Source organism: Chryseobacterium lacus (assembly GCF_003336205.1).
Taxonomy (GTDB): Bacteria; Bacteroidota; Bacteroidia; order Flavobacteriales; family Weeksellaceae; genus Chryseobacterium_A; species Chryseobacterium_A lacus.
In genome coordinates this window covers 171,938-229,608 of the sequence record NZ_QPIE01000005.1, presented here as the reverse complement: position 1 = coordinate 229,608, position 57,671 = coordinate 171,938, and the positions used below count along the sequence as shown (strand labels likewise).

Here is a 57,671-nt window from a genome sequence, read left to right as displayed (position 1 = left end):
AATTATCTCGCATACAAATAAATTAGTTTTTCTTACAGGTAAAGCAGGCACAGGAAAGACTACATTTCTAAAATATTTAAAGCAAAATACGCAAAAAAACACAATAATCTTGGCTCCGACAGGTGTTGCTGCTGTAAATGCAGGCGGGCAAACTATTCACTCTTTTTTTCAAATAAAACCTAGCATTTATCTTCCTAATGATAGAAGACTTCAAGCCACCGCTGCTATAGGAGATGTCGATCGAAGTACAATATATGATCATTTTAAATATTTTAAGGAAAAGATTGAGATCATTAAAAATCTTGAGTTATTGATTATAGATGAAATTTCAATGGTACGTTGTGATCTATTGGATGTAGTAGATAAATTATTACGAACCTTTCGTAGAAGAAAATTCGAGCCTTTTGGTGGGGTACAAGTCATTCTAATTGGAGATGTGTTTCAATTGTCACCAATAACGAAACCTGATGAATGGGAGATTTTAAAAACAGTATATAGCAGCCCCTTTTTCTTCAGCTCAAAAATATTGGAGATAAATAAACCTCTTTACATTGAACTTAAGAAAATTTATAGACAGAATGACCTTAGTTTTATAGATTTACTAAACAAAGTTAGGAAAAACCAACTGTCGGACAGCGATTTTAAATTGTTAAATTCAAAATATAATCCTCTTTTTATACCAGAAAACAATTCTAATTATATTACTTTATCAACGCATAACAAATTTGTGCAAAACACTAATGATATAAAATTATCGGAACTCGAAACAAAACAATATAATTATGAAGCTGTAATTGAAAGAGACTTCCCTGAACACTTATTTCCCACGGAAAAGGAGTTGAAGTTAAAAGAAGGTGCTCAAATAATGTTTCTTAAGAATGACAGAGGAAAAAAATACTACAACGGGAAAATTGCAGTGATCCAGAGAATTAATGAAGAAGGAATTCTAATTAAATTGAGCAATGAAGATGAGATTTTAATTGAAAGAAATGTTTGGAACAATATAAAATATAAATGGAATGAAAACGAAAAAAAAATAGAAGAAGAAATTCTCGGATCTTTTACTCAATATCCTCTAAGACTTGCTTGGGCTATTACTGTTCACAAAAGTCAGGGGTTAACATTCGAAAATGTTATAGCTGATTTATCTCAATCATTTGCAGCGGGTCAAGTTTATGTGGCATTAAGTAGGTGTACATCATTCGAAGGTTTAATCTTAAAATCAAAAATTGAGAAAAAGGCCATTATAACTAATCCACTAGCATTAGACTATTCTAAAAATGAAACTCCTTCCGAGATATTGCAGACAGAATTAAGGAATGGAAAAGCTGACTATTTTTATAGATTAGCAAAAATTAATTTTAGAAACCATGATTTTGAAGAAGGCTTCGATGACTTACTTCAAGGTATTAGACTAAGAAATGATATAGAAACTGATGCATTTAAGGAAAATTTAATTCGGATTGCTAAGAGAATAAGTAAACAAACAATTAAAACAAAGATTAATTCCAATCTGAATTCTACTAATAATTTCCAGTTCGAATTGGATTTGCTTATTGAAAACAATAAACAGTTAAATGAAGAAAAAATAAGACAAAATGATGCTATAAAACTACTATACGAAAGAACGAATGAATATAAAAATGAAAACGAAGTTTTGAAAAAATTCAAACAGGATCTCGAAAATAAAAATAAGAAAATAAGCCAGAAAGTAAAAACAACTATAAGAGACAAGGAAGATCTTCAAAAAGAAATCGACAGTCTAAATATTTTACTTAATGAATGTAATGAAGAAAAAATCAGATTAGAAGAAACGAAATGGTACCAGAAAATATTCAAAAAATCCATATAATAAACACTCGTTCTAGTTGCATTGAGTTAAGTCTTTCAATTTATTTATTGCAAAGTCATCTGAGTAAAAACAAAAAGAAAGCCGCTCATAAATTATGAAACGGCTCTGTTTTGTAAGATATTCAATTATTTAAAAAGATATTTTACTCCGAAAGTCACCTGATTCAGGTTGACACCGAAAGTGAAATTATCCATGCTTTCGCCATCTTTAGGATTTACGCTGTTGTACCCAATTGCTCCGATAGTCGCTTCTACAGTCCAGTTATTGTTGATCATATAATCCAATCCCGGCCTGATGTTGATGCCATAGGCAGTATAGTTATCTTCCGAAGAAAATGAACCAAGAGGAGCAGCATTCGCTTCAGTTTTCACTGTTCCGAATTCCAAAGGAACGTCCAGTTGTCCGAAGATGTACAATTTTGTTCCAAGATCCCAATATTTTCTCACAAAAGGCATCACCACAAAAGCAGAACTGGTCAGTTTTGCAGAAGCAGGAAATCCTAACATATCCGTATCAATAGACATTGTGCTTCCCTGGTAACCCAGACCTGCACCAATAACGATAGTCGGTGTAATAAAATGTCCCATCATCGGCACCACCGAAAACTCAGTAGCTGTAGCTCCGGTATTGTTGTCTTTAGAGGTAGAAACCATGGCTTGTCCTGTAATGTAAGTGGTTCCTTCCAATCCTGCAGATTGTGCATGAGCGGTGCTGAAAGCAACTACCGCACTCATGAATAAAAGTTTTTTCATAGAAAATAAATTTAAAAGTTTAGTTATTTTTGATTTAAATCGGTTTATCCATTTTAGTGAACTTTCCGGGATTCCAGATATTTCTGCCATTCCCAAGTGGTTCTCAGTGCTTCTTCCAGCGAAGTATTTGCTTTCCAGTTCAATTCCCGTTCTGCTTTGTCCGCATTGGCATAAGCAATGGTAATATCGCCTGCTCTTCTACCACAAATCTGGTAAGGAACTTTTACATTATTGGCTTTTTCAAAAGCATGCACCACTTCCAGAACCGATGATCCTTTTCCTGTTCCAAGATTATAAATATCAATTACCATTTCGTTTTTTTCGGAAAGCAGTTTTTTTAATGCAGCAACATGAGCTTTGGCCAGATCCACTACATAAATATAATCTCGGATTGCTGTTCCGTCGGGCGTGGGATAATCTGCGCCCCAAATGGAAAGTTTTTCCCTGATTCCGGCACCAGTTTGCGTTACATACGGCACCAGATTATTGGGAACTCCAATGGGAAGTTCTCCCAATTTCGCGGATGAATGTGCGCCAATGGGATTAAAATACCGGAGCAAAGAAACTCTTTTCTGATGAGCATTAGCAAAGTCCATCAGCATTTCCTCTCCCATTTGTTTGGTTTTCCCATAGCTGCTTTCGGGACGTTTCATCGGGGTGTTTTCATCAATGGGCATCTCATCTGCCTGTCCGTAAACGGTGCAAGATGAACTGAAAATAAAGTTGGAAATATTTCTTTCTTTAAATTCCTGAAGCAGATTGATTAGGGTAAAAAGATTGTTTTCGTAATAATCTACAGGTTTCTCCTGACTCTCTCCTACGGCTTTGAAAGCCGCAAAATTGATACATCCTTCTATGGAATGTGCATCCAAAACCTGGTTCAGGAGTGCTCTTCTTTTCAAATCAAAAGGGTAAAAAACCGGTGATTTTCCGGAAATCTCCTTGATATTGTCCAGAATAAACCGTTCAGAATTGGAAAGATCATCCACGATAACGACTTCAAATCCATTATTCAAAAGTTCCACTACGGTGTGAGAACCTATGTAGCCCAATCCTCCGGTTACCAATATTGCCATAGAAATTAATTTTCACAAATCTACAAAAAAAGCAGTGCCTAAACGGGGTCAGGCACTCCAAAAAAAATAAAAAAAATTGAAAAAAAAATGTACTTCTATTTTATCGCCATTTGGAAAAGTCTAAGAAGACACATATTCAAAACTAATAATAATTTGTGGATTAAACAACAATCAACACAAAATTTATGATAAATTGTTTGAAATTTATTATCGTTTTAAATAATAATTGAAATATTTCTTATCGAAGATTTATTTGTTTAAGATTCCATATTCATAAATTCGAGAACTGCATCGCTGATGTACTTCAGTTGTTCATCATCCAGTTCAGTGTGCATCGGAAGAGAAATAACCTCTTCCAGAAGCTGGTCCGTATTTTTGAAATCTTCGTCGTTGCTTTCCTGATAATAGGCTTTCTGCTTGCGAAGTGCCACAGGATAATAAATCATGGCTGGAATTTCTTTTTCTGCCAGAAAATCACGAAGAGCATTTCTTTTTCCGTTCAAAATCCTGAGTGTATACTGATGAAATACATGAGTAGAGTTTTCAGCTCTTTTAGGAATTAAAATCTGAGGATGCCCTGAAAGTGCTTCATCGTAAAAGTCTGCAGCTTTTCTTCGAGCTTCATTATACGAATCCAAAAGCGGAAGTTTTTTTCTCAAGACCGTCGCCTGAAGACTGTCCAAGCGAGAGTTCACTCCGACTTCATCGTGATAATAGCGTTCATACATTCCATGATTTACAATACCGCGGATTTTATGCGCCAAGTGATCATCATGAGTGAAAATTGCGCCGCCGTCTCCGTAACAGCCCAAGTTTTTCGAGGGAAAAAAAGAAGTTGTTCCGATGGTTCCCATGGTTCCGGATTTTTTCACAGAACCGTCAGAGAACGTATAATCGGCACCTATTGCCTGAGCGTTGTCTTCTATTACGTATAAATTATGGGTTTTTGCGATTTTCAGAATTTCTTCCATTGGCGCACACTGACCGAAAAGATGAACGGGAATGATGGCTTTGGTTTTCGGTGTAATAGCTGCTTTCAGTTTCTCAGTATCGATCGTGAAAGTGTCATAATCAACATCTACTAAAACGGCTTTTAATTTTAACAAATGAATGACTTCTACGGTAGCAGCGAATGTAAAATCCGCTGTGATCACTTCATCTCCTTCTTTCAGGTCTAGCGCCATCAGGGCGATTTGAAGTGCATCGGTTCCGTTTCCGCACGGAATGATATGGGGTACATCAAGATAAGTTTCCAATTCCTGCTGAAAACTTTTAACTTCCGGGCCGTTGATAAAAGCCGCAGATTGCATCACACTCAGCATTGCATTATCCACATCTGGCTTTATTTTATAGTACTGACTCTGCAAATCAACCATCTGAATTTTCTTCATACAAAATCTATTATGCTGTAAATTTACGTTAATTAATATTGATATAAAAATGCTGTTAATTCCTGTTTGTATTTTTTAGATTAGTCGAAAACCGGCCTTATTTTCTCTGTAAACGGAACTTCAGGATTTAGAATTTCCAGAATAAGATTCCTGATACTCACCATCGCATCCTCCAAGTTTCCTTTCGTAAATTGAAGGCTAACAGCACCTTTGTTCACTTCCGTGAGACTCCAGATTGCGGTTTCTGTATATTTACCGGCAAATTCAGGAAGCTGTCCCAACACATACTGATAAATGCAAAGCTGAAGTGCTTGTTTTTTTAAATCATTCATCAGATATTCATCGATATTTTTCTCATCAATGCTAAGCGTCAGGTCTTTGGTTTTCGCTGTTTTATAATCAATGACTCTCAGAACTCCGTCCAGTTCATCAATCCTATCGATGAATCCATAAAACGAAACTTTTTCCAATCGCGCTTCATCCAGATAAAAATCTACCTCTTCAAACTTTCTTTCCAAGGCGATAATTTTCAGCGAATGTCCTTCCAGCAGAAGATTCCGGTCGTAGGAAATAATATTTTTCACAACTCTTTCGGCAATGGATTTATGAATAAAATTAATCCCTCTTTCATAAAATTCCGGTTGATGTTTGAGCTGAGCAATGGACTGATTCATCGCTTCGTTTATTCTATCATCAGAAATATTCAAATCTTCGGATGTCAGCACTTTTTCTGTTATGGTGTCATAAATAATCTGTAGCGCATAATGAACTAAATTACCATAATTTTTAACCGAAAGCTGCTCCTCAATTTCATTCACAGCTCGGGTTTCCAATACTTTATTTAGATAAAAATCAATCGGATTGTAAAGATAACTGGTGAGATGGGTAGCGGAAACGCGTTTTTTCCATTCGCGAAGGCGCTCCATTACTTTTGCTGTTTTTTCTATTTCTATTGGCTGCGCTTCAACAGAAGCAGATAAATTTTCAATTATTGTATGTTCAATGCTATGAAACTGGACTTCAAATTCCAGTTGCGTAATGAAGCGGCTTTTTTCGCCTGTATTCACTCCGGAACTCAGCGCATTGAAGAGCAGATGTACCGAATCCGATTCCTGAATCAAACGGTAAAAATGATAAGCATAAATGCTGTCGTTTTCAAGAAAAGTGTGCAGACCGAAATGCTGCCGGACATCATAAGGAAGATAAGTATTTTGGGTATTTCCGAGCGGCAGTTTTCCTTCATTTACGGAAAGCATAATCACATTTTTAAAATTCAAAAGTCGGGTTTCCAAAAGTCCCATCAACTGTAATCCTTGCAAAGGTTCGCCCTGAAAATCTATAGTTTCAGATGAAATAACCTGATTCACCAATACTTCTAAGGTTTCAATGGTGATATCAAACTGATAGGATGCCGTCTGATTTTTGATGATTTTAAAAGTCTTTTCAAAATGAGCGATATTTTCAAATTGAAGATCATCCAGTTCTCTGAACTTCAATTCGTAACAGAAATTATAAATCTGCTTCAAAAAAAGATCACTGCTCTCAGCCTTGATGAGTAAAGGAAAATAAGAAAGTGAATCCAACGCAGACCTTAAAAATGCTTCAGAAAAATAGACAATATTGCGTTCTTCAATTAATGATTTGAATCTCGCCACCGTTTTTAGCTCTTCCGAAGTATTAGGAAGCTCTTCCAGAATCGGCAGCACATCGTTATAATAATATGAATTTGGTCTTTTTGCAAGTTGTTTCTGCAGATGGAAAAAATGCTTTACCGCATTGCTGAATGCCATGTTTTTCAGTGGGAAACCCATAGTGATATTCAGCTGTTCCACGGTGCTCAATGAATCCAGCGCGGCAGGCAGCAGATGTTCGTCCAACAAAACCACGGCGGTATCCGAAAGTTCGGTTCCTGAAACATTCTGCATAGAATTCAGAATATTCGGGAGTAACTGCGCTTGGCTCACATTTCCGGAAACTTCATACACTTTAATTTGTTTCGGTTTCGAAAAATCATCTTCAATCCATCGGAATTTTCTGCTTTTATTGAACTCTTTCCAGGTTTGGTATTTTCTCAAAAATATTCCGGCTTCCTGCCGTTCGTCTTCGGTATAATAACGGTCTCCGTGAAAATAAATCTGAGCTTTGTCCCGTTGCAGAAACTGCCGAACCAACTGCTCTTCCACGGGAGTAAAAGCATTAAAACCACAGAACACGAGCCGGTTCTTATATTGATCAGCGAAGGAATTTATCTGATTTCTTGCCGCTTCATGAATCATTCCTGCGGTAGCGAGATTTTTGGCCTGCAATTGTTTTTTTAAAAATGGAAGAAAAACATTCATATTCTTCCAAAAATTCAGGAATTTTTTCCGGGGAACCTCTTCCGTTTCCTCGCCCAGATTTTGCGCCCAGTTTTTGATCCGTTCTTCATCAAACATAAATTCCAAGATCGCCCGATCATCGTCTGAGAATTTCAGCATATCATCCCAATCCTTCTGTACTGTGGGAAACCATTTCAGAAAAGAAGCAAAATCATCTTTTGGCGATAAATCAAGCTGCTGATAGGAATCATAAGCCATTAGCCAAAGTGCAATGCCCTGAACAGGTTGCTTTCCGGAGATTTCGGCGATCAATTCTTCAATCGTACAAAAGGTGGGCAGAAAACCGGAATATTGTTTTTCAGCCAGTATTTTTTTAATAAAAACCGCAGGCCTTTTACCGGGAATAACAATAGTAAACCCTGATAAATCAGGGTGTTCAGCTAATAGTTCGGTAATGATTTTATTTAAAAACTTCATTGATGAAACGGCTGTGCTGAAAAACTAAGAATGAAAATTTCCTTTTGATAAATATACTACTTTTTTGGTTTCAAAAAATTCCTCCTCGAAGAAATGTTTCAACTGAAAGATCTCACACCGTAATCCCGCGAGTTCGGCAGCAAGATCTCCGCCTTTCAAATACAGAACGCCATTGTGTCGGGAATTAAATTGTTCCTTTTCAAACTTTCCTTTCATCCAACGCAGAAACTCCGGCATTTGTGTGACTGCGCGGCTTACCACAAAATGAAACTTCTGTTTCAACTGTTCAGCTCTGCCATGAACGGCTTCTATATTCTGAAGTCCAATTTCTTCTGAAACGGCTTTTACCACAGTGATTTTTTTACCAATTGAGTCAATCAGGGTAAAATGAGCTTCCGGAAATAAAATGGCCAGCGGAATTCCGGGAAAACCACCTCCTGTTCCCACATCCAGAACCTTCGTGCCTGGTTCGAATGCCATTACTTTGGCAATTCCCAACGAATGAAGAATATGCTTTTCATATAAAGAATCCATATCCTTGCGGGAGATAACATTGATCTTCTCATTCCATTCCCGATAGACGTTTTCTAATCGGGCAAATTGTTCTTTTTGAAGATCTGAAAGTTCAGGAAAATATTTTAAAATAAGTGCTGTTGACATCGTAATATATTATTGCAAAAGTACTTTTCCTAAGGTGGAATCCCAAATATTTTGATCAAAATAGTATCTTTGTTCGTTTACCAAGAATGTTATGAACAAATTATCAGACCGCCTCCAACGCTTAGGATATTCGCAGACTTTCGTTATGAGCAATAAAGCGCGCGAAATGCGCTCACAGGGACTTGATGTTATCAGCCTAACCTTGGGCGAACCGGATTTCGATGTTCCGGAACCCATCAAAACTTCCGCGATAGAAGCCATTCATCAGAACTTTAGCCATTATTCTCCGGTGTCAGGTTTTTTAGAACTGAGAGAAGCCATCTGTGAGAAACTGAAAAGAGACAACGGACTTCGTTATCAGCCCAATCAGATTTGCGTTTCCAACGGTGCCAAACAAGCCATACTGAATGTTTTGGCTGCGATTATCAACGATGGTGATGAGGTAATTCTTCCTGTTCCCTATTGGGTGAGTTACGATGAAATGGTGAAAATGATGGGCGGCACTTCAGTTTTTGTAAAAACTTCTTTCTATAATGATTTTAAAATGACTGCCGAACAGCTGGAAGAAGCCATCACGCCCCGAACCAAAGCGCTGCTTTACAGTTCACCCTGCAATCCGTCCGGAAGTTATTATACTTACAACGAACTAAAATCTTTGGCTGAAGTGATAGCGAAACATCCGCAGATTACAGTGATTTCAGACGAGATTTATGAATTTATCAATTATGAAACGACGACAAAATCCATCGCCGCTTTTCCGGAAATTTACGAGCAAGTGGCCGTCATCAATGGAATGTCTAAAGGTTTTGCGATGACAGGATGGAGAATTGGTTACTCAGCATGCCCTGAATGGCTGGCCAAAGCGTGCGAAAAAATTCAGGGTCAAATGACGAGCGGTGCCAATACTGTGGCTCAAAAAGCTTCGGTGACCGGATTGAAAACAGATCCTTCTGAATTTCGTTATATGATTGACGAATTTAAAAAAAGAAGAGATATAGTTTATGAACTGATCCGTGAAATTCCCGGTTTCAAAGTTCTTTTGCCCAAATCTGCTTTTTATTTTTTCCCGGACATTTCCTTTTATCTTGGAAAAACATTGAACGGAGTGAAAATCAATGACTCCGATGATTTCGCCATGTTTCTGCTGGATCAGGCGCACGTTGGGAGCGTAGGAGGCGTGTCATTCGGAAGCCCGGAATGCATCCGTTTTTCTTATGCGGCATCTGAAAAAGAACTTCGGGAAGCAATGAAAAGAATCAAAGCGTGTTTGGAAAATGTAAAGGTGAGCAACTGAGTTTAAAAAATATTGGAACAAATAAGTAAGAAAATTCCGTCAGATCGTATTATTTTGGATTGACTAAGAGATTATTTTTATATTCGAACGATGAACGACACATTACTTTTGGCAATTTATTTCAGTTTGCAAGGCAAAAAAAAACCTGCTGATGAGAAGGAGCCTTTCAGGTTGAAAAGATCAGAAGTAAAAGGATTGTTCATTACTTTTCTCGTTTTGGTTTTTCTTACCATTGGTTTCTTTTATCTCGCAACAGCAGCAAGGGAATGGAATTTTTGGCTTCATTTGCTGTTGCATATTCCGCTCGGATTCTGTGTACTTTCCGCAGTAGGATGCATTTCAGTATTTATTTTAGGAATATTTAAATGATTTAAAATTTTTAAAAATTATAGAAATCCTTCAGGACATCTTTGGCATATTCCTCACGACAGGATGTTGTCTGGGTATAATCGGTTTATTATTGAGTGGTTTAGATATATCTCTGTTCCCGAAATAAAGAAGACGATAATGACAACGAAAATAAAGACGACAATAAAACTGATTTAACAATTACTATTCATTTGTCGAACAAAAAATAGCTTGTTTTTGTGAAACATAATTACAGCCGAGATAATATTTTGCATTCATTATAATCTCCATACTGATCAAATTCCTTTTTCATAATCTTTTCATTTTCTCTATCTTTGGGCAAACAAAATTTATGAACCACGATATTAAGATGATTGCCGATACGGCAAAAGATTTTGCCGAGAAAAATATCCGTCCTCACATTATGGATTGGGATGAAAGCCAAACTTTTCCTGTCGAACTTTTTCATAAACTGGGTGAAATGGGCTTTATGGGCATAGTGATACCAGAAAAGTATGGAGGTTCCGGACTTGGATATCACGAATATGTTGCGATATTAGACGAAATTTCTCAGGTAGATCCTTCTATCGGTCTTTCCCTCGCAGCACACAATTCCCTGTGTACCAACCACATCTATGAGTTCGGAAATGAAGAGCAAAGAAAGAAGTGGCTTCCAAAACTAGCATCCGGTCAGGTGATCGGAGCATGGGGACTTACAGAACATAATACCGGTTCAGATTCCGGAGGTATGAGTACCACCGCGGTGAGAGAAGGAAATGATTGGATCATCAACGGAGCAAAAAACTTCATTACTCATGCTATTTCCGGTGATATTGCTGTGGTAATGACCCGCACAGCAGAGAAAGGCGCAAAAAATAATTCTACAGCATTTGTCCTCGAAAAAGGAATGCCTGGTTTTACATCCGGAAAAAAGGAGAATAAACTGGGGATGAGAGCTTCGGAAACAGCTGAACTTATTTTTGATCAGGTGAGGGTTCCGGACAGCCACCGACTCGGCGAAGTAGGGGAAGGTTTTAAACAAGCCATGAAAATTCTGGACGGAGGTAGAATCTCCATCGCGGCACTTTCTCTGGGAATTGCTCGTGGTGCCTACAAGGCTGCTTTGAAATATGCTCAGGAAAGACATCAGTTTGGAAAATCAATTTCCAGTTTTCAGGCGATTAACTTTATGCTGGCGGATATGGCAACAGAAATTGACGCTGCTGAACTTCTGATTCAAAGAGCTTCTACGCTGAAAAATGCGAAAGAAAAAATGACAAAAGAAGGTGCTATGGCCAAACTATATGCTTCGGAAGCTTGTGTGAGAATTGCCAATAATGCAGTGCAGATCTTCGGTGGTTATGGATATACCAAGGATTTTCCTGCAGAGAAATATTACCGCGACAGTAAATTGTGTACTATCGGAGAAGGCACCTCTGAAATCCAGAGACTGGTGATCGGCAGAGCCATTACCCAATAATTTTATTTTCAATAAAAATAAAAGCCGTTTCACGAATGAAGCGGCTTTATTTTTAATTAGATCTCTCTGTTATCTTTATTCCCATTCTATCGTTGCAGGTGGTTTGCTGGAAATATCATAGGCAACCCTGTTGATACCGCGTACTTCATTGATAATTCTGCTGGAAACATGCTCCAGAAATTCCCAAGGCAGCTTACTGAATTCTGCTGTCATAAAATCGATAGTATTTGCGGAACGCACCACCGCTGTATATTCATACGTTCTTTCATCGCCCATCACTCCTACCGATTTCACGGGAAGCAACACCACAAAAGCCTGAGAAACCTTTTCGTATAAATTATTTTTATAGAGTTCTTCTATGAAAATATCATCTGCTTCTTGGAGAATTTTGACTTTCTCAGCATCCACTTCGCCTAATATCCTGATTCCTAAACCAGGACCCGGAAAAGGATGACGGTACACTAAATGATGCGGAATACCCAGTTCCTCTCCTACTTTTCTCACTTCATCTTTAAAAAGTTCACGCAACGGTTCCAGCAGTTTCATTTTCATGTTTTCCGGAAGTCCGCCTACGTTGTGATGGGATTTAATTACTGCAGAAGGTCCTTTCACGGACTGGCTTTCGATAACATCCGGATAAATGGTTCCCTGAGCCAGAAATTTAGCACCCTCAAACTTGTGGGATTCTTCATCAAAAACAGCAATAAATTCATTTCCGATGGCCTTTCTTTTTTCCTCAGGATCAGAAATTCCTTTCAATTTGCTGAGGAATCTTTCGGATGCGTCCACCATATCAATTTTCATGTGGAAATGTTCGCCGTAGTTTTCCATTACTTTCCGGCCTTCATCCTTTCTCAGAAGTCCGGTGTCTACGAAAATACAGGTTAGTTGATCGCCAATAGCTTTATGAATAAGCACGGCTGCAACCGAAGAATCCACACCGCCTGAAAGGCCCAAAATCACTTTCTCATCACCCACTTTTTCGCGTATTTCTGCAATAGTTCTTTCTATATAGCCAGCAAGTTTCCAGTTTTTTTCAGCCTTACAAATGTTATGGACAAAGTTTTCAAGAATCTTTATTCCTTCTTCCGTATGCGTTACTTCAGGGTGAAACTGGAGGGTGAAAATATTTTTTTTCTCATTGGCCATGGCTGCGATAACACCGCTTTTTGCAGAAACCTCAAATCCTTCCGGAACTTCTTCAACTTCATCGAAATGGCTCATCCATACTTTAGATTTTCTGGAAACCCCAGTCAGCAAAGGATTACTTCGCAAGATTTCAAGCTCGGATTTCCCATACTCGCCTTTGTGTCCTTTGGTTACTTTTCCGCCAAGAAGATGTGCGGTGAGCTGCATTCCGTAACAAATGCCTAAAATAGGAATTCCGGCATCAAAAAGTTTCCGATCCACAAGATGGGCATCCGCTGCATTCACAGAACTGGGTCCTCCGGATAAAATAATTCCTGCAGGTTTTTTGGAGAGAATTTCTTCCAAAGGAGTATTGTACGGGACAATTTCGGAATACACTTCCATTTCCCGAATTCTGCGCCCGATGAGCTGATTGTATTGCGAACCAAAATCCAATATCACTATACCATTGGTCATACTTTTTTATAAATTATAAGTTAAATAAATACTATTGCTGAAAATTGCCGTCAGATGTAAAACAGCATTGAAAAAAATAAAAGCGTGCATGATACACGCTTTCATCGATTTAAAAATCTGCGATATCTTCTCTGTAAAATGCGTAGTCGAAATGGATAATATTAGCGGCAGCATACACCTTTTCACGGGCTTCACCGAAAGTTGAAGCTGTTGCCACAAGATTCACTACTCGCCCACCAGTTGTATAAACCGTGCCCGCCTTAGTGGAAGCTCCTGACAAATAAACGGTTACATCTTCTGTTTTGTCTAGATTTCGAATTTCAAAACCGGTATCATATTTTCCGGGATAACCACCAGAAGCCATTACCAAACAAACCGCTTTTTCATCTTTAAATTTCAATTCAATATCATTACCGTCAATACAATTATTGATTGTATCTAAGAGATTGTTTTCCAGAAGCGGAAGAATCACCTGCGTTTCAGGATCGCCGGAACGCATATTATATTCCAGCAAATGGCAGCCTTTGTCCGTCACCATCAGTCCGAAAAAGATAAATCCTCTGAACATTAAATACTGATCTTTCAACCCGTTGACCGTTGGTTCAAGAATATTGGTTCTGAAATCCTCAAAATGTTTTTCCGAGAATTCCGGGCTCGGTGCCACACTTCCCATTCCGCCGGTATTGGAACCTTTGTTGCCATTTCCAGCTTTTTTATAATCTTTTGCAGCAATGCAAGGATAGAGTTCTTTCCCATTGGAAAAACAAATAATGGATGCTTCAAATCCTCTCAAATATTCTTCGATAACCACTTCTATTCCGGCATCTCCGTAAATTTTGGCAATCATGAAATCATGAATGGTTTTCATGGCCTCATCTTTATTATTGGCGAGAACCACTCCTTTTCCTTGTGCAAGCCCGGAAGCTTTGATAATCAAAGGAAATTTCTGTTTTTCAAGGAAATTTCTGGCTTCCACGTAAGAGGTGAAAATATTGGCTTCGGCAGTTTTCACTCCGTATTCCTGCATGAATTTTTTTGAATACGCTTTACTTCCTTCCAGTTTCGCTACTTTCTTTTCAGGACCAAAAATCCTTAAACCAGCTTTTCGGAAATCGTCCACAATTCCACTTACCAGAAATGCTTCTGGCCCTACAATGGTAAGATCTATTGCTTCATCAATGGCAAAATTTACCAGTTCCTGGTTGTCTGTAAGTGAAATATTTCTTCCCAATTTCTCCGTAGTGGCATTGCCTTTGGCAAAATACAGTTGGGTAACTCTGCTGTCTTCTGCGAGTTTTTTCCCGAAAGCGGCTTCCCTGCCACCATTTCCTATGATCAATATTCTCATGATGTTCTTTTGATATTTAATGTACAAATTTAATGATTTATGAAGCGAATAACAAGAAGAGTTTGTTTCTCAACATGGCCTTTTCAGCAAAATCAATGCAGAAAATGGCGCATTCCGGTCATCAGCATCGGAATCTGATGTTCATTGGCTGCATCCACCGAATCCTGATCTTTCATGCTGCCGCCTGGTTGTATGATGGCTTTAATTCCTTGCTGTGCGCAGAAATCTACGACATCCCGGAAAGGGAAAAACGCATCGGAAGCCAAAACCAGATCACCGCTGAATTTCTGCTTTGCTCGCTCTATCGCCTGTTGTGTAGCCCAAATCCTGTTGACCTGACCGCCACCGATTCCCAAAGCCTGAATTCCGTTGGAAACCACGATGGCATTGGATTTTACATATTTTACTACTCTCTGCGCAAAAAGTAGTGCTTTTTCCTGTTCAGTAGTAGGTTTTATTTCCGTTACCACTTTTATATCTTCTGAAAATTGTGAATCATTGTCCTGAACCAGCATTCCACCATCCGTTTTTACCCAGGTATGTTGGTCTGAAACGGAATTTTTGATTTTAATAACTCTTAAATTTTTCTTTTGGTTCAGAATTTCTAATGAGTCCTCGTCGAAATCCGGCGCCATAACGATCTCCAGAAATGATTTGTTCAATTCTTCTGCTGTTCCCGCATCCACTTTATAATTCATGGCGACGATTCCGCCAAAAATGGAAACCGGATCGCATTCAAAAGTCTTTTTGTAAGTTTCCAAAGCTGTTGTTCCGATGGCAACGCCACAAGGTGTCGAATGCTTCACAGCGCAACAAGCCATTTCACTTTTAAATTCCTGAACAACTTTCCAACATAAATCCATATCTCGGAGATTATTGAAAGACAATTCTTTACCGCCCAACTGTTCAAAATCCTTCATCGCTCCGTTTTCAAAAGTCGAAACGTAATACGCTGCCTTTTGATGAGGGTTTTCCCCATATCTCAGATCAGCAACTTTTTTATAGGATGCATTCAGATAGGTTGGGAATTCTTCGTCTAAAAGCATTCTCGAAATCGCAGCATCGTAAGCTGAAGTAAGGTTGAACACTTTTCCGGCCAGCTTTTTTCTGGTTTCTAAAACAGTATCGCCATTTTCAGCCATTTCTTTTTGCACTTTTTCGTAATCTTCCACGTCGGTAATTACTGTAACGCTGTCAAAGTTTTTAGCTGCTGAACGCAATATGGAAGGCCCGCCAATATCGATAAACTCTACTTTTTCTTCCAACGAGATATCTTTATTAACATTTTCAAAAAATGGGTACAGATTCACGATCACCATATCGATCAAACCAATTTCATGCTCCTGAACGGTTTTCATGTGTTCTTCATTGGAACGCACTGCCAAAAGGCCTCCGTGAACTTTCGGATGAAGCGTTTTTACTCTTCCGTCCAGCATTTCCGGAAAGTTGGTTACTTCGTCAATCTGGATTGGATGCAGTCCGGCTTCTTTCAGATGTTTAAAAGTTCCTCCCGTAGAGATAAGTTCGTAATTGTTTCTTTCTAAAAACTTAGCGAAATCAGTTAATCCGTTTTTATCGGAAACACTGATCAATGCTCTTTTCTTCGACATTTTATTTTTACTTTTTATAAATTATTGTTTGTGTGATTCCCCTCTTTTGAAAGAGGGGTGCCGCAGGCGGGGTGTTAGACTGATGATGAAAAATTCTTCATGATAAACTCTTTAAGTTCTTTCATCACATTTAATAAATCATGTTTAACTCTGTAATCTGAAATTTTATAAACCACTAAATTCAGAGATTCTAAATATTGTTCTCTTCCATCATCATAATTTTCCTTAAAATCGTGGCTTGATCCATCTATTTCAATGATGACACCTAATGATTTTATGTAAAAATCTACTATATAATTTCCAATAATTCGCTGCCTATCAAAATCTATTTGATGGAATGATCCGTTTCTTACTTGTTTCCAAAAAATCACTTCTGACAACACATATCCTTTGCGCAGACTTCTTGCTTTTGACAAAAGATCTTTATTTTTGGGTAATACATCAATCTTTCTTCGAAATATTTCAATTCCATCGATATGAGTTAATGGTAGCTTTTTCATTATGTCGATGTTTATCCATATTATTTCTGAGTACACACCCCGTCCGCTAAGGCGGACACCCCTCTTTTTAGAGGGGAATTCCCAACACTTTAATTATCGCTTTCGGAAAAATCTCATATTCCACCTGATGAACTCTGGCAGCGAGAGTTTCCGCGGTATCATTTTCATCAACATGTACTTTTCCCTGAAGAATAATTTCGCCTTCATCTATTCCAGACGTCACATAATGAACTGAGGCGCCACTTTCCTTCTCTCCCGCTTCCAGAACAGCCTGATGAACATTCATTCCCCACATACCGAAACCACCAAATTTTGGCAGCAATGCCGGATGAATATTGATGATTTTTCCCTGAAATTTTTCACAAAACCGGTCACTTAAAATGGACAAAAATCCCGCAAGAACAATGAGATCTGTATTTTCGGGAATTAATTTTTCTAGATTTTCAGAAAACGAAGATCCACGCTTGATCATCCGGTTTGGAATTCCTGCATCTTTCGCACGCTGAAGCCCGTAACATTCGCGATCTGCAACAACGAGGGATATCTGGGCATCCGTAATTTCACCGCTTTGGATACAGTCGATAATCCGCTGAAGATTGGTTCCCGAACCACTAATCAAAACAACAATTTTCTTCATATTAAACCGATGGAAATCCCAATAGTTTTAGAATTAAACTAACTGAATTTTTTCATCACCTTCCACGATTTCTCCGATGAGATACGCGTCAGGAATTAACTTACGAACCTGATCAACGAATTTTGCATCGATTACCACCGTCATTCCAACGCCCATATTGAACGTGCCGTACATTTCCATACGGTCGATATTTCCGCGTTTTTCCAATTCAAGCATAATATTCGGAACTTTAATATCATATTCTGTGATCTTTGCAGAAAGTCCTTCCGGAATAATTCGCGGAACATTTTCGATCAGCCCGCCGCCTGTAATGTGGGCGATTCCGCTGACTTCAATGTTTTCCATCAGTTTTTTGATGTCCTGATAATACAGTTTGGTAGGAATTAAAAGCGTTTCGTGAATCGGTTTTCCTTCAAACTCTTCATTAAAATTGGGGAAAATTTTTCTCACCAAAGAAAATCCGTTGCTGTGGAAGCCTGAGCTGGGCAAAGCAATAATTTTATCGCCTTTTTTAATTTTAGAACCGTCAATCACTTCATCTTTTTCCACAATTCCAACGCAGAAACCTGCTACATCATAATCTCCGGGCTGGTACATTCCCGGCATTTCGGCAGTTTCACCACCAATAAGCGCACATTCGTTGTCTTTGCAGGCCTTCACCATTCCCATGACAATTTCTGCAGCAATATCGGCATCCAGTTTTCCGCAAGCCAGATAATCTAAAAAGAAAAGAGGTTTTGCACCGTGACAAACGATATCGTTGGCACACATGGCGAAACAGTCGATCCCGATAGAATCGTAATTTTTGGTATCCAAAGCCACTTTCAGTTTGGTTCCTACTCCATCGGTTCCGGACACCAAAACCGGATTTTTATAACCGGCAATTTCATAGAATGCGCCAAAACTTCCCAGGTTATTCAGAACATTTCTATTATGGGTTTCCGCTACGGCAGATTTTATTTTGTCCACCGTTTTGTATCCTTCTTGCTTATCCACGCCGGCGGATTTGTACGTATTGCTCATTTTCTTTCAGATTTATTTCAAATTTTTTTATTCTTTTTCGTTCAGGAAAGAATTTGATTCCTAACGGAAAGAAAAAAGCCGACAGTATTTCTAACCGTCGGCTTTTTCATTATTTTTCAGCGTAAATTACGTTTCCATTTGGTTGGAAAAACGCTTTGGGAGAATGTAATTTCTGCATTTTCAACTTTCACAAAATTTGTTCTGCGAAATTACAACATTTTTAACATACTTAAAAATCAATATCACGATAGCTGTAGGTTTTTTAGAAAATCAATTGTGAAATAATTACTTTTGTCCCATAAAAATAAATTGATATGGCCTCAGGAATTTTTGCTGTACTAGATGATATTGCTGCGTTGATGGATGATGTAGCAGTTACTGCTAAACTGGCAACCCGAAAAACAGCGGGAATTTTGGGTGATGATCTGGCTGTGAATGCAGAAAAAGCTACCGGTTTTTTATCGTCGAGGGAAATCCCTGTATTGATAGCCATTATGAAAGGTTCATTTATCAACAAACTCATCATCGTTCCTGTAGCGTTTCTGCTTCAGGCTTTGTATCCTCCTGCCATCACGATTATTCTGGTTTTGGGTGGTTTTTATCTGGCTTTTGAAGGTGTGGAAAAAATTATTGAATTTCTTTTTCACCGCGACAAAAAAGGGCAAGAAGTTGTTGCCGAAATAAAAAATGATGAAGCTGCTGAAAAAGCGAAAATAAAATCTGCGGTACTCACCGATTTTATTCTTTCAATTGAAATCGTTATTATCGCTTTGGGAGCTGTTTTAAATCAACCGTTGACCATTCAAATCATCACGGTTTCTATTGTTGCCATTATTGCTACCGTTGGGGTTTACGGAATTGTTGCGCTGATTGTGCGTATGGATGATGCGGGATATAGACTAATGCAGAAATCCGGTAATAAAGGATTTCTGAACACGCTGGGTGAAATCCTTGTGAAAGCCCTGCCTATCGTTATCAAATCTTTAGCCGTTATCGGAACCATTGCTTTATTGTTGGTTTCCGGCGGTATTTTTGACCATAATATCAAATTCCTGCATGACCTTCTACCGAATTGGAATGAAATGATAAAACAACTTCTGTTCGGAACGATCGCAGGATTGTTGATGGTTCCTGTTTTTTTAGGTGGAAAAAAACTGATCGCAGCTATTAGAAACTGACTTAGAATTCTCGCTTAATCACTGAAAATGTTGGAGTACTGTTGCAGACTTTGCTTGTAATTCGGCGCGTTTTTCTTCGTTTAAAATTCCATCTTTTTCACTGAAATTTTCATTAAAAAAAGGCAACGAAAATGTTTCCAAAATCGTGGCACCATCAAAAGGAAAGCGTGCTGTAGCTGCAGCCAGAACACTCGCCCCGCCTCTTCTTCCCGGCGCAGCAGCCATAAGAAATACAGGTTTTCCGCCGTATGCTTTTCTGCCTTTTATTCTGGAAACCCAATCGTAAATATTCTTAAAAGCTGTAGAATAACTTCCGTTGTGTTCGGCCAAGGAAATCAAAAGAAGATCTGATTCGTCTATTTTTTCTGCAAAATCAAATGCCAACTGCGGAATTCCGCTCTCTATTTCTCTTTCATTTTTGTAAATGGGCATTTCGAAATGGTTCAAATCAATGATTTCTACTTCATATTCCGAAAAAAAAGAAGCCGCAAAAGTGACTAATTTTTTATTGATGGAAACCTCCGAGTTGCTTCCCGCAAAAGCCAATATTTTCATAAAATAAAATTAAATACAACTTTGCCAAAGTTTGGGGTTTTGGCAAAGTTTAAAATTAAATGTAGTGTATATTTTTTACAATTCCATCGGTACTTCCATCAAAAGTATTTCGGATTTTTCCAAAGCTTCCAGCGTAAAACTGTTGACCTCTTCTATGCCTAATCCATCTCTGGCGGAAAGTTCGATATCTCCAACTCTGACTCTTCCGGAAAGGACAAAAACATAGACACCGTTTCCGTTTTTCTTCAACGAATAGGTTTTACTGAATTCTTTTTCAAAACGGGCCATATGAAACCAAGCATCCTGATGAATCCAAACGCCTTCATCCTCAGGATTGGGTGAAAGGATTTGCTGAAAATCATTAATTTTCTTCTCTTTTTCAATGTCAATCTGATCATAGCGAGGCGTTACATTTTTCTTGTTAGGAACAATCCAGATTTGAAGAAATTTCACCTTCTCATCTTTATTTTTGTTGTATTCGCTGTGCATAACACCGGTTCCGGCACTCATTACCTGAATTTCTCCTTTGCGAATCACAGCCGAAGTTCCGAGTGAATCTTTGTGTTCCAAATCGCCTTCCAGTGGAATAGAAATAATTTCCATATCCCGGTGTGGATGCGTTCCGAAACCCATTCCGGAAGCGACGGTATCATCATTCAATACGCGGAGAACGCCAAAATTCATTCGTTCCGGGTTGTAATAATTGGCAAAACTGAAGGTGTGATGGCTTTTCAGCCAACCGTGATCGGCGTAACCTCTGGTTTGGGATTTATGAAGTGTTGTTTTCATATCGTGTGATTTTAAGGACAAAGGTACAGCTCTGAACGAAAACACACATTGATATAGGTTAAGATCAAAAGTTTATGGAAAACCGTTTCGACTGAAATAAAAACTATTTTTATGAGAAAGAATTAATTCAGAAAAATTAAAATTAAACTCCAAACTGCGCCAGATGATGATTCAGGTGTTTTGCCAGCATATTATTCCATTGTTTTGCACTGAGTTTCCCGAATGAATGAGATGGTTTTCCATCGAAAGCTTCACTTCCCAATTGCTGCGTTTTCTGAATATAACCAATCAGCCTCTTTTTTTCGTCTTCAAAATTTTTCCCGGATCTGATGACGAACATCGGTGGTGTGGGAATACTTTGTCTATACGCTTTTTCGCTGACAACTCCGGGTTTTACAAACCATTTTAATAATAAAGCTGTAAACGGTTTTGGCTTCTGATGCCTCTGAGGTTCATAAATGGTTTCGTATGCCACATTGCAATGCGCCAACATCTGATCAACGCTCATAGATCCCCATTTTCGCTGGGTTTCCGCTGTTAGTTGGTTGATCCTGTCAATATAATTCTGTGCAACTTTAGCATCAAAAATATTTTCCATTATGCTGAGTTTTATTGACAAAAATACGCTATTTCCACTTCAAAAAAAAGACATCTCAGGATTCCGAAATGTCTTTATTTGAAAGAATAAATTTTAAATTAGAAAGATACTTTTACTCCGGCTAAAACCTGCGCGCCGAGAACTTTATATCCTTTATAACTTTGGTATTGTGCATTGGTAAGATTATTTCCAATGGCAAAAACACTGAAATTTTTATGAAATTTGTACTCTGCAGAAAGATTAAAATCCGCATAACCGGAAAGCCGTTCTGCTGTATTTTCTTCCGGAATAAAAATTCCGGCAATCGGATCTTCGGTATAAGAAAATGAATTCGTGGTTCTTTCGCTGATGAAAAACGCTTTAAAACCGAGCAGAAGTTTCTGATCCAAAAGTCGGTACTGTCCGCCAAATTCTGCATTGAACTCCGGAATATTATATATTTTATCTTGATTATCCAGACGGTAAAAATTATAATTCATTGCTGCATTCAGAGACAGATTTTGCAAAGGAAAATACTGAACAGAAGCTTTCACTTCATTCACAGATCCGTTGTCGTACACTGCTGAAAAAGTATTGGCGTAGTTGTAAGCTGAACGGTTCAGGGTATTGATGTGATCAAAAAGTCCGTTCGCCTTGAAGAACATAATATTTCTGACTTCTGAAAAACCTGCGGAAACATCGTATTTTACATGCTCATTCACATCGCCTTTAATTCCGAAATACAAACGGTATTTTGTTTCTGTTGGTAAAACTTCCTGATCCGAAACCAAAAACGGATTTCTTTGAAGCATTTCTGTATAGGAATTATGTTGTAAACCTCCATCAACACCCAAATATAGATTCGCTAAAGGTGAACTGGCAAACAATACTTCTGCTTTTGGGAACCAATATGTTTTATTTTCTTTTAATCTGTCTGTCAACAGATTATTATTTTGCTCTGCACCCAAGAAGCTGAATCCTGAACCAATCATCAGATAAGATTTTCCACGGAAAAAAGTTATTTTAGGTTCCAGAATTCCTTCGAAATAATTGGATTCATGTTGTTCCAATAAATCGAAACGGGAATTTACCGACTCGAACCCAACTCCCAAATCCGCATTCAGAGTTACATCCGGCAAAGGAAATTTCATTTCATGTTGCGACAGATTTACTTTTACTGAAGCTACACTTTCTTTTGCATTAAAATGATCATTCAGAATACCCGTTTTCACCTGAGCACTGTTAAGAATTTTATTGGAATAATGGTCATAAAATCCGTTCAGGGAAAAATTTTGGACTTGCTGTTTCAAGACGGCATCCGGAGCGGGTTCTAAGGCGTAAATTCCGTAATAGTTATAATCCTGAGACCCAAAACCTGCCGTTACATTTATTTTTCCGGAATTGGTATAAGCGTTCATGAATGCGCTAAGATCTGCCTGTGAAGACCGGCTGTTCCAGGGATATTCATTCTTTAAACCGTGCGTGGAAAGAACATGCGCATCCAAACCGATTTCCGTTTGTGGATTCAGTTGATACGTTGCATAACCGTCCAGAAGCACTTTCCCGTAGTTTCCCATCCCGAACCGTGCATAATTCTGGTATTGGTCGGCCTCTATTTTCGGAGTAATATCCTCTCCCTGAATGGTAGAAGTTTGAAAATCCGATAGCGCAGGAACGTTGGTAATCTGATATTGAACGGGATTTTGCGACTTTTCTTCGGGCGGATAATTCTTGATGGTTTCAACAGAAGTTTTTTTCTTTTCTATTTTCTTTACTTCGGGTTCCCGTTTCTTATCCAGGATCAGTTTTTCTTCTTTAATCTGAGAAAATAAAGCTGCTGAAGAAAGTACCATTCCCAGTACCCATATTTTTTGAATATTTTTGCTCATAACGAGTTCAGGTTTCTGTGTCGAAATTGAATTGTTTTTATTTGATTTGTTTTTTCACTTCCCTAGCTTCTGCTACGACGTCGGGAAAATCACTATAATTGGCAATCAGTTGATCCACGGTATAACTTGCCTGATAATTGTCTTTCAGTCCCAAGTAATTTTTAGCCATTACTACGAGCGCTTTTGCACCCCAATATTCTTCGGACGCATAATTATTGGCGAGCCTGAAAATAGTTTCGTTGGAAGCTTTGTAGGATTTGGATTTATTTTGATAAAAAGCTTTTGCAAACAACGCTTCGGCGGCAACTTCAGGATTCGCAGATTTTTCCAGTGCTGCATAAGCGGTTTGCGCCTCTTTATCTTTTCCGCTGTTCATCAGGCTTCTCGCCTTTATCGATTTCGCACTTTCCAGGATTGCGGCTGCATTTTTTGAATTGGCAAGTACCAGATCAGCAAATTTCTCTGCCTGCGCAAAATTTTTCTCTTCGGCATAAATCTTCATCAGTTCTGTGTTGGCAAAATTCCTGATGTTCACCTGCGTAGATGAAGTGAGGGTTTCCAGAATTTTTTTGGCTTCAGCAGTATTATTCTGATTCAGGTAAATCTGGGCAATTCTGGTTTTAGATTCCTGTTGATAATCATTTTGAACCGCCGCAACATCCTGTAAAACAAGCAATGCTTTTGTGAAATTTTTGTTATGAAAATAACTTTCTCCCAATTCAAATTGCGCCTGATACATTCCTTCTCCGGTCGGATTCTGACTCAGATATTTTTCATAAAGCGGAATCGCTGCATTGTAATTTTTCTGGATATACAATTGTTTTGCAGAGGCAAGATTGATCTCATCAATTTCAGAAGCTTCAATTTTCACTCCTAAATTTCGGGCAAAATCTTCATATCCGGCTATATCTCCGTTTTTAACGAATATCGGCCTGGAAGCCTGAACCACTTTTGAGGCATAAGCAGAATTTTTATACTGATTTCCTAAAGTTCGCAGTTCTGCCAAAGCTTTAGCGTCCTGATTCTGATCGATGTACAACTGTGCTCTATAAATTTGAGCATCCGCTACCAAATCCTGATCTCTGCTGTTTTTAATTACTTTTGAGAAAAAATCTGCGGCATTGGAATAATCTTCTTCTGAAGCATAAGCAACGGCAATTTCATATTGAGCATCATCAACATATTCAGAGTCAGGAAATTTAGAAATCAGATTTTTGAGGGTGTTTATTTTAGCGCTGTTATTTCCCTGAAATCCAAGTGCCATTCCCTTTTGAAAAACTGTATAATCACTTGCGGTTTCAGCAGTATCGTACAAAGCAATTGCTTCAGCAAGCTGGTTTTCGGCATAATAGGAATCTGCAAGTCTCAATTGGGCGTCATTTCTGAACTCAGCTTTCGGATTCTGAAGATAGCTTTGGAAATGTTGTTTTGATTTATCGAACTTCTTCGATTTAAAATAGGCGTATCCTAAATCATAATGCAGCTGCTGTTTTTCAGGAAAAGCTGAAACATTCATCAGGCTTTCAAAACGGGCGATTGCCGAAGGGAAATTTTCTTTCTGATAATACGTTTGTCCAAGCCAATAAACTGCTCTGTTATAAAATTCTTTATTAAGATTAAATTCCAGGCTTCTCAGAAAATACTTTTCTGCAGCATCGAAATTTCCTTTATTAAATTCCTCGGTTCCTAATAAAAAAGAAACTTCCTGGTCTATTTTATCCGTTTCCGCAGTAGAATTCTGAAGTTTATCTATTGCAGCGAGTGTTTCTCTGTAATCCCCTGAATAAAGGTAGGATTTTACCAGCAATTTCCTTATTTCCGGAGTTTTTTCATCGGCGGGATATCGGTCAATAAATCCTTGAATTACTTTCGGAGCACTTTCAAAAGGATTCCCGACATCGTAACTCACTTTGGCATATTGTTCATGAGCCAGTTTCTGAACATGGGCATCGTATTGCATTTGATAAGCTGAACGAAATGCGGATAGAGCTTCCTGTTTTTTCCCGGTTTGTAAATAAGCATTTCCGAGTTGGTAATACGCGTTTTGAGACAACTCAGAACTACTGTTAATCAATTGGTTATAATACGAAACTGCTTCGTCATACTTTTCCAGCTGCGCCGCGACAAAACCCATTTGATATAAGTCGCTTTCGCCTGCATCTGGCCTGCTCTCAAGGAATGATTTTAAATGAGGATACGCTTCAGTATAATTTCCTTTCATGAAATAACTTTCGCCGATAATTTTGTGAACTTCCGCTTTATACGCTTCGGAAATATCAGTATTCAATAATGCATTTCCTTCACGAATCGCTGCATCATACTCTTTTTCGTTATAATACATTTGCACGTAATACGGACGGACGAGTCTGGAAAATTTCGGATCTTCTTTAATACTATCAAAATACTGAAAAGCTGCTTCATTCTGTCTGTCAGCATAATACAGATGCCCCAACATATAAGCGACATCATTTTTATTTTGCGGATCACCATTCAAATAAGCTTCTTCCAAAGCGCGAATCGCACCTTTGCTGTCGCCGGCCATGAATTTTGCATACCCCAGTTTCAGGATATAATCCGTGTTTTCCTGTCGTGAAAGTTGGTACTGATTCACTTTCTCTAAAGTTTCCAACGCTTTGTCAAAATCTTTTTGGGCAAGATAATAATCTGCCAACGGAAGATTGGCCTGGGCAAAATAAGCAGAATTGGGATATTCTTTGATGAAAGCTGCCAAGCCGTCTTCAGCATGGTTTTTCTGGAGAATAACGCCGATGACATTATCAAAAAACTGCGCCGCTTCTTTTTTCGATTTTGAAAGTTGGCTGTTATAAAAATATTGCTGAGAATATTCGTGTTGCGAAGCATTGTACACCTTCGTCTGATAAAGGTTTTCTGCAAGCTCAAACGTATATGGACTGCGGTCGCTGAAATAGTGTGAATGCTGGGCATGAGCAACACCAAAATAAAAAACAACAGCAGTGGTCAAGATTTTTTTTGAATTCATTTTCTGAGTCTTAGAAAGTGGATTATTTATTAACAAAAATATTGAAAACTTATGATGTGGACAAGTATTTTTGATCATGTGGAAATGTGGATAACTTCAAACGATGTGCTTTTTTTTGTTAAAACTTAACCTTAAATTAAGAAAAAACAGATGGGAAATATCATCATTTTTCTGAAATGATTACATTTGTTTTTCCTCAATTAAAGATATGAATCAACTTTTCAGAAAGAAAATTTACAGCGAATCCGACAAGCCCACCTCTTTGAACCGCGTGTTAGGAGTTTGGGACATTGTTTTTTTTGGTTTGGCGGCCATCATCGGCGCAGGAAGTTTCAGCAGTCTGGGAGAAGCTATTTTCCGTGGCGGTCCCGGTGTTATTTCCCTTTATATTATTTGCGGAGTTGCATGTGGATTTACTGCACTTTCTTATGCAGAATTTGCCAGCAGAATTCCGGTTGCAGGCTCAGCTTACACGTATGCTTATGCGAGTTTCGGAGAACTGATGGCCTGGATCATCGGTTGGGCGCTGATTATGGAATATTCTTTCGGAAATATTTATGTCGCTTTTTCCTGGAGCGATTATTTTACCAGTTTTCTGGAAAGGCTGGGAATGCACGTGCCGGATTATCTTTCTACCAGTTATCCGGAAGCCAGAAAAGCTTTTGAAAACGGTTCTGAAAACAGAGAACTAATCAATGCATGGACTACAGCTCCCATCGTGGGTGGATTGAAATTTATTGCGGATATTCCGGCATTAATTATCAATATTTTGATTACCGCATTGGTTTATATTGGCATCAAAGAAAGCAAGAATTTCAACAATATTCTGGTCATTTTAAAAATCGCTGTAATTCTTCTCATCATTGGAATTGGTGCGTTTTATATCAATACAGACAACTGGTCACCGCTGAACCGCGAAGGAATTCCTTCTTTTATACCGAACGGTTTTTCAGGTGTCATGGCTGCCGTTTCAGGGGTTTTCTTCGCTTATATTGGGTTTGATGCGCTCAGTGTACTTGCGGAAGAAACCAAAAATCCAAAGAAAAATTTACCGAGAGGAATGATCATTTCTTTGGTAATCAGCACATTGGTTTACATTGCTCTCACCCTGATATTAACAGGCATGGTAGATTACAAAAAGTTCGACGGAATTGGCGATCCGCTTTCATTTATTTTCGCTCCTGAAAACAGTAATCTTCCGTGGATGGAATTCATCGTTTCCGTGACGGCAATTCTCGCCATTACGACTGTATTGTTGGTTTTTCAAATGGGACAACCCCGAATTTGGTATGCGATGAGCCGCGATGGTCTTTTGCCAAAACGTTTTTCCACAATACATCAAAAATACAAAACACCGGGATTTGCTACCATTATCACAGGAATCGCTGTGGGAGTTCCCATTCTTTTTACAGACAAATCTTTTATTCTGGATTTCACCAGTATCGGAACCATTTTCGCTTTTGTTTTAGTAAACGGCGGAATCTTACTGATGCCCAGAAAACAGAAACTAAAAGGCAGATTTCACATGCCGTATGTTAATTCCAAATACATTTTCGCACCGCTATTTTTCACGGTGGCAGCAGGGTTTTATTACTGGCAGCCAGAGTTTTTTCATCAACTTACTCATTGGAGCGATCCTTTGGAAGGCGAATTCCGCTTATCCGTATGTATTTATTTGTTGATTAATGTAGTGCTGTGCTATCTTTCAGTTACCAGAAACCTGAGTTTGATTCCGTTATTGGGATTAACTTCCTGCCTTTATCTTCTGACCGGAATGACGCACAACAACTGGTTATGGTTTGGAATTTGGTTTGCCATCGGCCTGCTGATTTATTTCTTTTACGGGATGAAAAACAGCAAACTCGAACAGAAATTAAATGGTGACCTGAACTGATAATTCACCAGAGTAGAAATAATGTTTGCAGAATTAAAAGATAACTGTCCGGATAATTTGTCATTTCTGACGCAGATTCCATCATCAGGAGCTTATTTTCGCTCCCAGCATGACAGCCACTATTCCGGCCAGAATACTGAGTAAAATGTAGAGCAACAAAATGGTGTAATTTGCACTTTGCCAAAGAGAAAAGCTTTCTGCTGATAACGCTGAAAAAGTAGTGAAACCGCCACAAAAACCTGCAATTAAGAAGAATCGAAGGCTGTCATTTTTCAGAAAAGATGTTGAAAAAATTCCGATGAGAAAACATCCCAGCACATTGACCAGAAAAGTTCCCATCGGAAAACTATTATACACCCACCATTTCTGGGTATAGCCGGAAATCAGAAAACGCAAGACACTTCCTGCTCCGCCGCCCAGAAATATATAAAAGAGTGTTTTCATTTCGGAAGATTGATTGGTTTTAATCAATCACCATTTCGGGGATTTCCCCATCAATAATCAGCGTAGCTTCTGTGGCTTTTACAATATCTTCCACGGAAACACCGGGCGCTCTTTCCAGAAGTTTCAGTCCGTTTTCGGTAACTTCCATCACGGCGATATCGGTGACTATTTTTTTTACACATTTTACTCCCGTAAGCGGAAGGGTACATTTTTTCAGTATTTTACTTTCACCAGCCTTGTTGGTGTGCATCATAGCGACAATAATATTCTGTGCAGAAGCCACCAAATCCATAGCACCGCCCATTCCTTTCACCATTTTCCCGGGAATTTTCCAGCTGGCGATATCGCCTTCTTCGGTAACTTCCATGGCTCCAAGTATCGTGAGATCCACTTTCTGGCTTCGGATCATCCCAAAACTGAAAGCCGAATCGAAAAAAGAAGCACCCGGAAGCGTGGTGATCGTTTGTTTGCCGGCATTAATGAGATCGGCATCCTCCTCGCCTTCATACGGAAAAGGGCCCATTCCCAAAACTCCGTTTTCACTCTGGAAATCTACCGAAAGGTTTTCGGGAACATAATTGGCGACCAACGTCGGAATTCCGATGCCTAAGTTCACGTAATATCCGTCCTTTACTTCTTTCGAAATCCTTTTTGCTATTTGTTCTTTTGTTAACATCAGTCTTTTCTTTTTCTTGTCGTTACCCGTTCAATTCTTTTTTCATATTTCTCCCCCTGAAAGATGCGCTGTACCATGATTCCGGGAATATGAATTTCATTGGGATCCAGCATTCCCGGTTCCACCAGTTCTTCAACTTCAGCGATAGTAATTTTTGCGGCTCCGGCCATAGGAAGGTTAAAATTCCGGGCAGTTCCTCTGAAAATCAGGTTTCCTGTATAGTCTCCTTTCCAGGCTTTCACAATGGCATATTCTGCTTCATAGGCGTGTTCCAGAATATGCATTTTACCATGGAATTCTCTTTCTTCTTTTCCTTCGGCTACTTCGGTTCCATATCCGGTTGGTGTATAAAAAGCAGGAATTCCGGCTTGCGCAGCTCGGCATTTCTCAGCTAAAGTTCCCTGTGGTGTCAGTTCGACATCCAGTTCACCGGAAAGCATTTGTCTTTCAAATTCAGCATTTTCACCTACATACGAAGCGATCATTTTCTTAATTTGTCTTTTCTGTAACAGCAGTCCGAGTCCGAAATCGTCCACTCCGGCATTATTGGAAATACAGGTAAGGTCAGTAATATTGCTTTCCACCAATGCATTAATGGAATTCTCTGGAATCCCGCAAAGGCCGAAGCCGCCCAACATTAACGTCATTCCGTTTTCTATTCCCTGAATAGCTTCCTTAGCATTTTTAACACGTTTGTCTATCATTTTAAAACTAAAATTTAATGGGATGAAATTACTGAATTTTTATGAAATACCGAACTTTGACTTCGGGAAAGCAGGCAGTTTCTGTATGGAGTTCACCTACTGATTTTTAAGCTATATTTCATTCCACTAAAATTATAATAAAAAGTTGGCTGTTTGTAAATTTTGTTCTATTTTTGCAACCTGTTAACCAACCTCTGACGAAGGCCGTGAATGTTGTTTAGCTTCAATTTATTTTTATTTAATAATAATGGATTTATTAAAGTACGTACAAGACAAGTACATTGCTAAGAAGGAGTTCCCAGAATTTAAAGCCGGTGACACCATCACCGTTTACACCGAAATTAGAGAAGGTAACAAAACCAGAACTCAGTTCTTTAAAGGAACCGTGATTCAGGTGAGAGGAACAGGTGCTACTAAAATGTTTACCATCAGAAAAATGAGTGGTGATGTTGGTGTAGAAAGAGTATTCCCGATCAATATGCCTGCGTTGCAAAAGATCGAAGTAGACAGAAGAGGTAAAGTAAGAAGAGCGAGAATCTTCTATTTCAGAGACCTTAGAGGGAAGAAAGCGAGAATTAAAGACGTTCCTTTCAAAAAGAAATAAGAATTCAGACAACAACAATAGGAAAAACCACCCGAAACTTTCAGGTGGTTTTTTCATTTTTATAATTATCTCGCTACCAAAAGTTTCAATGTTTTCTCTTTTCCATTGGCTTTTATTTTCAGGTAATACAAGCCTTTAGTGAGTTGGCCGGTTGAAAATTCCTGCTGCATTTGCACAACGAGCCTTTCTTCAGACTGAACCCGCCTTCCTGCAGCGTCATAAATTTCGATAAAAACTTTGCCAAACATGCTAAGCGGAAAACGAATGTAATAGCGTTCTCCGGCAGGATTCGGATACAGTTTCAGTTCGGTTTCTGAAAGCAGTGCGGTATTTTCGCATTCGGAGGGAACAGAAAAATCTTCTGTCTGATCGTTAATATCCGCTTTTAAACCTGCGGAAGCTTTTGCTCCTACTCCCCTTCTGGCAAACGTTTCCCAGATCATGCAGCGGTTTTCCCCATTGGTGGAAGCGATGTCAGCAGCAATCACCGCATCTCTTCCGGAAATAAAATTCGGATTGCATTCCTGAAGTTTCAGCGCATCAAGGACGGTTTGCAGAACTCTCGTACTTCCGTTTTTATTATCCGCCATCACATCTGCGGAATATCCGTATTTTTCAACAAATTTCCAGTGTAAATCCCAGAGAATAGTAGCCCAGACAAAACCAATAGAATGTACATCGGGCACCATTTTACCCTCATCCATAAATTCCATTCCGTTGGTTTTTCCATAGGTGTAATTATTGATACTGAAATCCGGAGAATATTTTGCCGGGCGTATTCCGATGCCGTCTGCATTTTGACTCACTGCGAAGGATCCGATGGATCTCGGAACACTGGCAGCAGCATCAGGTTGATTGGTGAGCATTAACGCAAAAAAATCTGACCAACCTTCGCCCATTTGTTCTTTCGAAATGTTCTTATTCAGACACGAATATCCGTTGCCGGTGAGGCGATTGGTAATACCATGCCCATATTCGTGGATCATAATTCCGTTATCAAAACTGCCGTCCACCCATTTTATATTTCCAGGATCTTCTTTTAAAGTAATATTTACGTTTTGTCCTGAACTGATGGTATTTTTAATAAATTCTCCTTCAGAATGTTCAATTAAAATAGATGGAATGGTAATGCTGGAATCTGTTCCGCCCATATTGACGAGATCCGTAGAAGAAGCGGCGTTATAAATTACTGCGGCGACTGCGCCCGCATTCTGGATGTTTTTGACTTTCTCAGTAAAATTGCAATTTCCTCTTTCAGCGAGGCCAATTTTTCCCGCTAAAATTCCGGAAGCGACAGGAGAACAGGCGTCCAATACGGGAGCAATCGCAACATCGCCCGTAATTCCTGTTGAAGTAAGTGCCGTTCCGAAAGCTGCAGGCCTTGAAACCGGCTGACGAACCGCAGCAGAAACGGGCTGATTATAAAACAGCCGCTGAATGAGTTGCGAACTCCAGAGAAACATCTGCATGCGTGGATTTGTTCCTTCCGGAGGTGTATAAAAAGTAGAGTTATTCTGATCCGATAAATCCTGAGATTCCGCTAACACCTCATCATTTCCCAGTCCTCCTTTTCCAAAATTATTGTTCTGAAAATTTCTCGCTGTTTCCGTAAAGCCCAGCCGATAAAAAATATCATGAGATTTATTAATGCTATAAAAAAGCTGCGTTACTGAAGCTGACAGGTTATTATTTGGTGGTTGATCCAAATTTAAAGGAAAATCAAAAACTCTTGCCGATCCTCCATCGGGCGAAAATCCGGGAATATCTTTAGCATTTTGATCTTCATAAGCATATACATTATTTCCTCTGGTGATCGTGAAGACAGTATTCCCCACGGAATGCCAACCTTGCGGAGAAGCGTCAGCAAACCAAGGATTGGCCACCAAAAAGCGGTTTCCAAAATTCGGGCTTTCTATAGGAATTGGAAATACACGGTACGCCGCCTGGTCAGCAGATTTGAAAACATTGCTTTTATTTTCTTTTTTATTCGCAGTAATTTTTTCTGTGATATTCTGGTTGTGATCATGAAAATTACAAGAGAGTGTCAGATTCTGTTCGTGAAGCAAAGTTCCCGTATTGGCATCCACAATCATATTCCAGTAATTGGAAGATTGCTGTTCATGAAAATGAAATTCGTAGCCCAGTTTCAGTTCCTGATTTTCTAAAAAATAAGTAAGCCGGTATTTTACGGGATGCTGAAGCGAAGATGTTTTTTCATGAAAAAGAAGAATTTCAAACGGATTGTGATCAGAAATTTGTTTTATTTTCAGCGCTTTCTGAAAAGCAGATTCTACCTCTAAAACAGGCGCAGGAGAAGTCACCGTTCTCATTTCTCTCACAAAATTATCAGCAAAATAGCTTACTTTACCCTCTTTTATCAACGCTGTAGCTACGCCATTAAACACTGGGATTCCATGTAAAGTTTGCTGTAATTTCAACACAGAAGCTTTCATCGATTCAGAATAATCTTCATTATCCACCGTAAAATCCGACAATCCGGATCTACTGAAATGCTGTTCCTGATTTTGTTTCAGAAACTCTTTCAACAGTTGATGATAATCTTGTGCGGTAGTTATTCCCGAAACTAAAAGCAAAGCAATAGACAGAACAATTTTCTTCATGATAAAAAAATGTGAATCTAAATTACACTTTTTAATTTAACGAAAACAAAAAACCACTCCTTTCGAAGTGGCTCTATGATGAATGCAAGTCGGGATTAGTTTCCGCCTTCCATTTTCTTTTTCAATTCTGCTAAGACGTCCATATCACCAAGAGTGGTTTTTTCTTCGCCTGATGAAGCAGATGGTTTAGAAGAAGCATCTTTCATGTTTCTTCTTTCCTCGTCGCGGAAAATTCCGGTGTGGGAAACTACTACTCTCTTGAATTCTTTGTTGAATTCAATCACTTTAAACTGAGCATCTTCACCTTTTTTGATTTTGGAACCGTCTTCTTTTTCCAATAATCTTGAAGGGCAGAAAGCTTCTACTTCAGCATCTTCGAACTGAACCTGAGCTCCTTTATCGAAAACGTCTGTCGCTTTACCTTCATGTACCGTTCCTTCAGCATATTTGGTTTCAAATTTATCCCAAGGATTTTCCTGAAGTTGCTTGTGTCCCAAAGAAAGTCTTCTGGCAGCAGTATCCAGTTCCAATACTACAACATCCAGCTTATCGCCTACGTTGCAGAACTCTGAAGGATGCTTGATTTTCTTAGTCCAGGAAAGATCAGAAATATAGATTAATCCGTCGATACCTTCTTCCAGTTCTACGAAAACACCAAAATTGGTGAAGTTTCTAACGATTCCGGAATGTTGTGAACCAACAGGATATTTAGCTTCGATATTTTCCCAAGGATCTTTAGTCAATTGCTTGATACCCAAGGAAATTTTTCTTTCTTCTCTGTCCAGAGTCAGTACTTCAGCTTCTACTTCGTCGCCTACTTTTACGAAATCTCCGGCACTTCTCAAGTGAGTAGACCAAGACATTTCAGAAACGTGAATAAGTCCTTCTACACCAGGCGCGATTTCAACAAACGCACCATAATCTGCAAGAACCACTACCTTTCCGGTTACTTTATCGCCAATTTTCATATCGGCAGAAAGGGCATCCCAAGGATGAGCATCAAGCTGCTTCATACCCAACTGGATTCTTGTTTTTTCGTCATCGAAATCAAGAATTACCACTTTCACAGTTTGTCCATCTTCCAGAACTTCTGAAGGATGGTTCACTCTGCTCCAGGAAAGGTCGGTAATGTGTACTAATCCGTCTACACCACCAAGGTCAACGAATACACCATAAGAAGTGATATTCTTCACAGTTCCTTCCAGAACCTGTCCTTTTTCTAACTGACCAATGATCTCTCTCTTCTGTCCTTCAAGATCTGCTTCAATAAGCGCTTTATGAGAAACAACAACGTTTTTAAATTCAGGATTGATTTTCACCACCTTGAATTCCATTGTTTTTCCTACGTATTGATCGTAATCTTTGATTGGTTTCACATCAATTTGAGAACCCGGAAGGAACGCTTCGATACCGTGGATATCTACGATCATACCTCCTTTGGTTCTGGATTTTACAAAACCGTTTACGATTTCACCAGTTTCGTGAAGTTCGTTTACCTTGTCCCAAGCTTTCAGCGTTCTCGCTTTTCTGTGGGAAAGCTGCAGTTGTCCGGTTTTGTCTTCTCTTTTGTCCACCATTACTTCTACTTCGTCGCCTACTTTCAGGCCGCTGTTGTAACGGAATTCGTTCAGAGAAATCACACCTTCAGACTTGAAGTTGATGTCCACGATGGCTTCTTTGTCGGTAAGTCTTACCACTTTTCCTACCAAGACATCATTGTCATCTAGGTTGTTCAGAGATCCTTTGTAAATTTCTTCCAGATCGCTTTTTTCTTTTCTTGCCTCAGCATCTAGCCCGGATTCGAAAGAATCCCAGTCAAATTGTTCAGGTGCTACGTTTTGGTTCAAAAGAACCGTGTCTTTAGTTTCAGACATAAAATCTAAATTTGTATTCCTTCTTTTCTATCGTCTATTTGTGGAAATAAAAAATACGGAAGATGTTAAATATGAATGTTTTACTTTTCCAAACCTGGTCCACAAAAAAGTGGTGCAAAAATAATCAATTTATTTATAATACAAGCCGCTGAACGTGAAAATTTTAATATAAATAAATCAACGTTCTAAGTCTATTGCCCGTTTTCACAAAAACTCCATTTATTTTTTGTTAGATTTGTATTGCTAAACCTTCTAACATTTTGAGAAATACTTTAACAGAAGAGAATTATCTGAAAGCACTTTTTCACCTTGCCGATTCGGAATACAAGGTAACGGTGAACGATCTCAGTAAATTTTTAAATGTAAAAATGCCCACCGTGAATAACATGATGAAGAAGTTTGCGGAGAAAAACTGGGTAATTTATGAAAATTACAAACCACTCATCATCTCTGAAAAAGGAATGAAAGAAGCCGCTTTAATCGTGCGGAAACACCGTCTTACCGAAATGTTTCTGGTGGAAAAAATGAACTTCGGCTGGGAAAATGTCCATGAAATTGCCGAGCAACTGGAACATGTGCATTCCAAAATGTTTTTTGATAAAATGGATGAGATCCTGAATTTTCCAACACTTGATCCTCATGGCGAACCGATTCCGGATAAGGACGGCAACATTATCGCTCAGGATTTAAAAAAACTCAGCGATTGCAAAACGGGCGAAACCGTAACCTTCAAAGCAGTTACTTTTTCCGATGACAGTCTCCTGAATTACCTGAACGAGCGCACTATTCATCTGGATTCTAAACTTACTATTCTGAGAATTGAAAATTTTGACCAATCGATGCAGGTGGAACACAAAGGCAAAACCGAAATTCTAAGTAAAAATGCAACCGATAAAATGCTGGTACGTTGAGGATGAGTTACATACCATTTTTATTTGATTCTACTCGTGCAAATTATTATGTTTTACAAAAAACCACCTGAATTAAATTGTATTTTTACCCAACAAAACAGCAATGTTAAACATATAGAATCACGATCAAATTAAAGGAAAATAGTGTGGAAAAACTAACGATTGAAAAGTTAATTGAAGAAGCTCAAATATTCTGTGTTGAACAATCAAAATTTCAACACAAAGAACTTTATGGAGTTACAGACGGAAAAGCTGTAGGAACACTCATTGAACATCAATTTCAAATGCATCTTAATAATAAATATGAAGTTTTAGTCGGTTCTTCTGCAAGAGGTATCGACTTGCCTTCTGATGATATTCAAACTGACATTAAAGTTACCTCCATCAGACAACCTCAATCATCTTGTCCATTCAAAGATGCGAAGCAAAAAATTTTCGGATTAGGTTATAATTTACTTGTTTTTGTTTACGATAAAACTGACGACCCCACAACACAAACAGCAATTTTAAATTTTGTAAGTTGCTCTTTTGTTCACAAAGAACGAACCGCAGATTATACAACAACGTATCGCTTACGTGAAATGGTAAAAGACGGAGCAAACGAAGCGGACATTATTGCTTATTTGCAGGACAAAAATATTCCTGCGGACGACATAACATTAGCTAAAGTTGCAGAACAAATTTTGCAAACACCGCCAGAACAAGGTTACCTGACCATTTCCAATGCTTTGCAATGGAGATTACAATATCAAAGGATCGTCGCTTTAACTGATGATATTCAGGGAATTAATAAAATAATAAGCTACAATAAACCAACATAAATGCAAATCTTTGAAGCAAATATAACTCATTCTGTTTTAGATTATTTAAAGGATAATCTAAAAAAAAGCGTGTCTTTGAAAGAAGCTAATAATTTGCTTTTCAAATCTTTTGGCATTATTGATTTTTTTGAAACAGAGGAGGAATTAAAAAGTTTAATCATTGCTATTTTTGAAAACCAAAACAGCATTTCTGAGCCTGACAGAACCGAATACGGAGATTTTCAAACCAATTTAAATCTAGCAAAGAATGCCGCTAAAATTTTAGGGAGCAAAAACAGTTTGCCACAAATTATTATTGAACCCACTTGCGGAAAGGGAAATTTCATTTTGGCATCTATCCAACAGTTTAATAGTGCAGAAAACATCTATGGAATAGAGATTTACAAACCTTATATTTGGGAATGTAAATTCAATATTATCGACTTTTACCTACAAAATCCTCGTGAAAAAAAACCTGTAATTTCCATCATTCACAGTAGTGTTTTTGACTATAATTTCAAGCACTTAGCGAAAGAACATGCAGAGAAAGAAATTCTAATAATCGGAAATCCACCTTGGGTTACCAACTCACAATTGGGTAGTCTAAATTCAAAAAATTTACCGAAGAAGCGAAATTTCAAAAATCATAACGGACTTGATGCAATAACAGGAAAAGGAAACTTTGACATTGCAGAATTTATTACCTTAGACCTCATTGAGACTTTCCAGAAAATGAAAGGTCATTTAGCGCTATTGATTAAAAATTCTGTAATTAAAAATATTGTTTACGAGCAAAACATCAATAAATTTCAAATTTCCGAAATCGAACGATATTACATTGATTGTAAAAAAGAATTTGATGTATCGGTAGAAGCTTCTCTTTTTACCTGTAAGTTGAAAAGTGAACCAGAATTTGAATGTGAGGAATTGAATTTATATGATTCTGATAAATCAGGAAAAAGATTTGGCTGGATAAAAGGAAAATTTGTTTCAAACATCGATACGTATTTTAAAACACAACAAATTGATGGAACTTGTAATTTTGAATGGAGACAAGGCATAAAGCACGATTGTTCCTCCATCATGGAATTGGATAGAATAAACGGACATTTTGTAAACGGCCTTAAAAAAGAAATAAAATTAGAAAATGATTTAGTTTATGGGCTTTTAAAAAGCTCAGATCTAAAAAATACAGTTGTTTCAGAATCAAGAAAATTCACCATCATAACACAAAAAAAAGTAGGACAAGAAACCAATTATATCAAATATGATTATCCAAAAACATATCAATATTTAACAGAACATCAAGACGTTTTTAATGGTAGAAAATCATCCATCTACAATAACAAACCTCCATTTTCCATTTTTGGAATAGGAGATTATTCTTTTAAACCTTACAAAGTTGCTATCTCCGGACTTTATAAAACTTTTCATTTTACTTTAATATTACCTCAAAATGAAAAACCTTTAATGTTGGATGACACTTGCTATTTTCTTGGATTTGATAAGTTGGAGTTTGCTGTTTACACTTTGTTATTACTTAATTCTGAAATCAACGTTCAATTTCTGCAATCAATCACTTTTTCAGATGCAAAAAGGATGTTTACAAAAGACGTTTTAATGCGAATGGATCTGTTGGAGTTGGGTAAAAATATTAAGAAATCAGAATTACAAACTGCGCTTAACCACATCAATAAAGTTCATAAATTCAATCTGACTTTAGATTTATGGGAAGATTTTATAGAAAAATTGCAACCCAGCAAAACAGGACAAATGCAACTATTTTAAAGTAATCTACTTTTAACAATTTATTTTTCTAAGCACGTTCATAGCCTTTGCAGTTCCACCCAAAATGTTTATCTTTGGTTGTTCACTCAATTTATAAACTGTTTTTCTATGATTCTGATTGTAGATGATGCTCCCGAAAATATTATATCCTTAAAGAAAGTACTAGAGAAAAATGATTTCGAAGTAGATACGGCATCGTCCGGAGAGGAAGCCTTAAGAAAAATTCTGAAAAAATCTTACGTTCTTATTATTTTGGATGTTCAAATGCCGGGAATGGACGGCTTTGAAGTAGCTGAAGCCATTTCAGGATACAGCAGAGCCAAAGAAACCGCTATTATTTTTCTTTCCGCAGCCAGCGCTAATGTTCACCTCATTACCAAAGGATATTCCTCCGGCGGACTCGACTACATCAGCAAGCCTGTGGATATGAACATTCTTCTGCTAAAAGTGAAAACCTTTTATCGCATCTATGAACAAAGCCGTGCATTGAACGAAATGCAAACCACGCTGCGCGAAGAAATAGAGTTCCGGAAAGAAGCTGAACGAAAAAAAGATGAGTTTATCAGTATCGCCAGTCATGAGTTGAAAACTCCGCTGACAACCATCAATGGATACATCCAGCTTTTGGAACGCAGTTTGGATAAAAATGATCTCAGCACTGCGAAAATCCGTCTGCAAAAGGTGCAGAATCAAGTAGAAAAACTGAGTCTGTTGGTTGCGGATTTGTTGGATATTTCAAAAATAGAAAGCGGCAAACTGAAGTTTAATATGAAATATTTTTCCGTAGACCCCCTTTTAGACCAGCTTCTGGAGGAAATGCAACAGGCAAATCCTCAGGTTAAAATCATCAGGAAAGGAAATGTAGGCACTGAAATTTATGGTGATGAAATGCGCATAGAACAGGTGCTCATCAACTTTATTACCAACGCCATCAAATATTCTCCGGACAGTGAAGAACTTCATGTAACATCCACAAAATGTGGAAATGATGTATATTTTTCGGTAAGAGATTTTGGAATCGGGATGGCGGAAGAACATCAGAAATCTATTTTTGATAAATTTTACAGAATTGAAGAAACGTCCGAACGTTTTCAGGGATTGGGAATAGGGTTGTATATCTGCAAAGAAATTATCGAAAGGCATCATGGGAAAATCGGAGTAAAAAGCACTTTGGGCGAAGGTTCCGAGTTTTATTTTTATATCCCAACATCATCTCCTGAAAAGGATCAAAATTAACACACTCAACTATGAATTTTAAGAATAATCTGTTATACGGGCTGGGAATATCGTTGCTCCTTTTATTTATGAGTTCCCTGGCTTCCTTCATCAGCATCAATAATCTGATCGACAGTTCTGCGATGGTTCGCCATAGTAATCAAATAATCAATAATCTGGATGAAATATACTCTCAGGTGGCTGATGCTGAATCGGCACAGCGGGGATACATCCTTACTGGTGATGAACGATTTTTGGATCCTTATTATCAAACCAAAGATAAAATAAGCAAAAGTCTTGATGTACTTTATTCAGAAGTGAGCCAAACTTCCGCCCAGTCGAAAAATATGGAACTGTTACAGGCTGCAGCAGAAACAAGGCTTAAAATTCTTGATGAAAACCTGAACTATAAGAAAAATAGAACTCCGGTGACAAGCGAAAATCTGCTGCAAGGAAAAAAATACATGGATGACATCCGGAATACTATTACCACGATGCAGAACGAAGAGCAACAAGTGCTGAAACAGCGCACCGAGAAAATGGATACCTTCGCTTCTTACACTCCCATGCTTATCGTGCTTTCTGCTTTACTAGCCATTACCATTACCCTTATTTTCTTCCGAAGGATTTCTCAGGATTATAATGAAAAAAGCAAACTTACCCAAGAACTGGAACTGAAAAACGAAGAAACAGAAATTCGCCTGGTCGCAATAGAAAAAGTAGCCACGAAAATTTCCAATGGCGATTATGATATCTTAGCAGATCAAAAAATCCATGAAAGCCTTGGCAATGTAGCCGATCCTCTTCTTCGGATGTCACAGTCGCTGAAGACTTCTTTTGCTATTCTTGAGGATAAAGAATGGCTTGGTTCCACCAGTGCAAAACTGAACGACCGCATGATGGGCGAAAAAAGCATTGAAGACCTTGCCCGCGATATTTTAGATCATGTTACCCAAAATACCGGAAGCCGGGTTGCCGCTATTTATTTGCTGCAGGAAGACAACCATCTGCATCTGGCCGGAAGTTATGCGCTAGCATCCGATAAAAAGAAAATTCTGAAAATTGGCGAAGGAATTGTTGGTGAAGCATTCCTTACTGGAAAGGAAATTCTGTTGCAGCAGATTCCTGATCATGAAATGACCATCAGTTATGCCAGCGGACAAACCAAACCCAAAACTATTTTTGCGATTCCTATTACGCGGCACTCCATTCCTATCGGTGTGTTAGAACTGGGCTCGATAGATGAATATACTCCACAACAGCTGGAATTTTTATCATCAGCAGCCGGAAGTATCGGCTTGGCTTTCCACAGCACGCTCAACAGAATTAAACTTCAGGAATTACTGGAAGAAACACAGGCGCAATCGGAAGAACTGCAAACCCAGCATACAGAACTGGAAAACATCAATGAGGAATTAGAGGTACAATCGCAGAAACTTCTGGCTTCGGAAGAAGAATTGCGGGTGCAGCAGGAAGAACTCCTCCAAAGCAATCAGGAATTGGAAGAAAGAACCAGTCTTCTCGAAGAAAAAAACGCGCTTATCGAACAGCGAAATATTGAGATTCAGCAGAAATCCCTCGACTTAGAACAAAGTACCAAATACAAGTCGGAATTTTTGGCGAACATGTCGCATGAACTTCGTACGCCTCTGAATTCTATTTTATTGCTATCCAGACTGATGACAGAAAGCGAAGATCTCGATCCTCAATATATAGAATATGCAGAGGTAATGCAAAGTTCAGGGCAGGGATTACTGACTCTTATCGACGAAATATTGGATCTTTCTAAGATTGAAGCCGGAAAAATGACCTTGGAAATGGAAGACATTCCAGTAGAAGAGATCACTTCTGATATGCATCAACTGTTTTTGCCTTTAACTAAAGAAAAAAAATTAGATTTTCATGTAATAACAGATCCAGGAACGGCATCGATAATTCATACAGATAAACTCCGTATCGAACAAATTCTGAAAAACCTCCTGTCTAATGCGATCAAGTTTACCTCTCACGGAAGTATTACGCTACATATTTCCGGTGATGAAAAACAACAGGAAGTACATTTCAAAGTGATCGATACCGGAATCGGGATTCCTAAGAATAAAATCAGAATGGTTTTCGAAGCGTTCCAACAAGCGGATGGTTCTACACAGCGTAAATATGGAGGCACCGGATTGGGGCTTTCCATCAGCCGCGAATTGGCAAGATTGCTGGGTGGAGAAATTCAGCTGAAAAGCACCGTTGGCGAAGGAAGCGAATTCACGCTCATTATTCCGGTGAATCCTCATGCTGAAAAAATCGCTTTTCACGATGACTCAAAAAATTCCCTTCCCAAGATTCCTGTTCAAGATACCTCTGAACAGCCGAAAAGATTTATTTCAGACAGAATTCCGCCTCCTGTGGAGGATGACCGGGATGATATTCAGCAAGGAGATAAAGTGATTCTGATTATAGAAGACGATACAGCTTTTGCCAAAATTCTTCTCGATTATTCCAGAACTAAAGGGTACAAAGTACTCGTTGCCGTACGCGGCGACAGCGGTATTGAAATGGCTAAGCAATATCAACCCCTTGCGATTCTGCTCGATATTCAATTGCCCGTAATGGACGGTTGGCAGGTGATGGAAGCACTAAAATCCGACCCTGATACGAAACCGATTCCCGTGCACATCATGTCTTCCATGAAATTCAAACAGGAAAGTCTGCTGCGCGGTGCCGTAGATTTTATCGACAAACCTTTTGCCTTGGAGCAGATGCAGGAAATATTTACAAAACTTGAGGATGTTCTGACGCGTTCGCCAAAGAAAGTGCTGATTGTAGAAGAAAACGAACAGCACGCCAAAGCCTTAAGTTATTTTTTATCCGCCAATAACATCGTAACCGATGTTGCCGGGAATATTTCTGACAGTATAGACTCTTTACATAAAAAAGAAATTGATTGTGTAATCTTGGATATGGGCGTTCCTGACCGAACGGCGTATGAAACCCTGGAAACTATTAAGCAAACCGAAGGACTTGAACAGCTTCCCATCATCGTATTCACAGGAAAAAACCTTTCTAAAGGTGAAGAAAACAGAATTAAAAAATATGCGGATTCTATCGTTGTAAAAACCGCCTATTCCTATCAGCGAATTCTGGATGAAGCCGGACTTTTCCTTCATCTCGTAGAAGAAAAAAACAGGAAAAAGAATGAAAGAAAATCAGGTTCCGAGTTTGGAGGAGAATTGCGGAATATCCTGAAAGATAAAACGGTATTGATTGCCGATGATGATGTGCGAAATATATTTTCCCTCACAAAAGCACTGGAAGGTCACGGTATGAAAATATTACCGGCAATGGATGGTAAAGAAGCACTCGATATTCTGAATAAAAATCCGGACATAGATGTGGTTTTAATGGATATGATGATGCCTGAAATGGACGGTTATGAAACCATTATGGAAATCCGGAACAATGCGCAGTTCAGAAATCTTCCTATCTTGGCTGTTACTTCCAAAGCGATGATGGGCGACCGCGAAAAATGCATCACCGCAGGAGCTTCAGATTATATTTCAAAACCTGTTGATATTGACCAACTCATTTCCTTACTGAGGGTTTGGCTGTACGATAAAATTTAAAAAAACAGTGTATGAAGAACGAAAAAGAAATTCTCATCATTGATGATGACAACAAAAATATATTTGCACTCAGTGCTGTTCTGAAAGCCAGAAAATACAACTGTATCGCTGCACTAAGCGCAAGAGAAGGACTGGAAATGCTGGCAGAAAATAAAAACATCAGTGTCGTGCTGATGGATATGATGATGCCTCAGATGGACGGATATGAAGCCATCGCGCAAATTAAAAATGACGAAAAACTATCAGGAATTCCTGTTATCGCTATTACAGCACAGGCCATGATGGGAGACCGGGAAAAATGTATGGCCGCCGGCGCAGACGGTTATCTTTCGAAACCGGTAAATGTGGACGAGCTTTTGATTCTTCTTAATGATTTAATGAAATAAAGTGAATTCTGAGCGTAATGACGAACATATAGAAACCCTGCTTTCCGATATTCTTGAAATCTATGGTTATGATTTCACGGGATATTCACGGGCTTCGCTGAAACGGAGAATTGTGCGGCTTTATGAGCTGGATGGTTTTGTAAGTTTTGCAGAATACCGTTATAAAATCAGAACTGAGCCGGGTTATTTCAACCGTTTTCTGGAGCAGATCACCATCAATGTGACTGAAATGTTCCGCGATCCTGAGTTTCACAAAACGCTGAGAACAGAAATTATGCCCCGTCTGGGTACCTATCCTTTTATCAGAATCTGGATTGCGGGATGCAGCACCGGGGAAGAAGCCTACTCTGTAGCTATTTTTCTGAAGGAACTCAATCTGCTTCACAAATCTCTGATTTACGCTACCGACATCAACAGTGCTGTGCTTGAAAACGCTGCTCAGGCCATGATTCCGCTGAGCAAAATAAAACTGTATACTGAAAATTATATCGCTGCAGGTGGAAGCGCCAATTTTTCAGATTATTATACCGCCAATTATTCTCTGGGAAAACTGAATGATGAGTTGAAATCCAAGATTATTTTCTCCACTCATAATCTGGTCACCGATCATTCATTTAACGAATTCCAGCTGATTCTTTGCCGCAATGTGGTGATTTATTTCGACCGGCCACTGCAGGATAAAGTCTTCGAGCTTTTTGACGGCAGCCTTCAGCAATTTGGATATCTGGCATTAGGAACAAAGGAAACGTTAGATTTCTCCCGCGTTTCCAAAAACTATGAACGCCTGAAAGGCGTAAAAATTTGGCGCAAAATTCATTGATATGAAGGCATGTGAAGCATTGGTAATAGGAGGTTCCGCAGGCAGTCTGGATGTACTTTTGAAAGTATTGCCGGAACTGAATCCTGAGCTTTCATTTCCTGTCATCATTGTGATGCACCGCAAACCCGGAAAAGACAGTATCCTCACCGATCTGCTTTCTGCAAAAACCCAGCTTCCGGTAAAAGAAATTGAAGAAAAGGAAACGATTCGGCCAACAACGGTGTATATTGCACCGCCCAATTATCATGTACTCATCGAAAACAACAGGACTTTCTCGCTCGATGCTTCGGAAAAAGTGAATTTCTCCCGCCCTTCTATTGATGTTGTTTTTGAAAGCGCAGCTCAGGTTTATAAGGAAAATCTGGTCTGTTTATTGCTTTCCGGTGCCAATAATGACGGTACTTCCGGGCTGCAAAAAGTAAAACAAAAAGAGGGCACCGTCATTGTTCAAAAACCAACTTCCGCAGCGGTGAGTTTTATGCCTGAATATGCAATGGAACATGTAGAAACCGATGCCATTCTCGATACCGAAGAAATGGCTTCCTATATCAACAATCTCAACACATAATGATGAACAACAACATGCAAAAGAAAGTTTTTATTTTTGATGACAACCTCGAAATCCTGGAGATGTGCACGGAAATCCTCGAAGATTTGGGGTGTGAAGTGAAAACCTCTCCCACGACCAACGGGATTGAAGACCAAGTAGCCGATTATATGCCTGATTTGATTTTCATGGATAACTGGCTTCCGGATATTAGCGGTATCGAAGCTACTCGACTTCTGAAAGCAAATGACCAACTTAAAGACATTCCTGTCGTTTACTTCTCTGCCAACAGCAACATCGAAGAACTGGCTGCAGAAGCAGGAGCCAACGATTATCTGGCAAAACCTTTCGATATTGATTTCTTTGAAACCATCGTAAAAAAACATACAGAATCTGTAGCAAAATAGAAAACAAACCTTTGTCGACTCGATTTTCTTCTCTAAAGTCAGGAGCCAAACAAGATGGACGAAAAACCATTTTTCGTTTTCAATATCACAGACATTAAAGACAACCAAATAGAATATTTTGATTAAGTGATGGAAAATTTGCAATTTGATTGTTTCCTTGTTTTTTACATCTAAAAAAAACCGCTTCACTACGAAACGGTTTTATTATTTTGATTACTGAATGATTCGACGATTATTCAGATTTTGCCATTCTTTCTGCGCGTTTTCTGTCTTCTTCGGAGAGTACTTTTTTCCGCATTCTGATGAAGTTCGGTGTTACTTCAATGGCTTCATCTGCCTGAATGTATTCCATACATTCTTCCAGAGAGAACAAAATCTTTGGTGCGACTCCGGTATCTTTATCTTTACCGGAAGCGCGCATGTTGTTCAGCTGCTTGGCTTCTACAATATTGACGACTAAATCGCCGGGTTTATTTTGTTCACCGATGATCATTCCTGTATAAACTTCCTCACCCGGATCTACGAAGAATTTACCTCTGTCCTGTAATTTTGCGATAGAATATTCCGTGGCCGGACCTTGAGTTTTGCTGATCAGAACACCATTATTTCTTCCCGGAATAGAGCCTTTGAAAGGTTTGTAGTCGATAAAACGGTGTGCCATAATCGCTTCACCTGCCGTTGCAGTCAACATTTGTGAACGCAAACCGATCAATCCTCTGGAAGGAATTTCAAATTCCATGTGCTGCATTTCGCCTTTGGTCTCCATGATGTGAAGATCACCTTTTCGTTGCGTAGCCAAATCGATCACTCTTGAAGCATATTCTTCAGGAACATCAACTACCATACTTTCGTAAGGCTCACATTTAACGCCGTCAATTTCTTTTAAAATAACCTGCGGCTGACCGATGGTCATCTCGTAGCCTTCTCTTCTCATCGTTTCGATAAGTACGGAAAGGTGAAGGATTCCTCTTCCGAATACCAAAAACGTATTGGCATCTGCTGTAGGTTCTACTCTTAAGGCTAAGTTTTTCTCAAGTTCCTTCATCAACCTTTCTTTCAGGTGATTAGAAGTCACATATTTACCGTCCTTACCAAAAAACGGAGAGTTATTGATGGAGAACGTCATGTTCAAAGTCGGTTCATCAATTGCTGTTCTTGGCAACGGATCCGGATTTTCTAAATCCACAAATGAATCACCGATCTGGAACTTGTCGAAACCAACGATGGCACAGATGTCTCCGGCTTTCACTTCCTGAACTTTCTTTTTGCCAAGACCTTCAAACACGTATAATTCTTTTACTTTTCCTTTTACAATTTTGCCGTCTTCCTGCGCAAGGCCAATCCATTCTGATTCTTTCACGGAACCCTGAGTGATTTTTCCGATGGCAATTCTTCCTAAAAAAGAAGAGAAATCCAAAGAAGTAATCTGCATTCTAAGCGGGCCTTCTTTGGCTTCAGGTGCTGGAACGTACTCTAAAATTCCGTCCAACAACGGGAATATATTTTCTGCAGGTGTAAGTGAGGTGTTGAACCAGCCCTGTTTTGATGAACCATAAAAAGTCGGGAAATCCAATTGCTCTTCGGTTGCATTCAGATTGAAGAAGAGATCGAAAACCTGATCATGAACTTCATCTGGACGACAGTTCGGTTTGTCTACTTTATTGATGACCACAACTGGTCTCAGACCTAGCTCCAAAGCTTTCTGCAGAACGAAACGTGTTTGCGGCATCGGGCCTTCGAAGGCATCTACCAAAAGTAAAACGCCGTCTGCCATTTTCAATACTCTTTCTACCTCACCACCGAAATCGGCGTGACCGGGAGTATCGATGACATTAATTTTAGTATCTTTATAGGTAACGGAAATATTCTTGGAGAGAATGGTAATTCCACGTTCGCGTTCCAGGTCATTGTTATCCATGATGAGTTCTCCGGATTCCTGATTTTCTCTGAAGATGCTGGTGGCGTGAATGATTTTGTCGACCAGTGTGGTTTTTCCATGGTCAACGTGTGCGATAATCGCAATATTTCTAATATTTTGCATAAAGGATTTTTACGGGTGCAAAAATAGTGTTTTTTAATGAATTGATAAAAAAATCTTGAAAAAATAACTTTTTGACAACTTTAATTAGAGGTTTCTATTTTTTGTGAAACATTCGCAGAATATCTCTAAGTTTATGTTAAGTAAACAACCGATTTACAAAGCATCTTTGTCTTTCAGTGCATTCAATTTTACAAAACGGATCAATACCAAACCGATTGCAAAGAAAAAAGTCATCGAAAGTGCTGCGTAACGCATGTTGTCGAACTTCTCAATCAGCGTAGCAAAAATAAAAGTTCCGAGGATGATGGCGAACTTTTCCAGGACGTCATAAAAACTGAAATACGTGGTATTGTCATTGCTTTCTTCCGGTAAAAGTTTGGAATAAGTAGACCTCGACATCGCCTGAAGGCCGCCCATCACCAGGCCTACGATGGCCGCAACTCCGTAAAACTGATATTCAACATAAGGGTTTTCTTTATTCAGATAATACGCTGACAAACAGGCAACAATCCATAAAATTACGGTAATGGAAATTACATTTTTGTTTCCGATTCTTCTGGATAATCTGGAGAAAATGATAGCTCCCAAAATGGCTTCAATCTGAATCACCAAAAGTGTGGCAATCAGTTTACCCTGATCGAGATTAATTTCGCTTTTCCCGAAAAGGGTTGCCATGAGGAAAATCGTCTGCATTCCCACGCTGTAAAAAAAGAAACTGGAAAGGAAAAATTTCAGATTAGTATCTTTAAACAAAAGCCTCCCGACTTTGAAAAGTTCTTTAAAACTTTGTTTCCCTATGTCTTTATAGAAGCTGATATTGTCATTCAAAACAACCCAAAAACCGCCTTGTTCCTTATGTTTGTTGAAGATATTTTTATAGTTTAAAAGCACCAGGTCTTTCGGCAACTGGTCTTTTACTTTACCAAATTGTGGCAAATGCTTAAAGGTATATTGTGAAAATCCAAACCACCAAGCACCCGTAAGCAGGAAACTAATGCGGGTATAAATTAACCTCTGTTCTTCATTCTTGGCTACGAACATAATAAGAACCAGACAGATAATCACCAAAACCACCGATCCAATATATCCATAAACATATCCTCTGGCCGACAAAGCATCCTGCTTATCTTTGGAAGCGATATCCGGGAGAAAAGAATTGTAAAACACCAAACTTCCCCAAAACCCGACACTTGCTGTAATACTGAACAGAAGCCCAAGGAAAACGTTATTCATTCCTGTGAACATGGCCAATCCCATACATGAAGTGGCTCCAAGATAACAGAAAAACTGAAGAAAAGATTTTTTATTACCAATAGTATCTGCAAGTGAAGACAAAAACGGCGAAAGAAGGACGACAATAAAAAAAGAAACAGTGAGTGAATAGCCGTACACGGCATCCGGATGATAGGTATTTCCAAAGATCTCAATTTTATGGCGAACCGGAACATCGATCCAAAGCCCTGTTTCTTTTATAAATACTTTCTTTTCAGTAATCGTTGTTAAAATGGCATAATAAATCGGAAAAATTGTTGAGGTAATCACTAATGAATACACCGAATTCGCCCAGTCGTACACGGCCCAGGCTTTCATTATTTTTGGATTGTTTTTGATACCGCTGGATTTCAACGCTGTTGTTTCCTTCATTTTTGGAATTGTTTAGACAAAAATATAAAAACCATTAAGAAAAATAGTGTTATTTATTCTTAATGGTTTATTCCTGAGCCGTTCGTTTATTTTACTGCATATTTTCAATCACGATAGCAGAAGCTCCGCCTCCACCGTTACAGATGGCTGCTGCACCGTATCGTCCGTTATTCTGCTTTAAAACATTGATTAGCGTTACGATAATTCTTGAGCCTGAACTCCCCAGCGGATGTCCTAAAGAAACTGCACCGCCGTTCACATTTACTTTTCCAGCATCCAGTCCCAGAATTTTATTATTGGCTAATCCCACTACTGAAAACGCCTCATTAAATTCAAAGAAATCAATATCTGAAACTTCCATGTTTGCTTTTTTCAGTGCTTTCGGAAGTGCTTTTGAAGGTGCTGTAGTGAACCATTCTGGTTCGTGGGCCGCATCAGCATAAGAAATAATTTTCGCCAAAGGCTTCAGTCCCAATTCTTCCATTTTTTCTTTGGAAACGAGAATAAGTGCAGAAGCACCGTCGTTCAGCGTAGAAGCATTGGCGGCAGTCACTGTTCCATTTTCTCTTTGGAAAACAGTAGGAAGCGTTGAAATTCTCTCGAAATTAACAGATTTATATTCTTCATCTTCAGCAAAAATAATGGGTTCTCCTTTTCTCTGTGGAATTTCTACCGGAACTACTTCGTTTTGGAATTTACCATCATCCCAAGCTTTTGCGGAACGCTTGTAAGATTCTACAGCGAAATTATCCTGATCTTCTCTGGAAATTTCATATTCGGCAGCACATTTTTCGGCACATACTCCCATGTGCACTTTATTATACACATCCGTCAATCCGTCGAGCACCATTCCGTCCTGCATTTTGACATCTCCTAATTTTGTAGCACTTCTTGCAGAAAAATAATGCGGAACTGACGACATATTCTCCATTCCTCCGGCAACAATAATATCGGCATCACCAGCTTTTATTGCTTGTGTTGCCATCATTACGGCTTTCATTCCCGATGCACAAACTTTATTAATGGTGGTGGCAGGAGTTTCGGTAGATAATCCTGCTCCTATCGCTACCTGCCTTGCAGGAGCCTGGCCTTCGCCGGCCTGAAGTACATTTCCCATGTAAATTTCTTGCACCAAAGCAGGATCCATATTTATTCTGTCCAATGCTCCTTTCACGGCTGTTGCGCCAAGTTTTGTAGCGGGTACAGATGCGAGACTTCCCATAAAACTTCCCATTGGCGTTCTGACTGCAGAAACGATGAATACTTCTTTCATTCTATTGTAAATTTTAAAAATTGATTATTTTATTTTCTTTAATACAAGGATGACTCCTTTATCTTTACTTTCTGACTTTAACTGAATTAAATCTCCCTGAGTTGCGATAATGGTATTAACGAAATGATCTCCCGGCGAAATTCCGTTATCAGGATCAGCATCTTCAAGAACGACAAGCTCATATTGACAAGGATTAGCATCGTTAAAATGCTGAATTATTTTGACAAACTTTTTTCCATTGTCATACAATTCCGTTTGTATTTCTTTGTGCACCGTCATAGTCCATTCCGAGGACGGATAAATATTGGAAACAAAAGTACCTTCTTTGATCATCGCACATTTTGTGGGAACGTCAGGATCGAAAAACAGCTGATCCTGTGCTGTACTTTTCCCAAATACCAACAAAAGAACAACAATGCAAAGAGATTTTAAATGACTCATGCGAGAAAAAAATAATCCTGCAAATTACAAAAAAAAACACACCGATGAAAGTGTGTTTTTTATGAGTAAAATGAATATTGTTAAAAGGTAAGGGCAATAATATCTACCCCGATTTGAGTAGCGTATTTATTCCGAACATCTGCATTTTCATTAAAAATGGGAGTAAAATCCCGGGTAACATAAATATTAAACCAAGAATATCCGAAACTTATTTTTCCACCGAAAACAGAATTGTACAAACCGGGAGAAACGCTTTCAAAAGAACGAATTTCGTTGCCTAAATTATTTTTATATTCCGTAAATATCCAGTCGTTGATTTTCACGCCTCCATACAATCCGAGTCCAATCCTGAACTGTTTCTTTGTATTGTCGATATACTCCCTTCCCTGATACGATTTGTATTTTGGGTTCAGGACGAAAATAACTTCTGCGGGAAGCATAATGTAATCGGTGCGAAGCGAAGCATATTTCAATTCTCCATGTTGAAAATCAGTGATAAACAGACGGTGTTCATCCTGCGCAAACACTTTAGAATTCCGAACTTCCATTTCATCCACCCTCCAGCCCAATCCCAGACGGTAAAACACCGGACTGGTATATTTGCCAAGCTGTCCTTCGTACCGGATCGTCATTCCACCGGACATTCCGGTCTTCAGCTGCCGGTGATTTCCAAAATCAAAAAATGCTTTTTCGGAAGTGTGGTTTAGCAAAGAAATATTGAAAACATATCCAAACGAACTCAGATAATTTTTAGGATCTTCAGGATCTTTTATTTCCTTCATATCATATCCCAATTCCAGAATCGCATTGCGTGAAGAGCGGAAATACTTTTCCTTATTTTTGGGCGCCCCGAAAACAGCGTCGTTGACGGCGGTTTGGGTAATGTCTTCCAACAAAGATTTCTCAACATTCACTTTTTCGTTGATGCTTTTTTCATATTTCTGAGCTATTTCCTTGTTCAGGTTTTGCTTTTCAGTTTCCGAAATCTGATTGTCGCTGAATCTTTTTTCAACTTCATCCAGTTCGGCGTTCATCAATTTTTTTTCTGCCGAAACAATGCTGTCGATCTTTTGCGTATAATTTCTAATCTGCTTTTTCAAAATCGGATTTTCCTGTGCCCAAAAGCCCAAAGGCAATACCAGAAAGGCAATCAGTACCAGTTTAATTGTTTTCATAAATATGTAGTTTAAAATTATTCGCCGTTATATATTCTCGCACCCAAAACACTGATGAAATCAGGTTTTATATTATTTCCACGCGCGCCCATTCTTCGATCATTTTCATGATCATGATTTTTTGTTTTCTCCAGTTTTCGTGAGAAAAGAAGATCGTTCGCTTTAATATAATTTTTTTCCGGTTGTTCTGAAATCACTTCTTCATTCGGAACGACAGCAATCATTTTCTATTTCCGATTCCATTTCCGACAGATCAGTGAAAAATATTTTCTGATTTTGCCGAAGGAAACTAATGCTCTCATTGATGACGATTCTCCGGAGCCAACCCGGAAAAGTTTTCCAGTCCTGACAATCTTTTATTTTGGTAAATCCTTTGTAAAAGGCGTTTTGCAAAACATCTTCGGCATCGTGCAGGTTTCCGGTATACGATAAAGCAATGGAGAGCATCTTTCCGGAAAACATTTCGTACAATGCTTTTTGGGCGTTACGGTTTTGTTTTTTTGCTTCTATAAAATGATGTTCCAACAAATGGCTCATGGTTGACTCTCTGCTTTAAAGACGATAAGAATTGAAAAAGGTTGCCTGATTAAAATAAAAAAGCTGATTTTTTCAGAATCAGCTTGTGGTTTATAAGTTCAGTGCCTTTTTTACACTGTCTATTTTTTCAGAAAGAATGTCGAGTTTCTTCGAAAATTCCGCTTCAGAAGAAATGGTGTCTTTCACAGAAACGTAAAATTTAATCTTCGGTTCGGTTCCCGAAGGCCGTACACAGACCTTGGTTCCATCCTGAGTATAGTAAATAAGAACATTAGATTTTGGAATATCATCCATCACTTTAGTTGACCCTGAAGAAACCACATGACAGGTTTGTTCTTTGAAATCTTTAATTTCTTCGACAGGCGAACCGGCAATTTCCAACGGTGGATTTTCCCGGAAATTTTTCATCATCTGTTCAATTTCGAGGGCACCTTCCCTGCCTTTTTTCACTACATTGATGAGGCCTTCATAATACATTCCCAAATCTTTATAAATCTCAATCATGTACTGAAACACAGAACTTCCGTTGGCTTTGCACCACGCCGCAATTTCGCAGGCCAATAAAATGGAACCGCAGGAATCTTTGTCGCGAACAAAATCTCCGGTCATAAATCCGAAAGATTCTTCGCCACCGCAGATGAATTTTTCTTTACCTTCAAAATCCCGGATCATTTTGCCGATCCATTTGAATCCCGTCAACCCAACTTTACAATCTACACCGAACTTTTCAGCGATATCAAAGAAAATATCTGAAGTTACAATCGTGGATCCGATGAACTCTTTTCCTGTAATTTTTCCGGCTTTTTTCCATTGATCTAAAATATAATAAGTCAGAATCGTATTGCATTGGTTTCCGTTCAGCAGTTGCATTTTTCCTTCCAGATTTCGAACTGCAATTCCCAATCTGTCGCCGTCAGGATCTGTTCCAATGACAATATCCGCATTGGTTAATTCTGCCAGATCCAGCGCCATTTCCAACGCTGCAGGCTCTTCAGGATTGGGAGAATCCACGGTTGGGAAATTCCCACTCGGAATCATCTGTTCCCGAACCAGATCAATTTTTCTGAAACCCGCTTTTCCCAATGCTTTCGGAATCGTAGCGTACGTGGTTCCGTGGATGGAAGTGAACACAATATTGAGGTTTTCGTAGCCGATTTTATCCTTTTGATATAACGAATTCTCAATGCAAGCATTTATATACACATCGTCCTGTTCGGCACCGATCCATTCAATTAAATCATCATTTCCCTGAAATTTAATTTCACTAAACTGAACCGAATAAACTTCTTTAATAATTGCATCATCGTGCGGCGGAACAATCTGCGCACCGTCGTTCCAATACACTTTATATCCGTTATATTCCGGCGGATTGTGTGAGGCAGTGAGCACAATTCCGGCATGGCATTTTTTATCTCTTACCGTAAACGAAAGTTCGGGAGTCGGGCGATGATCTTTAAAAAGCAACACCTTAATTCCGTTGGCTGTGAGGACATCCGCAACGAGTTTTCCGAATTCCCGGGAATTATTCCGGACGTCGTATGCAATGGCAACTTTTATTTCTTCAGTTGAAAACTGCTGATGAAGGTAATTGGCCAATCCTTGTGTAGCCTGGCCAAGCGTATATTTATTCAGCCTGTTGGTCCCCACACCCATGATTCCGCGCATTCCACCGGTTCCGAATTCCAGTTCGCGATAGAAACTGTCCTCCAGATCCGGAGAAGCTGAGTTGATGAGCATTTCCACTGCTCTGCGGGTTTCTTCATCGAAAGTATCTGATAACCATACTTTGGCTTTCTCAAGGGTTGATATTTCTGACATTATTATTTCGGTTTTAGTTATTATTATTCAAAATTAAGAAACACTTTCACATTCTCACTCTAATTTCTGATTGCGAACATTGGCTGTTTTGTCCACTGTAAAAGCGCGAACGGGATCATTATAGTACAGAAAATTTGGTGAATCTTTAATACTTCCTTTCAGGGAATCTTTCACGTTTACTTCGCCGTAACCGCCATTTTTCAGTTCTATATTCAGGTTTTTTATCAGCCAATACGGTGCAATTAAATGGGCTGTGTCCGAAATTTTTATGAAAGCGTCTTTTGTTTGCCCTGCAAAGTTTGCACGGCTTGTTCCTGACATATCGAGTTCGGCTCTCCTGGAATTTACAGAACCGATGAACTTAGCATGATTCCTGAGTTGAAGCCGGAAATTATCCGTTTTTATTTCGCTCGAAGTATTCATTTCCACACTGTCGGAAATCGAGATTTTTTCAAGATTGTAGCGCGAGTAAATAGTTACATTATAGAAATCTACGTTTTTGGTTTCCCTTTTTTCCTTGATTTCCAAGGTTTTGTTGTTGACACTGATTTTTAAATTATCTGCCACATTTCCATAGGTTTCCACTTCCACAACATCTTCTGTTCCCCGAAGGTAAAAAACCCTGAATTTCCCTTCCAGATTCACATTCACAAAAGGTTTTACTTCTGTCACTTTGCTTTCGATATTTCCTTTCGGACTAACTTTTCCGCAGGAAATGAAAAGGGAAAACAGAAAAATAAACAGTGTAGTTAATCTCAGTGGAAAATGTATGCGTTTTTTCATTTCATTAAATTTCTTCTTCAATATGATAATTCTGCCTTTCTCTGTTGGACCGGATGATGAGTTCACCTAAAAATCCACCAATGAATAATAAAGTTCCGAGAATCATCATGGTCATGGCAATAAAAAACCACGGATTTTCCGCGATCAGATTACCATAAACTCCTCTGGAAACATCGATCAATTTAGAAATTCCGAGCCAAATAGCGGAAAGAAAACCGATGATGAACATGAGTGTTCCGATAGCACCAAAAAAATGCATTGGCCTGCCTCCGAAACGACTCACAAACCAAAGTGTCACCAGATCTAAAAATCCGCGCACGAAACGTTCGGTTCCAAACTTTGAAGTTCCGTAAGGCCTTGCCTGATGCTGAACCGGCTTTTCCGTAATGTTTCGGAAACCCGCATTAGCAGCCAAAACAGGAATATATCGGTGCATATCGCCATACACATCGATAGATTTAACGACCTGCTTTCGATAGGCTTTCAGTCCACAATTAAAATCATGCAGATACACCCCGGAAACTTTTCTGGCAGCAGAATTGAAGAGTTTTGACGGAAGATTTTTCGTCATCACATTATCATATCTTTTCTTTTTCCAGCCGGAAACGATGTCGTAATTTTCATTTTTCACCATGTGGTACAGCTCAGGAATTTCTTCGGGAAAGTCCTGAAGATCGGCATCCATGGTAATCACCACATCACCGTTTGCACGCTGAAACGCAGCATGAAGGGCTTGTGATTTTCCGTAATTTTTGGAAAATTTAATCGCGTGAATTTGTGGATTTTGGATTTTCATATTTTCGATAATGCTCCAGGAAAGATCGGTGCTGCCGTCATCAATAAACCAGACTTCGTAAGAAAGATGGTTGCTTCTGCACACGTTATCAATTCTTGAAAACAACTCCTCGAGCGATTCCTCCTCGTTGAGGAGTGGGATGATGATAGAAATATTAGGGTTTCTCAATGATTTTATTTTTTTTAAGATAAATTTTCTGGCCGTTCAGACAATCTCGTTCTGAAAAAGCTTCCAAAAAAGAGCGACAAAAGTAAAAAATATGCGTTATATCCGGCAAAAACATACATGAAATATTTGGCTGTGAACATATCTTCATTTTTTGTTACTTTCTCTGCAATCCTCATTTTGCCTTCTGCATATTTCCGCTCCAGTTCTTCCATTTCTTCAGTTTCTGGTTTTATGATCTGTTTGGCATTGCTGTATTCTTCTTCCAAAGTTTGTCTGTAACTTTCAATATATTGATAATTCAGCAAGTCTTTGGTATCTTTATCAAAGGAAATATAGGCAAAAATAACCGCCATCGACAGCAGGCCGCCCACAAACATTGGAATAAAAGCCCGTCCGTAAGCTTCTCTGAACGTGAGTACTTTTTTCCAGCGGCTGTAAGAAGTTACCGATAAAAACGCCCCGATTCCCATCACTATAGGTATAAAAAAAGCATTCATTTTGATAGAAGTCCGGTAATATTCCATATCTCTAAAGAAGATATTGGTAATAAAAAAGGCAGTGATAATAACTGCAAATATCATTAAACCAACGATGTACACATTTCTAAACATATTGTCTTTAAAATTTTGAATTTCAAATTTTGAATTATGAATTGTTTCCTTATCTTTGCAACCGGCAAGTCCTACACAACCAGCTCCTGAGAATCCTCCAGGGTGGGAACGCAGCAAAGGTAATCGGTTGTAGCGGTGTGATGTAGATCGCTTGCCGTTTTTTTATTTCTAAAATTCAATTTCCTCTCCTATTTTTGGTAAGATTAATACAACATTTCTTTCAGAAAAAAAATGTTTTGCTTCATCATGATTGATCGTAATCGGAGGAAAAGTATCAAAATGACATCCTATTACTTTTTCCGTTTTCAGAAATTCTGCTGCTGCAAAGCTCGCTGTTTCAGCATCCATTGTATAATGTCCGCCTATCGGAAGAATTGAGGTTTTAATTTTCCCAAACTTTTCAGGAAACCATTTCATCTCCGCCATCAATCCGGTATCACCGGCGAAATAGAGATTTTCCCCATCAATACGAAACATATATCCTGCGGGTTGTCCTCCATACGTTCCATCCGGAAAACTGGAAGTATGAGAAGCCGGAAGCATTGTTATTTCGAGGCCTTCAAGAAACGCCGTACCTCCTAAATTAAGATCTATTTGATTTTCATGATTGAAATAACCACAGATTTCCGGTTGCCCAATAATGGTGGCATCAGGATGGTTCAAAAACACTTCTTTCACATCCGCAATATGATCGCCGTGAGCGTGGGTAATGAGTACAT

The 57,671-nt window shown here is 38.8% G+C and carries 49 protein-coding genes and 1 other RNA gene (2 of these 50 running past the window's edge); 17 read left to right on the top strand and 33 right to left on the bottom strand.

Annotated elements, in window-relative coordinates; all coding sequences use genetic code 11:
* Positions 1 to 1,852, top strand: the 3' portion of a protein-coding gene (locus DQ356_RS11425; protein WP_114303998.1) for an ATP-dependent DNA helicase. The gene continues 74 nt to the left of window position 1, outside the view; 1,852 of the gene's 1,926 nt are visible here — the last part of the coding sequence; its start codon lies beyond the left edge, outside the window; its stop codon occupies positions 1,850 to 1,852.
* Between the two features lie 125 nt (positions 1,853 to 1,977).
* Here the strand turns inward: DQ356_RS11425 and DQ356_RS08220 are convergent, their stop codons facing one another.
* The 5 genes from DQ356_RS08220 to rsmG all read right to left on the bottom strand — a co-directional run bounded on the left by DQ356_RS08220 (position 1,978) and on the right by rsmG (position 8,526).
* Positions 1,978 to 2,604: an outer membrane protein gene (locus tag DQ356_RS08220; protein WP_166413083.1), complete on the bottom strand. Its 627-nt coding sequence runs from the start codon at positions 2,602 to 2,604 to the stop codon at positions 1,978 to 1,980.
* 53 nt (positions 2,605 to 2,657) lie between these two features.
* Positions 2,658 to 3,680 (bottom strand): UDP-glucose 4-epimerase GalE, encoded by a 1,023-nt coding sequence (gene galE, locus DQ356_RS08215; RefSeq protein WP_114303996.1) that lies wholly within the window; start codon positions 3,678 to 3,680, stop codon positions 2,658 to 2,660.
* A gap of 257 nt (positions 3,681 to 3,937) precedes the next feature.
* Positions 3,938 to 5,071, bottom strand: coding sequence for a DegT/DnrJ/EryC1/StrS family aminotransferase (locus DQ356_RS08210; protein ID WP_114303995.1), 1,134 nt, complete (start codon positions 5,069 to 5,071; stop codon positions 3,938 to 3,940).
* 80 nt (positions 5,072 to 5,151) lie between these two features.
* Positions 5,152 to 7,866, bottom strand: coding sequence for a PD-(D/E)XK nuclease family protein (locus tag DQ356_RS08205; protein ID WP_114303994.1), 2,715 nt, complete (start codon positions 7,864 to 7,866; stop codon positions 5,152 to 5,154).
* A gap of 24 nt (positions 7,867 to 7,890) precedes the next feature.
* Positions 7,891 to 8,526 (bottom strand): 16S rRNA (guanine(527)-N(7))-methyltransferase RsmG, encoded by a 636-nt coding sequence (gene rsmG, locus DQ356_RS08200; protein ID WP_114303993.1) that lies wholly within the window; start codon positions 8,524 to 8,526, stop codon positions 7,891 to 7,893.
* A gap of 91 nt (positions 8,527 to 8,617) precedes the next feature.
* Between rsmG and DQ356_RS08195 the strand changes: the two genes are divergently transcribed.
* The 3 genes from DQ356_RS08195 (at position 8,618) to DQ356_RS08185 (ending at position 11,648) form a co-directional block, all read left to right on the top strand.
* The gene (locus tag DQ356_RS08195; RefSeq protein WP_114303992.1) at positions 8,618 to 9,820 is read left to right on the top strand and encodes a pyridoxal phosphate-dependent aminotransferase; all 1,203 of its coding nucleotides are present in this window, start codon (positions 8,618 to 8,620) and stop codon (positions 9,818 to 9,820) included.
* A gap of 90 nt (positions 9,821 to 9,910) precedes the next feature.
* Positions 9,911 to 10,189: a hypothetical protein gene (locus DQ356_RS08190; protein ID WP_114303991.1), complete on the top strand. Its 279-nt coding sequence runs from the start codon at positions 9,911 to 9,913 to the stop codon at positions 10,187 to 10,189.
* A gap of 331 nt (positions 10,190 to 10,520) precedes the next feature.
* A complete protein-coding gene (locus DQ356_RS08185) occupies positions 10,521 to 11,648 on the top strand; it encodes an acyl-CoA dehydrogenase family protein (protein ID WP_114303990.1) in 1,128 nt (375 codons plus the stop codon).
* A 75-nt stretch (positions 11,649 to 11,723) separates the two neighbouring features.
* Here the strand turns inward: DQ356_RS08185 and guaA are convergent, their stop codons facing one another.
* The 6 genes from guaA to purM all read right to left on the bottom strand — a co-directional run bounded on the left by guaA (position 11,724) and on the right by purM (position 18,371).
* Positions 11,724 to 13,253, bottom strand: a complete 1,530-nt coding sequence (guaA, locus tag DQ356_RS08180; protein ID WP_114303989.1) for a glutamine-hydrolyzing GMP synthase — start codon at positions 13,251 to 13,253, stop codon at positions 11,724 to 11,726.
* A 109-nt stretch (positions 13,254 to 13,362) separates the two neighbouring features.
* A complete protein-coding gene (purD, locus tag DQ356_RS08175; RefSeq protein WP_114303988.1) occupies positions 13,363 to 14,601 on the bottom strand; it encodes a phosphoribosylamine--glycine ligase in 1,239 nt (412 codons plus the stop codon).
* A 92-nt stretch (positions 14,602 to 14,693) separates the two neighbouring features.
* A complete protein-coding gene (gene purH / locus DQ356_RS08170; RefSeq protein ID WP_114303987.1) occupies positions 14,694 to 16,211 on the bottom strand; it encodes a bifunctional phosphoribosylaminoimidazolecarboxamide formyltransferase/IMP cyclohydrolase in 1,518 nt (505 codons plus the stop codon).
* Between the two features lie 74 nt (positions 16,212 to 16,285).
* Positions 16,286 to 16,711, bottom strand: coding sequence for an endonuclease domain-containing protein (locus tag DQ356_RS08165; RefSeq protein ID WP_114303986.1), 426 nt, complete (start codon positions 16,709 to 16,711; stop codon positions 16,286 to 16,288).
* A gap of 67 nt (positions 16,712 to 16,778) precedes the next feature.
* Positions 16,779 to 17,348, bottom strand: a complete 570-nt coding sequence (gene purN / locus DQ356_RS08160) for a phosphoribosylglycinamide formyltransferase (protein ID WP_114303985.1) — start codon at positions 17,346 to 17,348, stop codon at positions 16,779 to 16,781.
* A 33-nt stretch (positions 17,349 to 17,381) separates the two neighbouring features.
* Positions 17,382 to 18,371, bottom strand: coding sequence for a phosphoribosylformylglycinamidine cyclo-ligase (gene purM, locus DQ356_RS08155; RefSeq protein ID WP_114303984.1), 990 nt, complete (start codon positions 18,369 to 18,371; stop codon positions 17,382 to 17,384).
* 314 nt (positions 18,372 to 18,685) lie between these two features.
* Between purM and DQ356_RS08150 the strand changes: the two genes are divergently transcribed.
* On the top strand, positions 18,686 to 19,549 hold the full coding sequence (locus DQ356_RS08150; protein WP_114303983.1) for a DUF808 family protein: 864 nt from the start codon (positions 18,686 to 18,688) through the stop codon (positions 19,547 to 19,549).
* Between the two features lie 18 nt (positions 19,550 to 19,567).
* Here the strand turns inward: DQ356_RS08150 and DQ356_RS08145 are convergent, their stop codons facing one another.
* The 5 genes from DQ356_RS08145 to DQ356_RS08125 form a co-directional block, all read right to left on the bottom strand.
* A complete protein-coding gene (locus DQ356_RS08145) occupies positions 19,568 to 20,104 on the bottom strand; it encodes an NADPH-dependent FMN reductase (RefSeq protein ID WP_114303982.1) in 537 nt (178 codons plus the stop codon).
* A gap of 75 nt (positions 20,105 to 20,179) precedes the next feature.
* Positions 20,180 to 20,893, bottom strand: coding sequence for a pirin family protein (locus DQ356_RS08140; protein ID WP_114303981.1), 714 nt, complete (start codon positions 20,891 to 20,893; stop codon positions 20,180 to 20,182).
* Positions 20,894 to 21,035: 142 nt separating this feature from the next.
* Positions 21,036 to 21,491, bottom strand: coding sequence for a DUF1569 domain-containing protein (locus DQ356_RS08135; protein ID WP_114303980.1), 456 nt, complete (start codon positions 21,489 to 21,491; stop codon positions 21,036 to 21,038).
* A gap of 98 nt (positions 21,492 to 21,589) precedes the next feature.
* A complete protein-coding gene (locus tag DQ356_RS08130; RefSeq protein WP_185123776.1) occupies positions 21,590 to 23,359 on the bottom strand; it encodes a TonB-dependent receptor in 1,770 nt (589 codons plus the stop codon).
* A gap of 37 nt (positions 23,360 to 23,396) precedes the next feature.
* A complete protein-coding gene (locus tag DQ356_RS08125; protein ID WP_114303979.1) occupies positions 23,397 to 26,360 on the bottom strand; it encodes a tetratricopeptide repeat protein in 2,964 nt (987 codons plus the stop codon).
* Positions 26,361 to 26,568: 208 nt separating this feature from the next.
* Between DQ356_RS08125 and DQ356_RS08120 the strand changes: the two genes are divergently transcribed.
* Positions 26,569 to 28,254, top strand: a complete 1,686-nt coding sequence (locus DQ356_RS08120; protein WP_114303978.1) for an APC family permease — start codon at positions 26,569 to 26,571, stop codon at positions 28,252 to 28,254.
* Positions 28,255 to 28,338: 84 nt separating this feature from the next.
* Here the strand turns inward: DQ356_RS08120 and crcB are convergent, their stop codons facing one another.
* From crcB to DQ356_RS08105, 3 genes are read right to left on the bottom strand one after another with little or no spacing between them, the layout of a single operon-like run.
* Positions 28,339 to 28,698, bottom strand: a complete 360-nt coding sequence (crcB, locus tag DQ356_RS08115; protein ID WP_114304066.1) for a fluoride efflux transporter CrcB — start codon at positions 28,696 to 28,698, stop codon at positions 28,339 to 28,341.
* Between the two features lie 19 nt (positions 28,699 to 28,717).
* Positions 28,718 to 29,374, bottom strand: a complete 657-nt coding sequence (locus DQ356_RS08110; protein ID WP_114303977.1) for a CoA transferase subunit B — start codon at positions 29,372 to 29,374, stop codon at positions 28,718 to 28,720.
* On the bottom strand, positions 29,374 to 30,078 hold the full coding sequence (locus tag DQ356_RS08105; protein ID WP_114303976.1) for a CoA transferase subunit A: 705 nt from the start codon (positions 30,076 to 30,078) through the stop codon (positions 29,374 to 29,376). Before DQ356_RS08105 ends, DQ356_RS08110 begins: the two co-directional genes overlap by 1 nt.
* A gap of 247 nt (positions 30,079 to 30,325) precedes the next feature.
* Between DQ356_RS08105 and rplS the strand changes: the two genes are divergently transcribed.
* Positions 30,326 to 30,682, top strand: a complete 357-nt coding sequence (rplS, locus tag DQ356_RS08100) for a 50S ribosomal protein L19 (protein WP_114303975.1) — start codon at positions 30,326 to 30,328, stop codon at positions 30,680 to 30,682.
* Positions 30,683 to 30,747: 65 nt separating this feature from the next.
* Here the strand turns inward: rplS and DQ356_RS08095 are convergent, their stop codons facing one another.
* Both DQ356_RS08095 and rpsA read right to left on the bottom strand, forming a co-directional pair.
* Positions 30,748 to 33,303 (bottom strand): T9SS-dependent M36 family metallopeptidase, encoded by a 2,556-nt coding sequence (locus DQ356_RS08095; protein ID WP_114303974.1) that lies wholly within the window; start codon positions 33,301 to 33,303, stop codon positions 30,748 to 30,750.
* Positions 33,304 to 33,398: 95 nt separating this feature from the next.
* The gene (rpsA, locus tag DQ356_RS08090) at positions 33,399 to 35,177 is read right to left on the bottom strand and encodes a 30S ribosomal protein S1 (RefSeq protein WP_114303973.1); all 1,779 of its coding nucleotides are present in this window, start codon (positions 35,175 to 35,177) and stop codon (positions 33,399 to 33,401) included.
* A 260-nt stretch (positions 35,178 to 35,437) separates the two neighbouring features.
* On the opposite strand from rpsA, the gene DQ356_RS08085 reads away from it, so the two are divergent.
* The 9 genes from DQ356_RS08085 to DQ356_RS08045 all read left to right on the top strand — a co-directional run bounded on the left by DQ356_RS08085 (position 35,438) and on the right by DQ356_RS08045 (position 45,665).
* Positions 35,438 to 36,088, top strand: coding sequence for a metal-dependent transcriptional regulator (locus tag DQ356_RS08085; RefSeq protein WP_114303972.1), 651 nt, complete (start codon positions 35,438 to 35,440; stop codon positions 36,086 to 36,088).
* A gap of 146 nt (positions 36,089 to 36,234) precedes the next feature.
* The gene (locus tag DQ356_RS08080; protein WP_114303971.1) at positions 36,235 to 36,909 is read left to right on the top strand and encodes a type II restriction-modification system restriction endonuclease; all 675 of its coding nucleotides are present in this window, start codon (positions 36,235 to 36,237) and stop codon (positions 36,907 to 36,909) included.
* Positions 36,910 to 38,676 carry a hypothetical protein gene (locus DQ356_RS08075; protein ID WP_114303970.1) on the top strand — a complete coding sequence of 589 codons (1,767 nt, stop codon included), beginning with the start codon at positions 36,910 to 36,912 and terminating at the stop codon, positions 38,674 to 38,676.
* A 108-nt stretch (positions 38,677 to 38,784) separates the two neighbouring features.
* Complete coding sequence (locus tag DQ356_RS08070; RefSeq protein WP_114303969.1) at positions 38,785 to 39,912, top strand: hybrid sensor histidine kinase/response regulator; 1,128 nt, start codon at positions 38,785 to 38,787, stop codon at positions 39,910 to 39,912.
* Positions 39,913 to 39,923: 11 nt separating this feature from the next.
* Complete coding sequence (locus DQ356_RS08065; RefSeq protein ID WP_114303968.1) at positions 39,924 to 43,505, top strand: response regulator; 3,582 nt, start codon at positions 39,924 to 39,926, stop codon at positions 43,503 to 43,505.
* 11 nt (positions 43,506 to 43,516) lie between these two features.
* Positions 43,517 to 43,891: a response regulator gene (locus DQ356_RS08060; protein ID WP_114303967.1), complete on the top strand. Its 375-nt coding sequence runs from the start codon at positions 43,517 to 43,519 to the stop codon at positions 43,889 to 43,891.
* Position 43,892: 1 nt separating this feature from the next.
* Positions 43,893 to 44,711, top strand: coding sequence for a CheR family methyltransferase (locus tag DQ356_RS08055; RefSeq protein ID WP_114303966.1), 819 nt, complete (start codon positions 43,893 to 43,895; stop codon positions 44,709 to 44,711).
* A gap of 1 nt (position 44,712) precedes the next feature.
* Positions 44,713 to 45,279 (top strand): chemotaxis protein CheB, encoded by a 567-nt coding sequence (locus tag DQ356_RS08050; protein ID WP_114303965.1) that lies wholly within the window; start codon positions 44,713 to 44,715, stop codon positions 45,277 to 45,279.
* A complete protein-coding gene (locus DQ356_RS08045) occupies positions 45,279 to 45,665 on the top strand; it encodes a response regulator (RefSeq protein WP_228420690.1) in 387 nt (128 codons plus the stop codon). Before DQ356_RS08050 ends, DQ356_RS08045 begins: the two co-directional genes overlap by 1 nt.
* A 232-nt stretch (positions 45,666 to 45,897) precedes the next feature.
* Here DQ356_RS08045 and typA read toward each other — a convergent pair whose 3' ends face one another.
* The 11 genes from typA to DQ356_RS07990 form a co-directional block, all read right to left on the bottom strand.
* On the bottom strand, positions 45,898 to 47,706 hold the full coding sequence (gene typA / locus DQ356_RS08040; RefSeq protein ID WP_114303964.1) for a translational GTPase TypA: 1,809 nt from the start codon (positions 47,704 to 47,706) through the stop codon (positions 45,898 to 45,900).
* A 153-nt stretch (positions 47,707 to 47,859) separates the two neighbouring features.
* Positions 47,860 to 49,350 carry an MFS transporter gene (locus DQ356_RS08035; RefSeq protein ID WP_114303963.1) on the bottom strand — a complete coding sequence of 497 codons (1,491 nt, stop codon included), beginning with the start codon at positions 49,348 to 49,350 and terminating at the stop codon, positions 47,860 to 47,862.
* 91 nt (positions 49,351 to 49,441) lie between these two features.
* Positions 49,442 to 50,623, bottom strand: a complete 1,182-nt coding sequence (locus DQ356_RS08030) for an acetyl-CoA C-acyltransferase (RefSeq protein ID WP_114303962.1) — start codon at positions 50,621 to 50,623, stop codon at positions 49,442 to 49,444.
* A gap of 24 nt (positions 50,624 to 50,647) precedes the next feature.
* Complete coding sequence (locus DQ356_RS08025; protein WP_114303961.1) at positions 50,648 to 51,064, bottom strand: hypothetical protein; 417 nt, start codon at positions 51,062 to 51,064, stop codon at positions 50,648 to 50,650.
* 80 nt (positions 51,065 to 51,144) lie between these two features.
* Complete coding sequence (locus DQ356_RS08020) at positions 51,145 to 52,239, bottom strand: hypothetical protein (RefSeq protein WP_114303960.1); 1,095 nt, start codon at positions 52,237 to 52,239, stop codon at positions 51,145 to 51,147.
* Between the two features lie 17 nt (positions 52,240 to 52,256).
* Positions 52,257 to 52,463, bottom strand: coding sequence for a hypothetical protein (locus DQ356_RS08015; protein WP_114303959.1), 207 nt, complete (start codon positions 52,461 to 52,463; stop codon positions 52,257 to 52,259).
* Positions 52,441 to 52,776, bottom strand: coding sequence for an RNA polymerase sigma factor (locus tag DQ356_RS08010; protein WP_114303958.1), 336 nt, complete (start codon positions 52,774 to 52,776; stop codon positions 52,441 to 52,443). The genes DQ356_RS08015 and DQ356_RS08010 overlap by 23 nt, the downstream gene beginning before the upstream one ends.
* A 90-nt stretch (positions 52,777 to 52,866) precedes the next feature.
* A complete protein-coding gene (locus DQ356_RS08005; RefSeq protein ID WP_114304064.1) occupies positions 52,867 to 54,585 on the bottom strand; it encodes a phospho-sugar mutase in 1,719 nt (572 codons plus the stop codon).
* Positions 54,586 to 54,648: 63 nt separating this feature from the next.
* Positions 54,649 to 55,377 (bottom strand): GIN domain-containing protein, encoded by a 729-nt coding sequence (locus DQ356_RS08000; protein ID WP_114303957.1) that lies wholly within the window; start codon positions 55,375 to 55,377, stop codon positions 54,649 to 54,651.
* A gap of 4 nt (positions 55,378 to 55,381) precedes the next feature.
* Complete coding sequence (locus DQ356_RS07995; RefSeq protein ID WP_114303956.1) at positions 55,382 to 56,341, bottom strand: glycosyltransferase family 2 protein; 960 nt, start codon at positions 56,339 to 56,341, stop codon at positions 55,382 to 55,384.
* 14 nt (positions 56,342 to 56,355) lie between these two features.
* Entirely contained in the window at positions 56,356 to 56,952 is a 597-nt protein-coding gene (locus DQ356_RS07990; RefSeq protein WP_114304063.1) for a DUF4199 family protein, read from the bottom strand.
* Positions 56,953 to 57,014: 62 nt separating this feature from the next.
* On the opposite strand from DQ356_RS07990, the gene ffs reads away from it, so the two are divergent.
* Positions 57,015 to 57,112: signal recognition particle sRNA small type (gene ffs, locus DQ356_RS07985), an RNA gene on the top strand.
* A gap of 8 nt (positions 57,113 to 57,120) precedes the next feature.
* Here ffs and DQ356_RS07980 read toward each other — a convergent pair.
* Positions 57,121 to 57,671, bottom strand: the 3' portion of a protein-coding gene (locus DQ356_RS07980; protein ID WP_114303955.1) for a metal-dependent hydrolase. The gene runs 130 nt beyond the window's last position; the window shows 551 of its 681 coding nt (coding positions 131–681); its start codon lies beyond the right edge, outside the window; it ends in the stop codon at positions 57,121 to 57,123.

What these genes read in the sequence shown, in the direction of transcription:
- DQ356_RS08220 (WP_166413083.1), bottom strand. Translation starts at nt 2,604, where the DNA reads ATGAAAAAACTTTTATTCATGAGTGCGGTAGTTGCTTTCAGCACCGCT.
- galE (WP_114303996.1), bottom strand. Translation starts at nt 3,680, where the DNA reads ATGGCAATATTGGTAACCGGAGGATTGGGCTACATAGGTTCTCACACC.
- DQ356_RS08210 (WP_114303995.1), bottom strand. Translation starts at nt 5,071, where the DNA reads ATGAAGAAAATTCAGATGGTTGATTTGCAGAGTCAGTACTATAAAATA.
- DQ356_RS08205 (WP_114303994.1), bottom strand. Translation starts at nt 7,866, where the DNA reads ATGAAGTTTTTAAATAAAATCATTACCGAACTATTAGCTGAACACCCT.
- rsmG (WP_114303993.1), bottom strand. Translation starts at nt 8,526, where the DNA reads ATGTCAACAGCACTTATTTTAAAATATTTTCCTGAACTTTCAGATCTT.
- DQ356_RS08195 (WP_114303992.1), top strand. Translation starts at nt 8,618, where the DNA reads ATGAACAAATTATCAGACCGCCTCCAACGCTTAGGATATTCGCAGACT.
- DQ356_RS08190 (WP_114303991.1), top strand. Translation starts at nt 9,911, where the DNA reads ATGAACGACACATTACTTTTGGCAATTTATTTCAGTTTGCAAGGCAAA.
- DQ356_RS08185 (WP_114303990.1), top strand. Translation starts at nt 10,521, where the DNA reads ATGAACCACGATATTAAGATGATTGCCGATACGGCAAAAGATTTTGCC.
- guaA (WP_114303989.1), bottom strand. Translation starts at nt 13,253, where the DNA reads ATGACCAATGGTATAGTGATATTGGATTTTGGTTCGCAATACAATCAG.
- purD (WP_114303988.1), bottom strand. Translation starts at nt 14,601, where the DNA reads ATGAGAATATTGATCATAGGAAATGGTGGCAGGGAAGCCGCTTTCGGG.
- purH (WP_114303987.1), bottom strand. Translation starts at nt 16,211, where the DNA reads ATGTCGAAGAAAAGAGCATTGATCAGTGTTTCCGATAAAAACGGATTA.
- DQ356_RS08165 (WP_114303986.1), bottom strand. Translation starts at nt 16,711, where the DNA reads ATGAAAAAGCTACCATTAACTCATATCGATGGAATTGAAATATTTCGA.
- purN (WP_114303985.1), bottom strand. Translation starts at nt 17,348, where the DNA reads ATGAAGAAAATTGTTGTTTTGATTAGTGGTTCGGGAACCAATCTTCAG.
- purM (WP_114303984.1), bottom strand. Translation starts at nt 18,371, where the DNA reads ATGAGCAATACGTACAAATCCGCCGGCGTGGATAAGCAAGAAGGATAC.
- DQ356_RS08150 (WP_114303983.1), top strand. Translation starts at nt 18,686, where the DNA reads ATGGCCTCAGGAATTTTTGCTGTACTAGATGATATTGCTGCGTTGATG.
- DQ356_RS08145 (WP_114303982.1), bottom strand. Translation starts at nt 20,104, where the DNA reads ATGAAAATATTGGCTTTTGCGGGAAGCAACTCGGAGGTTTCCATCAAT.
- DQ356_RS08140 (WP_114303981.1), bottom strand. Translation starts at nt 20,893, where the DNA reads ATGAAAACAACACTTCATAAATCCCAAACCAGAGGTTACGCCGATCAC.
- DQ356_RS08135 (WP_114303980.1), bottom strand. Translation starts at nt 21,491, where the DNA reads ATGGAAAATATTTTTGATGCTAAAGTTGCACAGAATTATATTGACAGG.
- DQ356_RS08130 (WP_185123776.1), bottom strand. Translation starts at nt 23,359, where the DNA reads ATGAGCAAAAATATTCAAAAAATATGGGTACTGGGAATGGTACTTTCT.
- DQ356_RS08125 (WP_114303979.1), bottom strand. Translation starts at nt 26,360, where the DNA reads ATGAATTCAAAAAAAATCTTGACCACTGCTGTTGTTTTTTATTTTGGT.
- DQ356_RS08120 (WP_114303978.1), top strand. Translation starts at nt 26,569, where the DNA reads ATGAATCAACTTTTCAGAAAGAAAATTTACAGCGAATCCGACAAGCCC.
- crcB (WP_114304066.1), bottom strand. Translation starts at nt 28,698, where the DNA reads ATGAAAACACTCTTTTATATATTTCTGGGCGGCGGAGCAGGAAGTGTC.
- DQ356_RS08110 (WP_114303977.1), bottom strand. Translation starts at nt 29,374, where the DNA reads ATGTTAACAAAAGAACAAATAGCAAAAAGGATTTCGAAAGAAGTAAAG.
- DQ356_RS08105 (WP_114303976.1), bottom strand. Translation starts at nt 30,078, where the DNA reads ATGATAGACAAACGTGTTAAAAATGCTAAGGAAGCTATTCAGGGAATA.
- rplS (WP_114303975.1), top strand. Translation starts at nt 30,326, where the DNA reads ATGGATTTATTAAAGTACGTACAAGACAAGTACATTGCTAAGAAGGAG.
- DQ356_RS08095 (WP_114303974.1), bottom strand. Translation starts at nt 33,303, where the DNA reads ATGAAGAAAATTGTTCTGTCTATTGCTTTGCTTTTAGTTTCGGGAATA.
- rpsA (WP_114303973.1), bottom strand. Translation starts at nt 35,177, where the DNA reads ATGTCTGAAACTAAAGACACGGTTCTTTTGAACCAAAACGTAGCACCT.
- DQ356_RS08075 (WP_114303970.1), top strand. Translation starts at nt 36,910, where the DNA reads ATGCAAATCTTTGAAGCAAATATAACTCATTCTGTTTTAGATTATTTA.
- DQ356_RS08070 (WP_114303969.1), top strand. Translation starts at nt 38,785, where the DNA reads ATGATTCTGATTGTAGATGATGCTCCCGAAAATATTATATCCTTAAAG.
- DQ356_RS08065 (WP_114303968.1), top strand. Translation starts at nt 39,924, where the DNA reads ATGAATTTTAAGAATAATCTGTTATACGGGCTGGGAATATCGTTGCTC.
- DQ356_RS08060 (WP_114303967.1), top strand. Translation starts at nt 43,517, where the DNA reads ATGAAGAACGAAAAAGAAATTCTCATCATTGATGATGACAACAAAAAT.
- DQ356_RS08050 (WP_114303965.1), top strand. Translation starts at nt 44,713, where the DNA reads ATGAAGGCATGTGAAGCATTGGTAATAGGAGGTTCCGCAGGCAGTCTG.
- DQ356_RS08045 (WP_228420690.1), top strand. Translation starts at nt 45,279, where the DNA reads ATGATGAACAACAACATGCAAAAGAAAGTTTTTATTTTTGATGACAAC.
- typA (WP_114303964.1), bottom strand. Translation starts at nt 47,706, where the DNA reads ATGCAAAATATTAGAAATATTGCGATTATCGCACACGTTGACCATGGA.
- DQ356_RS08035 (WP_114303963.1), bottom strand. Translation starts at nt 49,350, where the DNA reads ATGAAGGAAACAACAGCGTTGAAATCCAGCGGTATCAAAAACAATCCA.
- DQ356_RS08030 (WP_114303962.1), bottom strand. Translation starts at nt 50,623, where the DNA reads ATGAAAGAAGTATTCATCGTTTCTGCAGTCAGAACGCCAATGGGAAGT.
- DQ356_RS08025 (WP_114303961.1), bottom strand. Translation starts at nt 51,064, where the DNA reads ATGAGTCATTTAAAATCTCTTTGCATTGTTGTTCTTTTGTTGGTATTT.
- DQ356_RS08020 (WP_114303960.1), bottom strand. Translation starts at nt 52,239, where the DNA reads ATGAAAACAATTAAACTGGTACTGATTGCCTTTCTGGTATTGCCTTTG.
- DQ356_RS08015 (WP_114303959.1), bottom strand. Translation starts at nt 52,463, where the DNA reads ATGATTGCTGTCGTTCCGAATGAAGAAGTGATTTCAGAACAACCGGAA.
- DQ356_RS08010 (WP_114303958.1), bottom strand. Translation starts at nt 52,776, where the DNA reads ATGAGCCATTTGTTGGAACATCATTTTATAGAAGCAAAAAAACAAAAC.
- DQ356_RS08000 (WP_114303957.1), bottom strand. Translation starts at nt 55,377, where the DNA reads ATGAAAAAACGCATACATTTTCCACTGAGATTAACTACACTGTTTATT.
- DQ356_RS07990 (WP_114304063.1), bottom strand. Translation starts at nt 56,952, where the DNA reads ATGTTTAGAAATGTGTACATCGTTGGTTTAATGATATTTGCAGTTATT.